The following is a 57,671-nucleotide window of genomic DNA, read 5'->3' as shown; positions in this document are numbered from 1 at the left end:
GACACTATCAAATCGCTATTTATATTGTTATTTTGAACTAAGAAAGTTAAAAATGTCGATAAAAACACGCGAGTTCCACTACAGTATTTTATATTTTTTTATGAATTTAAATTTACTTTAACTAAAAAAATTTATTACAACCTAGTTACTTTGAATATAACTTATCGTAATAGCAGATTCGTTCAACCTTAGCCGTTGATCCGCCACCTTCAAATTCCGATTCTAGCCATGCTTGTACGAGCTTTTTCGCTAATTCTACACCGATGACTCTAGCCCCCATAGTCATAATCTGTGCATTATTACTCTTTCTGGCACGTTCAGCCGAATAAACATCATGGCACTGAGCGGCGCGGATACCGGGAACTTTATTGGCAGCAATCGCTACACCAATTCCAGTTCCACAAATTAAAATACCTCGCTCATGTTTTCCGGCTTTAATAGCAGATGCAACAGCATTAGCAACATCAGGATATAAACTATTTTCTGACTGCTTATCACTACTATAATCAACGAGCTCAATACCTTGCTTAGTTAAATATTCAACAATACTATTTCTAAACTCAAAAGCAGCATCATCTGCACCTATTGCAATAGATTTCATGTTTTCTCCTTACTAACTTTCATTAAAATGAACATAAGTTCATATTAATATCATTTGTTATTATTTAAATATAAATTATTTCAGTTATGTGATAAAGGTCTCGAAAATAAAATATTTATTAAGCTATTGATGGATAGAAGACTAAAATTATTGAATATTTTTTACTTAAAAGCCTTGATAACCTGAATTTCTTTCACAAAAACAATCAAAGGTTAAACATAAAAACATTTGATACACGCTAAAAGCATGAAAAAATGAAATGACGCAAATTTATTTTATCTGTTGATACATCTCGTTGAAAAAGGATAAATTAACTGAAGTTATTTAAGATGATGCCCAAGTATAAATGCGTTGACCAGTTAGGTCACAACCTACACAACTGACACATTTTTTTGTTCCACAAGCATTTGAATCCTCCATAATATAGAGCTTTATCTTGCCTTTTTTAATCCAAAACAACATCATTTGTTCAACTGCGCTTTCAGGTAAATGAAAATAGCGAGCAATATCTTGTAGATTTGCTCGCCCTTTTAATTGAATATAATCTCGAATCGAAATTAACATATGAGTAAAAAGACAAACGCTAGGCTTGCTCTTCTCCAATAAGTTTTATGATCACTTTAATGATGGATCACAGCAGCGAGATCCATTTGTAGCATCGTAATGTGATTTGGCCGATATACTTAAAGACGAATATTGCCCAAACCAACGCATTAATAAAATCATTGTACCAATAAATGCAGCACACCCTATCAACCAATAAATTGCCGAGACTGATTGCCCTAATAAAGTTATCTGATAATATATCGTCGCAACCAGCCAACCTACTATAAATGTCCACAGGGCAACAAATACCATCCATTTAATTCCCGCTTCACGATAAATCGCCCCCAATGCTGCCGCACAAGGCGTGTAAAGTAGGATAAAAATCAAATAGGCAATGGCAACATTGTACGTCATAAATGAAGTTTTAATCTTAGCAACTGTAGTAGAGTCAATTGCTAAATCATTTTCAATATCATCAATATCTTCTTTCAAAGATGAGAATCCTAATGGATCTAAAATAGTATCAGTAAAATCGAGTAAATTTTTAGGAATCGATAATATTGAAGCTTTAATACTGTTATTAAAATCGAAGTTATCGCGTTGGAGTTGTTGGTTATCCATAGAATAAAGTGAGTTCAATGTCGCAATAACAGCCTCTTTGGCAAAAACACCCGTAAAAAGCCCAACTGTTGCTGGCCAGTTTTGTTTATCAAGCCCCATCGGTGCAAGTGCAGGTGTAATGGTTTGACTAAATGCAGCAAGTATTGAATCATTAGATTGTTCATGTCCAAATCGACCATCAGTGCCCAATGAATTTAGTAAACTCAGTACCGTCACCATAATTACAATGGCTTTACCAGCTTTAGCAATAAAACTTTTTAACCTTTGCCAAGTTAATTTAAACATACTTTGTAATGTCGGAATTCGATAAACAGGCATTTCCATAATAAAAGGGGTTGGCTGACCTTTTAATAAGGTTAGTTTTAAAATATAACCGGTAGCGAGTGCAACGAATATACCAAGCAAATATAAAGAAAAAACGACCATTGATGCATGACGTGGAAAAAAGATAACAGCAAATAAGGCATAAACAGGTAACCTTGCACCACAAGACATAAAAGGAATCATACAAATGGACATAATACGATCACGTGTACTTTCTAGTGTTCGGGTTCCCATAATCGCAGGTACCCCGCAGCCAAAACCCACCAGCATTGGCACAAAAGCTTTACCAGGCAACCCAATACAGCGCATGGCTCTATCAACCATCATTGCCGCACGGGCTAAATACCCAGAATCTTCTAAGAAAGATAAGACAAAAAACATAGCTGCAATAACCGGAATAAAGGTTGATACCGTCTTAATACCCGTTCCAATGCCGTCAGCTAAAATAATATTCATCCAGATAGGCGCATCGAGTTGATGCAATAGATAAGATAGACCTTCAACAAAAATCGTATAAAAAAAACCATCAAAAAAATCGATAAAAATTGAACCAAAATTGATAGCGATTGTAAACATAGCATACATCGCTAGCAAAAAGAAAGGTATACCTGTTATCCGTCCTAGCGCAATTTTATCGAGCTTTTCAGAAAAAGTAGAACTTAGCTCCCGAGGTTTATTAATAACGTTTTTACACACATTATCAATCACGTCATAACGAGCACTGGCTAACGCGACATCAATTTCATAATCACACCATGCAGAAAGTAATAATCGACAAGCGTTAAGTTTTTCTGATTCGCATGGGGTTAATTGATAACGTGAGCCGTCTAATAAAGCATCAATCAATTGCCAACGATTAAATTGATGAACCTGACTGTTTGGCGGCAATTCGTCCATATAACGAGTAATTACTGCTTCCTGATCATGACCTAAGGTATTCATTGCAGATTTAGTCACTTGCTTAGTTGAGCTAATTTTCTCAATTTGTTGATATAATAAATCAATGCCCGTTTTTTTCTTAGATGATATAGCAATTACTGGACAACCGAGTATATGTGACAACTCTTCAGTATCAATTTGTTCACCTGTCATTTTTAACGCATCAGTCATATTTAAGACAACAACCATTGGCAGCTGTAAATCAATTAATTGTAATGTCAAATATAAGCTACGTTGTAAATTGGTGGCATCAATAATGTTGATTATTACACTCGCTTTTTCACTCAAGACAAATTGACGCGTGACTAACTCATCTTGTGACACTGACAACGGATCAGATTCAATAGCATAGGTGCCGGGCAAATCAACAATAGTATATTGGTTATTTTGATAATTAAGCACACCGGTTTTACGCTCAACAGTCACACCCGGCCAATTACCGACTCGCTGTTTTGCACCAGTAAGTAAATTAAACAGCGTCGTTTTACCACAATTTGGGTTACCAATGAGTGCAACGTTCATGACTCAACCTCCATAACTTCGATAGTTGCCGCTTCACTACGCCGCAAACATAATAAAAAACCGCGTATTTTAATTTCCAGTGGATCGCCTAATGGTGCGGCTCGAATCACTAAAACTCTGCAACCTGGCGTGACACCCATAGCTAACAGTCGCCGACGAAATGGCAACGATTCAGGCAATAGACGTGATATAACCGCCTCCTGCCCTAAGGCGAGGTGATTTAAAGTTAGGACTGACATTGTGCTCCTAGATATTGCTGAATTATTCGTTTTAATCTGTATCGTTTAAATCATGATTATCAGAATAATTTAGTTTAAAAACGCGAATATCGCGCAATGATAATGTTTTTTTCAATATAAAAAAGCAAATAAACATTAAAAAAATAGAAATGATTATGGAATTATGGTGTAAAAATGAGATTTTTCATTGAATTTGTAACGCAATTTTATATATTTTTTTATAAAATGGTAATACATAAACCACAATTTATACTAAACCGTATGTTTATCCTAAAACTTGTTGATAAACCCTATTTATTAGGATAATAGCAATAGATTTTTATAGTTATCGTCTAACGAGCAAATTAACAACTAAAATTAACACTCTAAACCTTAAGATCTAGCTTTCTTATCAATCGCTATCTTATTTTTATTAACATTAGGAAAAAGATCATCTTCACCTATCTAAAAAATACCTCAACCACCAATACAATTAAACTAAAACTATAGTTAATTAAATACTATATCCTTATCCAAACCACTAGCTCACATTAATCGCAAATTGCCGAACTTAGCAGATAACTGTTATAATCTTTTTATAACAATTCAGATTAGGAAAGATTTTAATGTATATCATTTATGGTATTAAAAATTGTAATACAATGAAAAAAGCTTTCACTTGGCTTGATGAACATAATATTAGCTATCAGTTTCATAATTATAAAACTGATGGTTTATCACCAGAACTTTTAGATTCATTTTTACAGTTAGTTAACTGGCAAAGTTTACTCAATACTCGCGGTACAACTTGGCGTAAACTTGATGAAACCATTCGAGCCAACGTTGATAATGAACAAGCGGCAAAAGATATTATGTTAGCCAATCCATCAATATTAAAACGTCCTTTACTCATTGATGGAAAACGCGCTTTATTAGGCTTTTCTGACGAAAGCTATTCACAATTTTTTGCTACACAAAAATAAACCGAGATAATTATGACAGACCCTGTTATTACTTTAACTAAAGCATTGATCGCTGAAAAATCAATAAGTCCTGATGATAAAAACTGTCAAAAAATGATTATTGAACGATTAAAACCTTTAGGCTTTACTATAGAAGAAGTAAATTTAGGTCACACCAAAAATCTATGGGCATATCATGGCGATCCTTCACAAAAGACATTAATGTTTGCAGGACATACCGATGTCGTGCCAGCAGGTGATGAAAGCCAATGGCTATATCCTCCTTTTCAACCTACAGTCGATGAAAACGGCATCCTATATGGGCGTGGTGCGGCAGATATGAAAAGTGGCGTTGCGGCAATGGTATGTGCAGCTGAACAATTTGTTAAAAACAATCCCAATCATTCTGGTCGTGTTGCTTTTTTAATTACCTCGGATGAAGAAGCCGATGCATCTGATGGTACAGTCAAAGTTGTTGATCTACTTAAAAAACGTCAAGAACGCATTGATTATTGTATTGTTGGTGAACCGTCTAGTGATCAAAAACTTGGTGATCAAATTAAAAATGGACGCCGAGGTTCGCTCACAGCGAATTTAATAGTCCACGGTATCCAAGGGCATGTCGCCTATCCCCACCTTGCTGATAACCCGGTGCATCGCTTTGCTCCAGCTTTGAATGAATTAGTTACAACAATTTGGGACAATGGCAATGAATATTTTCCACAAACTACGATGCAAGTAGCAAATATTAATGGTGGAACAGGTGCCGAAAATGTCATACCGGGGGATTTAAAAGTCCAATTCAATTTTCGCTATAGTAGCGAATTGACTGACGATGTCATTAAATCTCGGGTTGAGCAAATTTTACAAAAGCATAAATTAAGCTATAGCCTAACTTGGCGATTATCGGGTAAACCTTTTTTAACGCCGAAAGGGGAACTTACCGATGCAGCTACACATGCTATCAAACAATTAACACAATTAGAGACCAAACTATCGACAAGTGGTGGAACCTCTGATGGCCGCTTTATCGCCCAATTAGGCTGCCAAGTGATAGAATTAGGCGTAGTGAATAAGACTATTCATAAAATTAATGAGAATGTAAATTGTCAGGATATCATCACGTTAACAGCAATATATCATAACATTTTAGAAAAACTATTATCGATTTAGTGAATAAAGATTATCGTTACTGATAACAAAAGAATATGTTGCTAGTTTTATTTTTAGCAGTAAACGATGATTGCGATTATTCTCGACCATAACCAAAGGTGATTAGATGGAGTGGCTCAAAGACTATTGGTGGATAATTGTAGTTATTTTAATTGGTATTTTTATTAATACGATTAAATCGCTTAGCAAACTTAACTACAAATCTTATCTGGAAAAAAAGAAAGGGATAAAACCTATCCCCTATAATGATGATGACGATGATTAACCAACCTCAAAGTTAATCATTAACGATTATTATGGCCGTCATTGAATATGACTTGATGGCGATAGCGATCGACCCACATAGCGGTTGAACCACAAACCGCAATAGGCATAATAACAAGATTTAAAATCGGAATCATCGTAAATAAACTGACTAAAATACCATAAATCAAATTATCCGTTTTATCCTGCTTTAGTAACTCACGCATTCGAGGAAAGGTAATTTTATGATTATCAAACGCATAATCGGCATATTGAATGTTAATTTGCCAAGCAGTAAATAAAAACCATATAACAGGCGTGACCGATTGCCCAATAACCGGAATAAAATAGGTTAGAAAAATTAGACTTGCCCATAATAGATAATGAATCAGTTTTTGTAATTCTCGTCCCATTATTCTAGGTATATCCATAATCAAACTTATCCAAGAAGTATCAGGTGCCGGCATACCGGTTAATTGAGATTCAACATGCTCGGCTAATAGCCCATTAAATGGCGCAGCAATAATATTAGCAACTGTACTAAAAAAATAGCAAAATACGATAGCGAGTGTCACAACAACAATAAAGCTAATGATATACCCTAACCATTGAAGCCAACTAGGAACAAAAGATAATCCCCAGTCCACCATACCGGTTATGGATACCAAAAACCAATAAAACAATAAAGACATAATCACGATATTAGCAAGTAAAGGTAAAAAGACATAATGGCGAATGCTTGGGCTGAAAGCTAATGACCAGCCTTTAATAAAATATTCTAGACCAGTTTTTGGCTGGTAATCTGTTTGGTTACTGTGCATGTTGGTATTTGTTTTTTCGAAATTATTTAATTTCACATTTTGTCCCTTCTAATAAAATATGATTTTATATTAAGTTTTAATTAAATTATTTTAAGCCTTGTTATCAACATTGTTAAACCACTGCTTAACTTCATACTTTATTGCCTGCATTAAAGCTGCTTTTCCTGTTAATTGATACTGTTTTATCACATGTATTAATTTATTATCATCTTGCAATAATGATTTTAAGATAGGTAAATTGAAAGCGTTTTGTTGATGATTATTAAATTGATTCAATCGACAAAGTGCAGCATAAGTTGCTTCATAAGGGCGGTGATAGTAACAAAATCCACGAAGTTCATCAAGATCCTGATGGGTTAGTTGCTGATCGCTATTTAGCTGAAAACGATCAGCTAATGGTAGATCGATAATATTTTTTAACCAGTACCAGTTACGCTGCAATTTTTTGTTTAACTGCATGGTCAAGGATAATCCCTGCTTGGTGATAGGTTTTAATGCCATTACGGAATAACTACCACTGCTTGTTTCTTTACGACTACCAACGTGAACCAGTACAAATCCACATGCAGACCAAAACTGATCGTTTGCTTGATTAAAAGCATAACTCACCGAAATAAAATCTTTACCTTGTATAGCCCCATGCTGATAAATGCGTTCAACCAATTGCTGAGCAATATGCTGACGACGATGAGACTCCGTAACGGCAATACGATTAATTCTAACTGATGCAAGCTTAGCTGCTAATTTTTCACCGGCATGCGCCACCAACGATTGAGCAACTAAATTACCTTTAGGTCGGCGCGTACCTTGCCACACGGCTTCAATTAAACTGTCAGATAACTGACCTTCATCTATCGTGATGGCACCAGCAATAAGATGATTTTCTTGCTTTGCTTGCCAAACAGTTTGATTATTTGCATCAAAAATACGTCTTAAATCAATTAAAGTTGTTTGATAATGCGCAGTTTTTAATAAATAAAAAATCTGTTTTAACGCAGTAATATTATTACGGCTAACCCTGTTATATTCAATCGATTGATTTATCAGATGTCTATCTTGTTTTTGACAAAATAAACCATTTAGCAGTAAACAATCAGTAATAGCTTCAAGCTGATCACCAGCTTGCCAACGTATTGGGTTTGTTAAGTAGAAAAACTCACACGATTTATTTTTAAATAATTGTAATAAAAAACCCTGTCCTGTCCCTTCATAACCTTCCATCGTTGTAGTTAATAATACTGGGCAATTATTCTCAGATGCAAATTGCAATAAGTTTTCCAGCATCGGAAGTGGAATCATGGCAGCTTCGTCAATAATTAAATAATCAACATGACCACCAAATCCAACCTCTATTAATTCATCGGGTGCAACAAATTTAACCGATGATTTGGCGAAATGAAAAAACGTAGTTAAAGCACTTTTGTTAGGTGCAGTAATAATAATTGATTGGTGATAATGGCTAAATAGACCGGCTAAAGCTGATTTTCCTCGTCCGCGTTTAGCCATTAACACTTTAATTGGCGCATCACTTATTAGTAGACGTTCAAGGATAGTTTGTTGTTCTGTTAAACTAAGCTGTGCTGTTTGAATATTTGGAAAGTCGCGTTGGTTAGATTCAATGTCAAAATCCTTTAAGATTTGCTCAAGATGTTTGACAAAATTGGGAACTTCAATAGCTTGGCTGTTCTCATTCCAGCGTATGCTATCTTGATCACACCAATGGTTAAAATCTTCTGGTAAAAGTAATATAAGTATACTTCCTTTAACCAAAGTCCCAACCAGCATGGCAAAAGCATCTAAATTAAAACCTTGCGTTGCATCAAAAATCGCATGCAAAAATTCTCGACCTAATAACGATTTGGTTTGATTGGGTAAAAAAGTTTTAGTCAAAAAAGGGGGTAAATTATTTTGTGTGGTAATGGTGATCCAATCAGCTTGATGCTGATTTATTGTATCACGCAATTGATTCAATAATTGTGTTGCTTCGCCTTTTAATACCCAGAGCTTTCTTGTGCTATCTGGACCTGACATAAGCTAACTTCTTCCAATCACGAGCGATAAAATACCTGCCGCTATCAATGGTCCAACTGGGATACCTTTGAAAAAAGCAACACCAATTAATGTACCAATAATTAAACCATTAATTATGGTCGGATGAGCACCAATTAATGATACTCCCCGAGTACCTAACCACGAAACAGCAATCCCTACCAGGATAGCCAACATTGATTGCCAAGTAGTAAAGGATTTTAAAATATCGTGAATTTTTAAAGTCCCATTAGCCAATGGAACCATCATTGCAGCAGTTAATATCACAATGCCAATAGTTAAACCATATTGATTTAAAAAAGGGAAATATGTTGATAGTGGCGTTAATTTGAACAGTAATAATAACAAAACGGCAAAGGTCACTGTGTTATTATGCGTCACATAACACAGTGCAGCTAAAGCTAATAGAAGAAAGAAAGAGATATCGAACTGAGCAAACATTACAAAGGTACACCAATGCGCTTAGCGACTTCTTCATAAGCTTCTATTACACCGCCTAAGCTTTGACGGAAACGATCTTTATCCATTTTTTTCAACGTCTCTTTTTCCCATAGACGACAACCATCAGGAGAAAACTCGTCACCTAAGGTTACTTCACCTTTGTATAAACCAAATTCAAGTTTATAATCAACTAAAATCAAACCAGCTTTATCAAATAGTTCAGTCAATATTGTATTAATTTTAAAGCTCAGCTCTTTCATTGTAGCTAATTGTTCATCTGTCGCCCAGCCAAAAGCTTTACAGTGCGATTCATTAACCATTGGGTCATGCAATGCATCATTTTTCAAAAATAATTCAAAAGTTGGAGGATTAAGGACAGTGCCTTCTTCAACGCCTAAACGTTTAACTAAAGAGCCTGCTGCGCGATTACGCACGACACATTCAACAGGAATCATTTCTAATTTTTTAACTAAAACTTCATTATCTGATATTAAGGCTGCAACTTGTGTAGGAATGCCTTCATCACGTAATAGTGTCATAATAAAATAGTTGAATTTATTATTAACCATTCCTTTGCGATCTAACTGCTCAATACGTAAACCATCAAAAGCAGAAGTATCGTTACGAAATTCCAATATTAGTAGTTCCGGGTTGTCTGTTGTGTAAACAGTTTTTGCTTTACCACGATAAAGCTCATCCAACTTTTTCATGCTTATAACCTTATATCATAATAGCCAATAAATAATTAAGGAGCTTTTCGCTCCTTAAATTCGAACTCATTGTTGTTATCTTTACTTCGGATTTATTGAAAGCGTAAATATCAACACACTACTTATTATTAAAGTCATCGATTACGATAAACCAATAACGCACCAGACGACTTTTGAATTAAAAACTCTATTTATCACGACAACCAACTCGATAACGACAACTATCGACGGTTGCTGTCTTTAAGATCTTCTTTTAAAGCCTTCATGGACTCAGAATCTTTATCTGACTTAGTGTCCTTTTTGGCATCATCATCTTTAGGATCTTTCACTGGTGGTTGTCGAACTGATTCTGGTGCAACCTCATCCATGATGATATTAAATAAACCAACTACGTAACGTTGTACTTCTGCTGGTTGGGTAGAAATATCTTCAGCACCACGAGTTAGCGAGTTCAAGCCAAGTGTAATGGTTTCAGTGTTACCCATAATTTTTCGCTTAAATACGTACGAAGCTTCAGTTTGTTGCGATTCGTCAGCACGTACTATATATGCCTTAGCCGTTTTAATAGTTTGATTATCACGACCATCAATAGGAATATTTTTGCTAGTTAAAATATTAGGAATTCGATCCCATAGATTATAACTTAATGGTACATTGAACGTTACCATACCATTGTTATAGACCACAAAAGCTTCAGAAATCGTTGAAAGCGGCAACATAGGTGGGCGAATATCAACTTGTTTTCCTAACGGCCCATCGATTTTGCCATTATTCACAAAAAAGTCAGCAACTTCTGCTGGTACTGTAATACCTTGTGGAACAATTAATGGTTTTAAACTTGGTGAATTTAAATAGTCATCATTACCATCAACTTCACGTTTATAGTTTTGATCGCTTCCACATCCTACAAGAAAGAAAGAAGCAACAGCGGTCAAAATAGCGACTTTTTTTATGACATTATTTTGCAATACGGTTTTATTAAACATAGATGTCTGCTTATAAATTAAAAGTTATACGAAAATAAATTACAGTAAATTAGCATCTTTTAATGCTTGTTCCACCGCTGGAATTGAAGCATCGGTCAGCGATATCATCGGTAAACGAATTGTACCATCAGCGATTAAGCCCAATCTTAGGCAAGCCCATTTTGCTGGCGTGGGGTTGGGTTCAATGAACAAATTATTATGTAATGCTAATAAACTTTCATTTAACGCTCTAGCCTCTTTGATTTGGTTGTTTGCAGCTAATTGACAAACTGTAGCAACTTGTTTTGCTGCAACATTAGCAGTAACAGAAATCACCCCATCACCACCTAAAATCATAAAATCTAAAAATGTAGCATCATCACCACTTAACAGTTTAAAATCATCTCCCACTAATTTTCGCGTTTTATATACGCGAGAAAGATCACCTGTTGCGTCTTTCAATGCAACAATATTTTTGATTTTTGATAAACGACCAACGGTCTCAGGTTTGATATCGCTACTTGTGCGACCTGGCACATTATAAAGAATTTGAGGTAATGCAGTACATTCAGCAATAGCTTTAAAATGCTGATACATACCTTCTTGAGTCGGTTTGTTATAATAGGGAGCAACAGTTAAACACCCCACTACCCCAATATTTTCAACTTGACGAGTTAATTCAATTGCTTCTTTAGTGGCATTAGAGCCTGTTCCAGCAATAATATCGATTCGCCCTTGCGCATAATCAACAGTACGCTTTATAACATCGATATGTTCTTGATGATTAAGTGTCGCTGATTCACCCGTTGTTCCAACAGACACGATAGCTGATGTGCCATTAGCAATATGATATTCGACCAATTTTTTTAAGCTTACGTGGTCCACATTTCCTTTAGAATCCATTGGTGTGATAAGGGCGACCAGACTTCCTGTAAACATAAAATGACCTCTCATATTATCTGTTTAAACAACAACTTTAAAGAATAAAAAATCTGCGAATAAGTATGCGATATTTCTTAGTTAAATTCAACTTTTGTTATGCAGGATTATCAATATCAATAAAAATAACTTCAAGGCTATATTCCTTAGCTAACCATTCGCCAAGCTTTTTAATACCATAACGTTCCGTTGCGTGGTGACCTGCTGCATAAAAATTTATACCATATTCACGTGCAATGTGGATAGTGCGTTCAGAAACCTCGCCGGTAAAAAATGCATCATAACCTTGCTGAGCCGCTGCTTCGATAAAATCTTGCCCGCCGCCGCTACACCAAGCAACGCGTTTTATCACTTTAGGTGCATTATCTCCACAAAATAAAATAGAACGCTGACTGTTATGCAAGATTTTTTCCAATTTATGCTTAAATTCAAGAGCGGTTAACGGTTCGGTTAGTGTTCCTTTAAAAAGTAAATCGGTGATATCAGTGCGCGGTTCAACCGAAATATTAAGCATGTTAGCTAATAAGATATTATTTCCAAGTGTGGGATGGCCATCTAGCGGTAAGTGATAACCAAACAGATTAATATCATGAGATAATAATGTCTTAAGTCTCTTATATTTAATGCCAGTAATTGTTTGTGGTTCACTTTTCCAAAAATAGCCATGATGAACTAACACCGCATCGGCTTGCAATTCAACCGCTTTATCTAATAAATCTTGACAAGCCGTGACACCTGTTACAATTTTTTTTATCTCACTTCGCCCTTGCACTTGCAATCCACTAGGGGCATAGTCACGATAGCGTAAAACTTGCAGTTCTGTATTAATGATTTGTTGGAGTTCGTAATTATGCACAATGCTCCTCGCTACTTTTACTCAATCATAAAGTTAATCTAAAACAACATTAACAAAAAGCTGAAAATTAGCAGATAAACGTTTAGCCCTTTTGTTTAGCGCCAATTATAGACACTTTCTTGAAATAACTCATCTGATATTATGACTAATTGATTTTTACCACCCTAGCTGACCAATGTTTTAATTACTCAATTAGTATCTATCATATTCATTTTAATGTTTATTAATTTAAATAAAATAGATTAAGAATGTTGTCAGGTTTCAATTATAAGTAGAAGGCAAATAATAAGTGAAGGTTAAACTAGCTATTTAAGATAGCTATCGTGAAAACGAGGCTTTACCCTTTTTATGAAAATGCATCAACTCGTCTTTATCACACAACTTCTGAAATAGTATTGCAATACGCTAACGCACTTTATAAAGATTAACAATTTGCTAAAACAAACATTCGATTAATCAGAAATAAAACAATTGGGATTATTATTCTAATGAAAATCACTAACTTTAGTCTGAAATCTTGGTCTTGTTGGATAATAAAGAACAAGCTAATCAAGAATTTAGTGTACTAATTTGTTACTTTCCAAGTTTAGCAGCAACTTCTTATTATTTATAAACATTAATCACTTGCAATCAAATTAGTCAAGCTTAAGGAAGTATTACAAACTTTTGTAACAACGTTTAAAACATCTGCCTAAACATTATAAATGTCTTAATTCACAATGGACTGAAGAGATTGAACTATCAAAAAACAATCCCCCCATTTAGATTGATTTATAAGATTCAACCGAAGATTAAATTATCGCTTAAATGCTAAGATGACTTAGGTAAAACTAGGCGAAAACAACAAAAACTGGCATAATAACCTCCATTTTTGACAAACTAAGATAAACAATTGTGCCAAACACAAAATTATGTGAACGCTTTCGGGGTTTTTACCCAGTCGTGATTGATATAGAAACCTCAGGATTTGATCCTAAACTCAATGCTATTTTAGAGATTGCCGCCATTACCCTTAAAATGAATGATGACGGCTGGCTTGAGCCTGATGAAACGCTACAATTTAACGTTAATCCTTTTGAAAACTCTATTTTAGAACCGAGTGCTTTAGCTTTTAATGGCATTGATCCTAATAATCCATTAAGGGCAGCTGTTGACGAAAAACTCGCACTGGAATCCATATTCAAAATGGTGCGTACTGGAATTAAAGCCTCTGATTGTACCCGTGCAGTCATTGTTGCCCACAACGCACACTTCGATCATAGTTTTTTAATGGCAGCGGCAGAACGTGCCGGAATTAAACGTAATCCTTTTCATCCCTTTGCGACATTTGATACAGCATCACTATGTGGTTTAGTTTTTGGGCAAACCGTATTAGCAAAAGCGTGCGAAGCTGCAAATATTGCCTTTGATCATAAACAAGCACATTCAGCACTTTATGATACCGAAAAAACCGCTATTTTATTTTGCGAAATTGTCAATCGATTTAAACGATTAGGAGGTTGGCCACTGCCACAGACTAACGAACAACCTGATCAATCAGAATAAAAAAAGAGAGATAATATCTCTCTTTTCTGTTTAAATATGCACATACAATTTAATTAAGATTTATGTTTTTTAGCAGTCTCTTTAATTAAGGTTTGTAATTCACCAGCTTGAAACATTTCTAACATAATATCACAACCACCAATTAACTCACCTTCAACCCAAAGTTGTGGAAAAGTCGGCCAATTAGCGAATTTTGGTAGTTCGGCACGAATATCAGGATTTTGTAAAATATCAACATAAGCAAACGGTTCACCGCATTGTGATAAAACTTGCACTGCTTGGGCTGAAAAACCACAACTTGGCAACTTAGGCGACCCTTTCATGTACAAAATAATTGGGTTATCAGCAATCTGTTTTTTAATTTTTTCAAGTGTTGTCATTTCAGTTGTCATACTAGTTAATCCTTATTTTATTTCTAGCAAATTGTGACTATTCTAACGTAGAATTATAACTTGTCATACTGCTATATTTATTTTGTTTTACTATAACGACAATTTATGAACATCTTGCCATTAGTTGGCAAATAAGCATCTATAAAAAATAAGATAAAATTAAGATCAACAACCCTTTCATTAACAATATAACAAATTTTGATTTACCGAAGATCTTCTATTCATTTTTTGTAAAGATTAAAACTTAACAGTTAAACTTAGCTGACTAAATGTAAATTCTTACTAAGTCATTTTGGCGATCTCTTTTCCTTGCCATCACAATATAGTATGCTTATTGTTATTAAAATGACTTTAATAAAATAGATATATCGTGCATCCTTTAATCCTGACTTTACGTAAAGTTTTTTATAGCAGTAATCTCCTTTTTAGTATTCGTATGCTAATTAGTCTGACCGGCTCTACCCTAGTTCCATGGTATTTTGGTCATGTCAATTTAGTCATCCCGTTAACTTTAGGCGTTGTGGCTGCTGGACTGACCGAGATTGACACCCGCTTACTTAGCCGTTGTATTAATATAGTTTTAACGCTATTTTGTTTTGCTATTGCAACTTTTTCAGTTGAATTACTATTTGATTTTCCATTGGTTTTTATTGTGGGATTAGTTTTTTCAACTTTTGCTTTTATTATGCTTGGCTCACTAGGACAACGCTACGGCGTCATTGCGTTTGGATCATTATTGATTGCTGCTTATACAATGCTAGGCCATAATTTATATGCTGACAATTATACTTTACCTTGCTTTTTATTATTAGGTGCACTTTGGTACAACATTGTGTCGTTAATTGAATCTATCATTCAACCTATCCGCACAACTCAACAAAGTTTATCAAACTGTTTTATTAGATTAGCCCAGTATCTTGATGCTAAAGCGGCAATGTTTGATCCAGACGAGACCGATGGATTTACTAAACAAACCTTACAATTAACCGAAAGTAATACTCAATTAATCAATGCATTTAATCAAACTAAACGTTCACTGTTTAATCGTCTGAAAGGCTATCGTGGGCAATCTTATGTCAAAAAAATGTTGAGTTATTACTTTGTGGCTCAGGATATTCATGAACGAGCTAGTTCAGCACATGGACAATATCAAGCGTTAAGTGATAATTTTAAACATAGTGATATTTTGTTTCGATTTGCGCGAATTTTAAATTTACAAGCAAAAGCCTGTGCCAAACTTGCTTTTGCTATCAAAATGAATCAAACATATCATCATGATCCTTTATTTGCGCGCTATTTTTCTTACCTTGAAGAAGCGATATCTCAATATCAAAGTCACAATAAAAGTTCGTCACTTTTAATAAAATCATTACAAAATTTATATCAAAACCTGTTATCTATTGATCTGTTACTTGCCAATATTGATACAGAGCAGCATCTTGCCAAACAGCAAGAAGAGAATCAATTGGTTGATGATGAACTTACCAGCTTTCATGACATTTTCGCCAAAATAAAACAAAATTTAACCATCAAATCAGCCCTATTTCGTCATGCTATTAGAATGAGTATTGTGCTCTTTGTTGGCTATAGTGTTATTTATTGTACCGACCTTTCACACGGTTATTGGATTATTCTGACCAGTCTTTTTGTATGCCAACCTAACTACGCCACAACAAAACATCGACTAAAATTGCGAGTATTTGGCACAATATTAGGGATCGTCATTGGCATACCTTTAACCTATCTATTCCCGACTATTGAAGAACAACTTATCTTAATCATTATTACCGGTTGGTTGTTTTTCTTATTTAAAAATTCACAATATGCCTATGCGACAGCATTTATTACATTACTGGTCTTTTTTAGTTTTAGCTTAATTGGAGAAAGCAGTATTGAGGTCGCATTGTCTAGAATTATTGCAACCTTGATAGGCTGTTTTATTGCCTGGTTTGCGGTAAGTTTTATTTGGCCCGATTGGAAGTTTAGAAATCTTCCTAAATTAGTTGATCGGGTTTGTCATGACGACAGCCACTATTTAGCCCTAATTGGTAGTCAATATCTGACTGGAAAAACTAATGATCCCAAATACCGTTTAGCAAGGCGATCAGCCCATGATAGTAATGCAGATTTATCATCATTAATTAGCTTAATGACTAAAGAGCCGCATATGAATCCTGCATTAATTGATAAAGGTTTTCGATTATTAACTTTAAACCATACGCTAATCAGCTATTTATCGACACTAGGTGCACATCGTGATAAATCTATTTCTAATCATACATTAGAATTGTTTGATGATTTGTCGGTTTATATCATTAATTTATTGACTGATAAACAGTTAAATAGCGAATATCAACCGATTAAACAATCGGTCGCAAATTATATCGAGTCGATTTCGATCCAAGATGAACAAGCCAATAATGATTTACTCGTTATGCAACAATTAGCACTAATACTCGATATATTGCCGGAATTAATCAGTCTTGTTAGCGAATTAGACAAAAAATCGACTTAATCAAAGCTTGCTAAATAAAGTGATTTGCTAACATGCAAATATTTATGAGTAAAGATGTTATACACCCAAAATATAGAGAGAACGGTATTTTTGCATATTCTTATCAATCCAAATGATTAGGTCACTAATCATTTGTGAAAAACCCAATTTATATTTCAGAAAATTTTTTGACATCTCTTTTTGCCAAGATTTATCAAAAATAAATGCAAAATCAAACAGATCGTCTTGCTGTTCAGTTAAATTTTGCGCATTTATCACTTTCTGTTTAAGTTTGAATAATTGAGGTTTTATCAGTAACCATTGTTGTAGAGTAACCTGCGTTACTCCCCAATTTCCAAAATTCTGATAATTAGAAACATTATAATAGATAATACCTTCAATAAAGCTAAATGCACTTTCTGCCAGATATTTGGACGTTGCATTCCAATGAGTATTTTTGAAAGGAGGAGTCGTAAATTCAAAAACTAGCCCGCCCATTCCAGATTCTAACGATCGTAATTTAAAATTTATCCTATCTCAAGACAAAGCTATAACGTTATTTATCGATGAATTACTCCATTTTTGACTGTGCTTAAACCGGCGAATGTAGATAGAATTAATCACAATTTAAATGAATAACCATGCCCCTCAAGAAATTTATTTCGCTCAGATATAACAAGTATTTTGACTATCCTTTAGGTTTATAGAATTCAAACTTAGATAACTTTGCTGCTAGTTTCAAGAAAAATTGGATAATCATTATGATGTTACTTATTACGTGAATATAATTAAATCAAGACTAAAAATCACTTAAGTTAAAGCCATATTTAACCTATTGAACCACCAATAGATTAAATACAGCGTTATTGATATCACTTAAAAGTCAGGCACGGTAGCCGTTTTACTTAGACCATAACTATTAAAAACTCCCTCTACCGCAGTTGAGCTTTTTTCTTGTTTTATCCATAAAATAAAGCTTTGCTCAGTGCTTTGACTATAAAAATGTAAATGCGGATAAGTAAGATTAACACTTCCCCATTTATCTATCATTTTTTGTTTTACGTCAGTAGACCATTTACCTTGAGCGGTTAAGCGTTTTTCAGCACGTCTTAATGCGCTTTGTCCTTTAGGATTAACCCGCGTTAAACGTAAATAGCCCTTAACTTCAGTTGGTATGGCTGTGATTGGTAGAATCAATACATAGTCAGCAATGGCAGCCTGTTGCTGTAGCGCACTTTTAAATTCCTGTAACTCGGCTTCAGTACCAAAAATGCGAATAATTCCGCCTAGTGTTCGGCGCACATTATAACAAGGAAAACTAATACCAATATTTCCCTGAAAATTAACCAAGACTTGATGCAGTTTTTGCATCACTTGATTAATCACCTGCACTTCAGTTATCTCAATTTGTGGTATGGCGCGCAGTTCAAAATAGTGTGTATGCATCTTGCTTACTCCTTACCACTCGCCCCAAATACACCGCCACGAATTAATACTGCAATCACATAATGTTGTTGTTCCAAACTTGGCTTTTCCCCTTTCAAAACCCAGTTATCAAACAAGTTATAAAAGTCCAATTTTTGTTTAGGTTGGCGGAAAGCATGCCCCATAGTGGTCACCGAACCATAAGGTTCAATCGCAATTGGAAATTCCGCTTTTTCATCATACCAGGTATCAATAGTACGAATTGCATTACTCACTTTTTGCGAATGCATCGCTGCTTGACCATTTTTGTCATAAAGCACTTTGCTTTTTTCTTTACCAGTATCTAAAATTAATTCTTGCGATGGGTAAACTTCTTGTCCTAAGCCCATTTTTAGTGTTGCGGTAACATCAAAGATCACAAATTTTTTATTGGTTAATCCTGCTTCAATAAGATCAGTCAATGCTTGAACAGATTTATCATCATAATCAAAACTGTTAAGCTGATAATTTTTGGCATCAACGTTAGCGACGTTAATTATCTTAGCTTCATCTTTATCATTGTGCGCTTGGTAACTCACGATAATATTAATTTGCTCGGCTGCCATACGGTTACGCCATAACCAACGACCATTTAAAATATTAATGGCATATCGTTTCGCTAACGCTTTTAAGCCAACATCTTTAATATATTCTTGAGTTGTCGTTGTTAACTGTGCTTGATATTCAACATCATTACATACTGATGGTTTACCGGTAAAAGGTAACACTTTACAGCTCCATGTTATCACTAAAGTATCTTTATCGGCATCTAACGCAGCAACATCGACAGTTTGTAAATTAGGTTTTTGAATTTCGGCATCTAATTTAGCGGGATCGCTAGCAATGGCATTTTTAAGGCGATTAGAGATAGTTCCGCGTACTGATTTTTCGGTTAATCGAACCGGAGATAATATTTCAGGATTAGCAGTACTTGGCTGTGAAAAAACAGCATCAGAAATATCAAAACTGCGTTCAAAAGCTAAAACAGATGCGGTAGTGATTTTACTTTTACTCATAATAAATTCCTTATTGTATAACGCTAAAATTATTTAATTATTTTGTTGATTAATGATATAAATCTCTGCACCATTTGATTGCAATGTACTGCATTGATAGCGCCAAAATGCTTGTGATAAGTTTTCCTTTAAGCGCAATGGAAATACCCATTTACCCAAGCCATAAATACATTCAACAAATTGTGATTGATGTTCATTACTCCGAGCTTCTTGCAACTTACCAGCAGCAAATAACGGTGATATTGCTTGATACCCTAATGGTATCGGGACTAACCAACCTCGTCCCTGTTTGACTGATGTGGTCTGCCAGTGTTCTTTCTCTTGAGGATGGTGATGCAACATTGCTGTTTCGATTAAAGCATCAAGCGCGGTTGCATTGGGATCTTGTTGTTGTAACTCAGCTGTGATCTCTTGCAGATCTTGCTGTGCTTCAACTAATACAAAAGCAGGTAATAACAAATTTGCTAATGTTTCGTCTGATGCATCAGAGGGAATTAATCTTGCCTCACCAATTTCTAACACATGACCACCAGCAATGCGTTGTTGATACAGTTTTTGTTTCATTTGATTAACAAATTCATTCTTTTGATCGTCATCATAAAGTGCTTCAAAATTTTCTATTTTGACTTCAATCAGCAATGAAACATCAAGATGCACTCGCCCCTCTTCGATAATTGCGCGGGTATCACCATTTTTGGCCACAGGATTACGGGTTAATCGAAAAGTATAATCACTATAATCATTAGGTCGATAAACTTGTACATCACACTCATGGCAAGCAATCAATACTCCATCTAAATAAATAGGATCGGTCGATTCAATTTTACGGTTTAATGCATGAATAGCACCAACAAAACCTGAAATAGCTGGAAATCCGTAGGTTAATGGGCTGGATATCGCATTAGCATTATGAATTTTGACATGATCAAAAAACAGATAGTAATTTAATGTTTCCATTAAAAGATCCCCTCCTTTTTACGCTGACTTGCTTTGACAGCGGCGCTTAATTCTTTACGCCACTCCATAAATTCAGGATCACTAAATTGCTGTTGAATATTTTCAAATTTTTTTACTAGAGCATTTTGGATCCAAAAAGCAAAGTCTTTTTCTAGTTCAACTATCCATTCACCTTTATCATACTTTTGTTTAAAATCTTGCTCACCGTCTAAATTAGATCGCTTTGGATCTAACCATAATTTTTGATTAAATTTGAGCGAGTAATCACGACTCCAGCCCGCCGGCATGGTTTTTTGAATATGTCTGGCATATTTAAGTAATAACGATAAAATAACGGCAAAAGCATCTTTGCGATTGTCACGCTCTTCAACATTGTTTTTTGGCGCTTGAACCATATCAAACAACAATCTAAAGCCAAAGCGACAAAAATATTGCATTGAATTTGTGAAAATGGTTTCTTGCACCCTATTAATTGATGGAAAAGGGGATTTTTCAAATTTAGGCGGCATTGACGGTAATAAAAAATTACGTCCACCTTGATTACTGGTTAATTGACTGACGCCTTGCGGATTGCTGCCCCCTAACTTAACCACGGCTAAGTGATGAAACGAAAAATAAGATTGATGTTCAATTCCTTTAATTCTTCTTTGTTCACGAGCCTTTTTATTCTCGTCAGAAAATCTTGTTTGTACTTTTTGATACACCAAGTGGCACAATGATGATGGATACAATGGAATTAACAGACGGTAATGATTATTAACCCCTGAAAGATAAGTATCTTCACTATTTGGCCAATATAATTGTTTATTAAGTTCGGATGCTTTTGGAGTATCAAAATTATTAAAAATCGCTTTTTTTAAATTAGCTAAATAAACCGCTGCCTTTTGCTCATCATCCGATAACGCCGGCAAAACAGCAGGATGTTCTTGTATAATCAATTGTAATAAAGTCATATCATCCGTTACAGATTGATTTAATAAAGAAAAAATATCCAATGCGGCAGCATTACCTGAGCAATCGAAATTCAAAGTTAATGGCGTAGCTGATGATACATAATTTGAATCAGTTGGCTTAGTTTGTGCAGCATAGTTGATATTATCACCTAGACTCGAGGAATTAATGCCCTTACTAATATTCGTTCCAATATCTATCCATAAAATTCGTCTAGTTGCGGCATCTTCCATCCAAGTTTCAAAATCAAATCGTTTAATTAAATCATTAATTTTTTGTTGAGATTCATTAATTGCCAATACATCATTTGCTTGCTTAGCTTTATCCAGTTTTGTCACTTCACTTTTATAATTAGCATTATTAGTAAGCCGCTGCTGAAGAAAGTCGACAATAACCTTTCTTATATCTTGCCAAGAAATATCTTCCATTGGCCCTCCTTAATTTCCTTTAAAAATAAAAAGGCCCATAAAAAATTATGGACCTTAGTAAATATCATTATGATGCTTTAAATCTTATATACGACACTAATAAATTAAGTGCTTTATTGTTATACAGCCACTTATTCGCAGCATTAAGATATCGATATTTAGGTTGATCAAGTTCTAATTTCTTAATTAAATATTCGATTTCTTTGGTTGTCGAAATATTTAATATTTTCATTAGTTCTGTAATTGAAAAGTCTTCAACCGATTTTGGCAAAAAAATTACAGACTCATCATTAGCAGCCGAAGTGCTGATTGCAAAATTTTGCAATTTATTTAACACTAACTTATCAGTCTGAAATTGATTTTTCATTATGTATAATTTATCATTATTCATAATTTTATACTCCTTTTTGGTAGTGGGGTTAAAATTCAAACCTCAGATGTTGCCGCATCTGGGGTTTTTTTATATTCTAACCAAAAAAATAAAAATTACAAGTTTGTCATCATTTCTTTCAAAAAAACGACATATAAATAAATCTTGAATAAAGTGTCATAGGGGAATAAGATAAAATAAAAACCGCCTACACGGCGGTAAACTCTCTAACTTCTAATAAAGTTGAATGAAGTTTCATATTTCTAAACTACCTGTTCGGCAGTGAATATAAGTATAGTTTAATTACTTATTTATAGCTAGCCATAACAAGGTTGATGAGATATTTTGCGTACAACACTTATTTCTGGATACAAATTTCACTAACCACTATTTTTAATCTGATAAAAACCCAAATATGGGTGGAAATACCAACGATATTGCCTGTTTAAGGTAACGCTGCAAAATTCATTAGCTAATCGATATTGATTTTTATTGGGAAAATGGTCTGCCAATTTTTCTAACGCTTGTTGAACCGTATTAGTTAGCCAAGGTTGAATATACGGGTGATCGAATGTCCAACTGTCATCATATGAAATTAGATAATTTTTTGTATCCTGACAAAATGCATCTGGAGTTTGCCAAGCAATATCGGCATAACTGAACGAATAATTGCCATCTTCATCAAGCTGACAAATAAATTCATCTTCTTGATGATTTTGCATTCTAAAAGGTGAAATTAATTGTAAATGCGAACAATGATGATGCGCTAAATCGGGTTGCCAATAACTCGTAACATAATTACTATTTCGTGCATTAAGCGCAAATAGATGTGCCATTACTTTATGCTCCAATTCGGCAAGGGTAAACTCATCTTGTGTTGAATTAGTTATGCGTGGTGTGGCATCAATATTTGCTAATTGTTGTTGTGGTATCAATTTATTGGTTTGATGTGTCGTAAGTAAAAAAGGTTTTTGTTCAAAACCAGGCTTACAGAAACACGCTGAACCGACACCATAGTTCACACCCTGCTTAATTGATTCAATATTACTGCCTAAAATAGCAACATTAGGGCTTTTAGCAATTTTATTGGGGCGATGGCGCCATACACGACCAACTAACTGTATAATTGAACGCATTGATGACGGTTCAATAATGGCCCAATCGTAATCATGGTCTCGCCCGACTTCGGTTACTGGTGTACCTATCACAATAAAAATATGATTTTTTTGCTCACTATCCTTGATCGCATCAATAATTTCTGGTTGCTTAAAAATTGCTTTTGGATCAGTACGATTTAAAATTCTATCTAACTTTTGCTCTAATTGGTTACGCAATAATAATAACTGTCTAGCATGATAATCGACAATATGAAATACTGTATTTTTAGGAATTTTAGTTTGCTGATAAATATGTTTAGTTAAGGCAATTAAATCTTCAGTATGAGCAAAGCGTATTAAACCTATACTAATTTTTTTCTGTAAATTTATATTTGTCTGATGAAAATTTTTATGAAATTGATAAGCTTGTTTTAATAATTGACTAGCTAGTAAGTCATAATTTAATTTTTCATTTTCTGGTTTTTTATACTGGTAATCCAATAATTCTAGAATATGTCCTTGACGACGCACTTCGCCCTTAGCAAGTTCATTAATGCGCTCATTGACAAATAGCTGATGTTGTTGGCTAAATGCCGCATTATCAGTAATTGGCGTAATTGATTGCTGATACTCATCAAACCAACCACAGACGATCGAATCATTATTACGTTGATGGTTTTGATTCCATATTTTTCGTCCCGCTTGATAAGCCGCAAATAAACCCGCAATTAAATCAGGCGTTAAAGTTGCCGATGACAACAACACTTTGCTCCCATAAAGCCCAGCTAAATGAACGAGCCGCGCCAAAGCTGGCAAGTCATTTTGGTCAAAATCATCAGGCTCATCTAAAATCAAATCTGAGGTAAGTAACCTTAAAGTCGGCGCAATATATTTGCCGCCTCGTATGCATTCGCTGGCTTGAATAATATGATCAATTGTACATGTAACAATCGGCGCATAAATTAGTTGACGAGCTTTGCTATTTTCAATGATTGTGCCTAATTCACTATCGGCAATACCACTTTCTGCCACATCAACATAGTCATCGACCAATGATTCTATCGATTCGCTACCCTCTTGTTCTAAATTATCTTTTGAGATATTTTGCTTTTCTAAATTTGATTTTTGTAACTTTTCTTCATTCTCTAACTCAAATAACGTTTGCGTTGCTCGCCCACCAACTAAGATCGCTAAATGTTCATCGCTAAGCTGTAGTTTTTCACGCAGCGCTTTACCGGTTTGCAAGGTTAAAACCCGTAAACCTAAGGCAATGGTAAATCTAACGCCACGTTTAGGATTCGCCAGTGCATACATAATTCGACCATTGGCAAGCGTTTTACCGCAACCAGTGGATGCCATATTTACACCAAAAAAGCCTTGTTCATCACTTAATGATTGATAATGCTTAGCGATATCATATGCATGATTTTGCCATTGAAATCGATCGATAGTCGTTCGCTTGGTAAAAGGCTTATGCTGATTAATGGCTGGCAATTCATCAATCATTTTCGGTAGTAAACGCGCAAAACGCGCTGAAAGATTGGCAACACCAATAAGGTGATCATCTAAACGCTGTTTAGCTATTTTTTTTCCTTTTTCTTCATCATACTTAGTATTGGCAATTAAAATTGTATTATTTCTATCTGCCTCGGTGTTTACAAAAGATAAACTTGAGTAATTGTGATCAGCCACCATTAGACTTAAACGCGACATATGCAATAAAAAGGCATCAATATTCGTTAATTGCATTAAAGGTGGATGAGTTAGCGTCTTATTAGCATAACGGCTAAGTTTTTTTAACCACGCTTGGCTTAACGTTATATCGCTTTTTAGTTGCCAAAACTGATTAGGCGAAGGATGTTGGCTAAAACTATTTTTTACCCATTTTTCAACAGCGGTAAGAGTTTTATAAAAACTGGTTGTTTTTAAACCTGAAATATATAAATCTCTGGTTTGTTTCTTATTTTTATCACCATTTAATGAATCAATTAAAAATGGCATTCGGTGATGCGATACAATCAACCAAGCTATCCACTGTGTTAATAAAGGATACTGCATCAGATCGGTTTTTTCAGTTTTGTTAAGTTTTTGATACCAATTGGGGTATTGCTGCTGATATTGAGAAAAATTTGCCAAACGTTCAAAAACAGCTTGATCTGTTGTGCAGTCTTGAATCATTAATAAAAATAATTGTAACGAAATCCATTCATGACGGTATGGATCGCCAGCCACTTGCTCTGTTGCGCGTAATTTAGATTGAAAACCAATAGTCGCTTTACCAAGATCATGTAATAAACCGGCAATCGTTGTGATTAATTGAATCGTTGTTGCATAATGCCAACTACTTTCATTACCACTTTTTAATATATTGCGTTTAGTACGATTAGTTGGTACTCGACCTTGCTGATTAAATTGACTACGATCGCCAACAATCCATAGTAGATCAGTCAAATTTTTACCATGAGTCCAATAACAAGCAACGGCAGTATTTTTGCGAGCCGTTTTGCGCAACAATTTATATAGGGTTTGTAATCCATCTTCAGTCATGGCTGTTTGCCATGTCCGTACGCCACAACGCTCAGCAAACTGATCAATAATTCGTCTGGTTTCGGTTAATGCCCGTTTTTTACATTGGCTTACTAATAAAATATTCATGCTTTTTCTGCTATCTGTTTTAATGTATCAATTATTCGATCCAACGCACCTAACTGTGCAAATTGTGAAATGCATGCTTGCCGAAACGCTTTTTCACTGTCGCCTTGCTTTGCAGACAAAAAAGCTTGCGGTAAAACTATGCCATCTTTAATAATATCAGCGGCATCAAATACTAAACCACCGCGCCGAGTTTTACCATGCAAAATCGCCAATCCATGCGGTAACCCTAACACCCAACAAGCGGTTGCACCAAGCCCATAAGCTAAGTAGTTGCCATGATCTAAAAATTGGTTAGCCGGATCATAACTTTTACCATGGGTACCTTGTTCACGTTTAAACTTATCATCCCTTAACGTTAATTGATTCGCCATAGCATATAATGTTTTACTTAAACGCCCTTCTGCTGCGAGCAATGCTTGACTATTATTAACATTAGCAAATTGCGTTATTGCATCATTTATAATGCTGTCTAATTGACTTTGATCTATCGTCCAATCAAACTTTGACCAACACTCGCGAATGATTTCAAGGCGACTTTGTTGCAACATTTTAGCCGCTTGCAATCTACGTTCATCGTCAAACCAAAATTGACACCAACGTTGTAGGTATTCCGTTGCACGATATTCACTTTGAGGAGAGAAAAACTGACACGCAAATTCAGCTTCGGTAGAGGAAAAAAGCGGCGTTCCACCACCACCGCAAAACCCAATCATCACGCCAGCACGGGAAAGCTCGCGTACAGCTGCTTGCGTTAAAGAGGTACCGGTTCCTAACAAAATACAAGTAGTATTAGCAATAGGGATATTCCAATAAAGCGATTGTTGCCCCTGATCGGTAACATACTCAACGCGCCCACCATTAACCAATACACGGCAATGCTCTAGGTAATAAATGTTGGCACGTTTTGAATGTAAGATGGTTTTAAGATCGGAAGAATGAATCATATCCATGTTTTTCACTAACTTAATTCAATTTAAATATTGACCATAAATTAGCATGATAATGCGCAAAAAACGAGGTAAAAATAATCAAAGATAAAACAAAATCAAAGCTAATCTTTAGCTTATATGAATAAAAAGACATCAAAAAATCGGAGGTTAAAACAGTAAATTGTTTAATCCACTTATGCAGTGTTGAACTTGTACCGGTGTGCACCTACTGCATTATAATTTTTCTAAACCACTTATGCAGTGTTGAACTAGAAACTGGTATACTATAAACCCTGTTTATAAAAAGGCAAACAAGATTTTTGTTCAAAAACCCTTTTTTTTAACCCTTTTTTAATATATTGATTTTAATCAATTTTAATTTAGTGTAAAAAAAAGGGTTGATTGGTGAGAATGTAAAACAAGATTTTTATATTGAAACGTGTATATTTACTTAAACTTTTTACAAAACTTTTATTACTTAATCTTCAAGCTAGCTTTAATATACTTTTTCAAATTGAATATTTGCTTTTTGTTCGATCTAATTCTATTTTTTACTCTTCTTCACCATCATTCCTAATCATAATGGGTAATTGGTAATGTGCATTCTGCATTAGATGGCATAGGTACACGGCTTGTAAAATATGAACGACTTCGATGTTTGGGTGGTTGCCTATTTTTGTCAAAACTTGACTTAATGTGTTTAGTCCTAAGGTATCGCATTGACTTTGCAATTGCGCTAATTGCTTTTTATCGTCATTGTTCAGTTTAAGTCGTCCCGAACTCGTTATCGTTTCACAAAAATTGAGCGTCGGCTTGATAATGTAGATAACAATCGGATCGTGTTGGTAAGCAATCTGCTGAGGTTGTTTTTGAAATAGTATTTCGGGTTGTTTATAATAGTCACCGCTATTATTTGATATTTGGTATAACGATTCATTGTCAAAATCCAGATTTAAAATATTGATATCATCCGTTAGTGTCTGTTTATAAAATAGTGCAAACGGTTCAAGATCTAAATTATTATCATTTTTTACACATTTTACTAACACGGTTAAGGGTTGTAACTCTATTTCGTGTAGCAAATAAAGTGATTCAATACGCTGTTTTTGTTTACCATCCCAGAAGATGCGTAATAGTAGGTCATTATTCTGTGAATCTTTAACACACCACACCAAACATTGTCTGATTTCGTCCAAATAAGGTTGTTGTGCTTTGGTAACGTGAATAAAGAGCACTTGGTTGAAAAGTGAAATATTAGCATCGTAATTTTGTAAATAGTGACTTAATAGTGGCCAGTTATCAAAGCCTACTTGTTGGCGAAATTGCTGATACTGCTGCAAATTCCAACCTATTGGTTGTAATTTTATCTGTGAACCACGACTTGATAATTTACCATCATGCGATAAACGTGGTTCATATAAGGTGAAAGCGTTGTTCATTAAGTCACAAGGCATCGTTTGCCAAATTGATGCACTTTGCCATATGCTTTGTCGATTAAAGTCGATATCCGAGTTATTAGGTCTGGCTAAGGTTGTCTCATAATATTGTAGCGCTATTGGATCCCAAAAGTAAAAGGTCGCCCCGATTGCGCCGGTTTTGCTTTGCCACCAATAAGCCCCCAATGGTAGTAAGTCAATTGATTGAGCATCATTTTGGTAATGACGTTTTTGCCCTCCACGTACTGTGGTGAGCTGCTCACCTTGACAATGTAATAATTTTTCCAGATACGCTTTAAGGCGAGCTAAGAACAACAGTATGTCTTGTTCGTCAACGGTAAAATGTCGATTGGCTTGTTGTTCAACAAGTTGACAAAGTTGTCTTAGCATTGCGGCTAAACTAGGAAGATTTTGCGATCGAGCAGACATATTAAGCAACTGTAATTGTGTCGCTTGGCTTTGACTCACATAAGATAATCCATGGGTTATTAATGTATAAATATGTTCTTCAACTTGCTTAATTAATGCTATTTCATCATCGGTTAACCGATCAATTGGTTTATCCGTTAAGTTGTTTTCGATTGGCCAAGTCCATGGCTGGTGATGTTGTTGAAACAGGTAAGCAATAACCGCTAAATGTACAGCTGTTTTCTGTTTTTCGGGTAGCTGTGAAATCATACCAGCAAAACCGGTCCCAGCCATATAGATAATCGGCATATCACTTTGTGGTATTTGAATACGTAATTGCCCTTTTTGATTTTCTACGGTTAATGGCGGCAGTTGCTGCCAATCAAAAACCAATTGATAAGCAAGGCGCACATTAGCTTTACCTGCTTGTTTAAGTAGCACGCCAGCATCGATTGTTAGTAGCTCGCTTAATGCATCTTTTAATGGTGACACTGACTGATCAGTCTCTGAATTTTGCGATAATGTTGCATTATTATTCGTTTGATGATTGGTCTGAATTTGTAACCATAAAATGGCCGCAATAATATGTTTGCAGTGTCCACTAGCTGGGCAACTGCAAGTTGCTTTTTGAATTCCTTGCGCAGTGAGTTTTACCTGTTGACCATCGACCCTAAACAGAAGAAAATCGGGTTGTTCTTCTTGCAATAGGACTTTATCAGCTTCGATATCTTTGCGTGCACGGCGAATTAAACCAATATTAGCATAAAGTGCTAACGCTTCTTGATCATAATTTAAGTAGGTTTGTTGCCAACTCATCGTATCACCTCGGCAAGCCAGCCAGCAAAATGCTCGGGGGTTAAGGCGGCAATCTGCATACCGCGATCAGCAAGTTTTTGTAATATTTGCATATCATAAACAGCATTAGCTTGATAGTCTAAAGCAGCCAAACCCAGCATTTTTACTCGATTAGCATTAAGACGAGTGACAGTTCGATATAAATGCGTTACATTTGCGCCTTCATAAAAATCACTCACCACCACTACCACCGTTCGGCTCGGGTTTTTAATTTTTTGTTCAGCATAATTAAGTGCTTTACCAATGTCTGTTCCACCGCCTAATTGTACAGTCATGAGCACTTCAACTGGATCTTCGGCTATATGTGTTAAATCGACAACTTGAGTATCAAACACCAGTAAATGCAAATTAATCGCCGGTAGTTTAGCGATGATAGCGGCACAAATTGCTGAATAAAGAATTGAACTATCCATCGATCCACTTTGGTCAACACATAAAATAATATCCCAAGGTAATTGTCTTATTTTGCGTGAATTGAAAATTGCTTTTTCGATAATAATTTGCTGTTTGTTCTGATCAAAATGCCTTAGATTAGCATTGATTGTTGCTCGCCAATCAAAGTTCTGGTTATTTTTGATTAAAGAGCGCCTAAATCGATTTTTTTTACCAGTGATCGCATTGACAAAATTCGTTTGAATCTTTTGTAAAATTTCGTCCACCACTTTTTTAATTAATATCCGTACTTCTTGACGAACGTCATAACTCAATTTACCCCGTAAATTCATCAGTAAACGTACTGAGTTTACACTAGGTTCAAGATCTCGTATGACTTTCGGATCGTTTAAAACTCCATCCAAGTGATAACGCTCTATCGCTTGATTTTGCATCCGTTCAAAGGTACTTTTAGGAAACAATTTACGTGTCAGTTTTAACCAATCTATCGTGTTATAAACAGAACGACTTTTATCACCCGCTTTTATTTCTGAATCAGCTTTGTCATTGGTCAATAAACCTCGAGCACGATATTCGTGTCGATAAAGATACGCTAATGATTGATCGATTTGCTTATCATGCGCATTAAAATTAATTTGACCTAAATCCTCATCTGCATAACTTCCTAAAATTAAACGCCAACGTTTAATTTGTTCATTGGTAGTTTTATCATCGATGTGATTATCGTTAGTCATACGTATTCCTATTGTTTAAACCATGTTTGCAAATGCTGTTGTTGAATATGTTTGGTTATCAATAATTCTAAAGAAAGTGCTTTGTTTAACTCTTTTTCACTAAAGTTGTATTGGTAAAAATTTAATTCATCATCGACAATATGATATTTTTTAGCAATCTGACTAGCCAACGAAGCATTCTGTGTCGGGTTTAATTGAGAAAAGGCGTAACGTAAATCAGGCAATATTTCAATAAATCGTTCTGGTGACCAATCAATCATTAAGTGATCTAAGCTATCAAGTAGAAAAGTTGAATGAATAATCAATTGCGGGGTACACTGCATAATACCGATAAAATAGTTAATTGCGTGATCATCTGGTGTTGTTAAACTAAAGTTAATTTTTATTTTATCTTCTAGTTGTTGTTGGCTTAAGTACGTATCTAAGTAGCTAAGACTATCAATAGCACCACAGATTAATGGCAGTTGAGCTAACTCAGGTTGTAAACGATGCAGATTATGATAAAAATCGTGTTTAAATTGTTTAACATTAAGTTGCTCTGGTAAATAATTTAGTAAGTCTCTAAATGAAAGTAATGTTTTGATATTTTTTTGTTGCTGTTCTTGCTCTGGTTGTTTTAACTTGGTTAACAAGAAAAGACTCTGTTTAATTATTTTAACTAATAATATCAGTAACGTTGCGGTATTTTTTAGTTGTAAAAAATTTTGCCCTTGCCATAAGTAAAGTAAGCGATGACCACAATTGATTAGATTGTCTAGTTCGTTATCGTTCTCCATACAATTAGATAGATTATTTAATAAATAATCAAAACAAGATTCAAGCCCCATCAAAGCGCCTTGAATTAACTGTTCAACCGCCACAATACTTGAATGTCCAGATTGTTCTGTCGCTAATTGTAATTGCTTGATTGCGATTTGCGCTAACTGCGTCCCCTGTTCAGATAATTTAATTAAACGCGCTTCGACCATGGGGGTCCAAGCATAACGCCAATCTTCAAACATAATAGTTAAGCGTTTACCATGAATATAATCAGGACCATCTATTCGGTTGGCAAAACCCACTTGTAAAAAAGCCAATAAATGTAAATAGCGGCTACGTTGCCGATGCTGTGATTTGCGATAAATATCGATATGCGTAAGTTTAGGACTGGAATAATCTAACTTAAATCGATATTTTTTTAGCGTTAAATATACTTCATTCACTAACGGAGGTTGTGCAATATCTTTAGGTATTTCACCCAACAAATTGCCCGATAGGCAATTTTGCACGGTTAACCAAAACTCATGACGAGAATCATTGATACTCTCTTTGATAAAGCAGGATTGAATCGCATCAAGCAGATCATATCTTCCTGGTCCATGATGTTCTCGTAAGTTGGCTAATAACATTGATTGTGCTATTGCAGAACGAAATGGGACAAAACCGATAATATTGTCACTGTTTTGTTGCCGTAATTTATCAACAATATTGGTAAGCACATCAGCAGTTAAAGATTGGCGAAATGCGACGCAAGATTTGCCATTGGTGGTTGATTTATCATAAAGCAACATTGACTGCCATGCCGCTTGATAATAAGCAGGCGAAGGCATTCCTGACGCATAACCATTTAAGGAATCAAGGCGATCAAAGCTATAACGAATTAACCAATTTTGATCTTTATCACCACTTTTTTGTTGATGATTAAATCGAGTCATCTCAGCTTTTTTAGGTAGCACAAGCTGATCGTGCCATAACCCTTCCAGTAAAGGTAAGGTATGAAAACCACCTGTTACTACCACAATTTTTGCATCAGGTTGAGATTTCTTTAATTGACCTATCGCTGTTAACATATACTGTTCACGCTGAACTGAACCTTCTGCGGCTAGTGAAGACGGTGAATAATCAAGCCTTGCCATTGCACACCAAATAAAGGTATCAATAAAGAAATTTTGCCAATCAGCGATATCATTATAATCTTTCAGTTCAAAAAGATGTTCCCATACTTCATCATGATCACGACAATGCAATTTTTTCATTAAATATTGAATGTATTGGCTGTGTTTTAGATAAGTTTCGGAAAGTAGCGAGCGGCTTTTATCGAAATCAGCAGCTATTTCTTGATCACATTGCAAAGCCCAAGGCAGATCAATGAATTGTAGTGTGGCATGTTGCTCTTTTGCCATTTGTATTGCCACCCATTCTGGCGAGTAATGACAAAATGGGTAAAAAACCGAACAGGTAGAGTGTTTAGATACACTATCATCTTCACTTTCTGTTACTAACGGTATTGTGTCAATTTCTGTCTGACAAAGTATCGCAATGGGCGGACGTGTATCATCATGTAACAGTTGTTCAATTAACGGTGTAAAACTAACTGGTGCTTCAATCAATATATGCGTTGGTTTTGTTTGCTCAATCAATTTTTTAAGTGCAAAACTGCATGATGGGCTATGATGACGTATGGGGGCAAAATAGATCTGCTCTTGCTGCAAAGCAGCAAGTTTATTTAATGCTTGTGATAACCTATCGGGTAATAATTCTTGGCTAAGCGTCATGTTAAGTCGTTATTTCCAGAACGTTTTCGATACTTGATAAAAACTGTGCCATGTATCGGATTTTTTTGCGCGTTCACGCACAACATTATCCATATAAAATTGGATTCGTTTTATATCATCGGCATTATCTTTTAAAACCACCCCAATAAGCTGTTTGGCGATTTGTCCTGCATTTAAGGTTCCATCGCTAAAATAATAAGCATCTAATGCTGAAGCATAGGCAATGTTTACCGCTTCGGCTGTTGACATCACGGCATCAGGTGTTTTTATATTTGCGCCATCTTGAGTTTGACCCTGCCTTAACTCTTGAAAAGCCGTAACAAGTAATTCAATGACATCAACCGGAATAACTATTTGTGTTTTTAATTCACCTAATTCTTGTTCAAGTTGCCTTTGTATTAATTCAATCTCAAAATTTTTATTATTTATTGGATTAACAGTTTCAAAGTTAAAACGTCGCTTTAATGCAGCAGACATTTCATGCACACCACGATCTTGTAAATTAGCAGTGCCAATAATATTAAAACCAGGTTTAGCACTAATAATCGCATTTGCCCCCATTTCGGGGATCATCATCTGTTTTTCAGACATAATCGAAACAAGGATATCTTGAATTTCTGGTGGACAGCGAGTTATCTCTTCAAAACGAACAATTTTACCTTGTTTCATACCTTGATAAATTGGCGAACCAACTAATGCACGTTCGGTTGGTCCTTCGGCCAACAATAAGGCATAATTCCAAGAATATCGGATATGATCTTCACTAGTACCAGCCGTACCTTGGATCGTCAAATTTGAATCACCACTGATGGCGGCAGCCAATAATTCGGATAACATAGATTTGGCCGTACCCGGTTGACCAACCAGCATTAATCCTTGTTTACCCAATAATGAAACAATAGATCGATCAACTAAAGGATCGTCACCAAAAAATTTACGGCTGATGCCCAAACGATCGTTACCTAAAATAAATTGACGCACCGATTTAGGGGATAAAACCCAACCTTCAGGTTTATTATTTTCGCTATCGGCCTTAATCAGTTTTTCCAATTCTTTACTATAACGTTGTTCAGCACTTAACCTAATAACTTGTTGTTTTGCCATAATCCTTTATTCTCCCAATCTGAATCAAAACCAGCTGTTCTATCAGCTACTATTCTATAATTACTATAGCTTTCGACCAGTAACAAACTGGTAATCATTGAATATTTTGGTTCAGCCTTTTAAACATACATTGTGAGTATTTTGCTAGCTATATTTAGTTAATTTTACCAAATTAACTTGTCTTGCCAATTTGGATCAAAACCGCTTGATGCATCTGCTACCGCCATATAATCGGCATAGCCTTCAGCAAGTAACACGGGCGGTAACTCATCAAGTGCAATTAATCTATCTTTAAACGTTGTATTTTTACTAAAGTACAGATTGAAAAGCGCTGCCGGTATATTTTCTTCAGGGACAAAGCTACCACTGAATTCAATATTAATATACAGTTTAAGGCTAGCAAAATATTTATAATAACTATCAAAGTAACCCGCATCTTGTATATCATTACGTTTATAACCCAATTTAGTTAGGATTTTTCGTATGGTAAAACTATCGGTTAAGCAACCATAATATTTATCAATTATGTCATCTTTAAAGTGACGAATATCCGGTAATGGATGATTGAATTGATCGAATAATTGAATAATTTTGTAATCTTTAAGATGAGTTTGCCAATTTGCTGTGATATCAGCAGTTAATAGCGCTGAATGCGCAACGGTAATATGATTATTTTCGTTCAACACAATTTCGTCATCTTGATTATTGACCAAACTACCATCTTCAGTTGGTCTAAAGCTATTAACAATATTACCGTTTTCATCGAGTTCCAACCATACTAAGCGTTGAATAAGTCGACCCAAAATTGGATGCGGTTGTAGATATGTTTGCCAATCATCAACTCGCCAGCTGCGCTGAGTGCACATCGCTTCATAAAAACGATTAATTTGCATATCCAGTAATTGAGTCAGTTCTTTTTTACTGTTACTAAATTGTTTTTTTGCATCTTTTACTAAGGCTGGATCTTCACTTTTACGTGCTTCAGGTAAGGCCTTAATTTCGTCACCATCGGCATTTTTTAAGTGCCATTTAAACTTATCATCTAACGTTGCGTTAAAGGTGCGTTCACCATAATCGAGAGTTAACACACCACTATCATCCAACCCAGCTGTTGATATAGTGCGATCTGCTAATTCGTCTAATGTCCAACCATTACGTTCAGCAATAGTTTCTACTAAGGAACGTGCTTTTTCTTGTATTGTTGCCATGCGATGACGTCGAGCTATTGAGAGCAACAATTGAGTAATCAGTGGATCATCACTTTGTGCAAGGGGTTCTAGCATCGCTTCAATTTGAGCCCGCCGTTTTTGGTGATGTTTCATAAAATCAAGTAATAACGAAACAGCAACACCCCCTTCAATACCGGTAGTTAACGCTAATACACCCTTTGCTTTAATTGCAGAACCAAGGTAGGTAGCTAATGTCTCTTTTTTTATCTCCTCAAATACTTGTTCCAATGTAATATTGGCATAAGCAGGATATAAACTCGGGTATTGTTTATAATAACCTAAGTATTCTTGCAAACGTTGATTAGCCATTAGGTTAGCTTGCGCTTCGGCTTCGTTAATGCTTGGTCTTAAAGTATCTTGCTTGATAAAACTACGTAAAATAAACTCAGCTAATTGTTGTTGGCTTGGTTTACTTAACAATTGACTATAAATCGTTAATAGTGGGTTTACAGGCTCTTTTAACTTAACCGCTAACCAAGCCCACCACTGAATAATTTGTGGTTCGACCGCCTCGCCACTTTGCCAAGTAAGTGCAGGCATTAAGCTAATATCAAACCAGTCAAAGTCATTAGGTTTTTTACCTTTTAAACCTTGTTTTGCTTCAGCTAATAATTTTTCAGTGGTTAGTTGTTGACTTATGTCTTCACCACATTTTTTTAAAGCAATCAATAATGATGCTTGTATAATTTCGCGTTTTTCTTTTTTTAATGCATGATGTAATGCTTTAATTGACGATTTTTGTCCTAATAGTGCCAACCAATCTGCCGCTGCAATTCGCTCTTCTTGTTTGGGCGATAGTAAAGCTTGTTCAACTTGATCATGAATATTAGGAATGACTTTTAGAGTGTTTTGTGCTGCATGCCGTATTAGTTTGTTTTCTTTTAGTGCGAGTTCAAAAAGATAATTAACATATTTAGTCGGCAGACTAGGAAAAAGTTGTAATATTTTTATTGCACTAACTTTATCAAGTTTAATGTAGGACCAACATTTATTGCTCTCAGCAAAGCCTAAAACTTCATCAAGTAAAAATTCATGATCAGCAAAAAATGGCCATAATTTATCTGGTTGATTTTCATAAAAAGGATGATAAGTCTCACTGGTTATAAATGGTAAAGCAACAGCATAGAGCACATCTTGACAATAATCAATTTTCGCCATTACATCGGCGATTTGCCTAAGATCGAAATTTTTAACAAAGTCATTTTTTGTATATACCCTTTCAAAACAATAAGTACCACCATTTTGATCAATTAATCGCATTGCTCTAAATAAGTGATAAAGGGTGAATTCGGGTAAATTTTGTAGTCTATTTTTAGTCAGTAAAAAATGATAATCGACGTTTTTATTAATCCCTTGAAGTAACGTCGTGTATTGAATTTTACCATTTAAATAATGATAAATATCATCTAAATTTTTTTCAGTTAGTGTGTCATATGATTCATTATGTTTTAGTTTGTGATAGTCTTGATAATTTTGCCGCAAAATGTCTTGTGCCATCGATGGTAAATCGATATCGATAATGGGTTCAAAACTAGGAATAACTAAATTTGTTTGTTGTTTTGCATTATTAGCAGTTTCAAGTCGTAGCAAAGCGCTTTCAATGGCGCCAATAACGGTTTTATTGGTTTCACTTGCTAATGCTTGTTGTAATATTGCAGAATCTGACGATATTCTTGCCAGTGATTGAGCGGCATTACTACGTTGTTTAACCGAGCCCGACGTTAAAAAGTGTTGTAGTTTTGGTTGAACATCTTCAACAGGAAAACCCATTAGCATATCTGTCGCTAATTGACTGACTTGTTTGGCAGTATGTAATGCTTGCTGAGTAATAAACTCAATCAGTGGTAGCTGAAGTTCAGAATGCTTTTTAATGTACTTTAATTGTTCTACCTGCCCCAAAACAGCAATATCCTGATCGGGTAGCTGACTAAATAATTTAAGATGATTTTTAATATAAGATAATAATCCATCGATGTTATAAAAATACTGAAAGTCACTTAAATCATTGCTCGTCATATTTTGCCGATCAAATATCGCCAATAATAACTTTTCACCCAATCCAGTTTGTTCCATTTCGAGTAGTTGGTGTAATTGTTCAATTGACCAACTTTTTCGTTGTTCAATGTCTTCTTCATTTTTACAAAAAGATGGCATTGTGCTAATCAAACCATCATATAATAGATATAAAAACCATGCCGGCAACTGTTGGTTAATTAATTTAACTAAATGCAAATGGTAACAAATTGCGCTCAAAACACATCCAAAACGCCTTATTTGTTCAAGTGTATAGTCATCAGTCCAACATTGATAAAAATCTATTCTGGCTTTTTTAGGTGGTTTTGGTTTATCGTAAAAGCTTGTTCCATAAAAATCACAGGGTCTATATAGTAATTCAAAGAGTTTATAAGCGTTATCGCTAGTTTGACATAATTGTTCTAGATCACTTAAAACGTTAGCTTCATCCCCCTGTAAAACATATTGAGTAATACGCTCTGGCAAACTTTTATCGAGTGTGTTTAGTGGTTCGAATATTGTTGCAATTAATTGTTGCGCAGATTGAGCATGTGTTTCTTTCATATTCCTTGATTCTCCTATGCAGGATATTTTTTATTAATCATTTATATTAATTAAGTAGCCATCTTCCGCCGGTCTAAAGCTAGTTATAATTTGATTGTTTTTAATGATTTCTAACCAAACCAAGCGTGTAATCAGTCGTTTCCTTATTAATTATAATTATCCGTCCATTGTTCATAAAATCCGATCCTTGCATTAGGCGATGCGCTATCACTATTGTAATAATAACAATAATTGATACCGAGCAAAGAACAGGAATAAGACATAAAATCCATTATGTCATCAATGCTATAATGGCAATCTTGCGTTAATTTATTTATTCAAAATTGCGTAATTATCTCCTAGCATAACATATCTTAAAATGTTTTCAGGGATTGTTTGATTGCGTTTTCATAAAGATTCAAAATAGTTAATATTAGCTGTTCAGACGGCGTATCAATCTCTTTTTTCACTGACTGGCGATTGAAAACGGCTAAACAGTGAGGCAATTTTACCTTTTACTTTATTAAACATTCCCTATTCTTAATATCTTTATTTTGTTTTCGCTACTAAACAATAATCGGCATAACTTTCAGCTAATATAATTTGCGGAACGCGATCAAGTGGAATCGTTTTTTCAATTGTTCCTATTTGCTGAGTAAAATACAAATCATAAAGTTTTACAGTCTCATCACTATTTGTTGTTGTACGATAAAATTGGCTGACCATAATACGTGCTCGAATACCTAAGCTTGAATATAATTTAGCGAATCCATCAATACAATCCCAGTCAGTAATGCTATGATAGCCTTTCGAATATAATATGTTTTTTAAGATATTTAGCTTGATAACCTTGCCATAATAATCATTTAGTTTATTGTCAATCACTTGACTCAAATCAGGTAAATGATTAGCAAATTGAGTAAATAGAGGCGTAACTTTGTAATCCTTAAGATGATTTAACCATCCTTCTACTTGATCATCTGACAAATAGACGCTATGCGCTAACTTAATATAATGCTCAGGATTTAAAGTGACTTCATCATCATTTATGTTAATCAAGCAACCATCTTCTGTCGGTCTAAAGCTGTTAATGACTATGTTGTTATTATCGACTTCAAGCCAGATCAACGATTCAATCATTCTATTCATGATAGGATGTTGGTATAAATTGGCAAACCAATCTTGGTAAGACCACACTTGCCCAATAGACATCATGTCATATAACCGCTTTGTTTGATTGTTGATAACTTGTTTCAACTCTTTTTTACTACTGGTTAGTAATATTTTATAAGCTTTGATTTGTTCAACATTTTCACTATTTGTTGCTTCTGGTAACGATTTGAGTATTTTACCCGCTTCATTTTTTATCACTAATTGTAAACAGTGATCGAGCTGAGCTGTGAATTTACGATCTCCATAATCAAAATCTAATACACCTCGCTCGTTTAAATTAGCTGTTGGAACCATTCTTTCAATGAGTTGTTCAAGGCTGCATGCTTGCGCTTGCGCAAATTCTTCAAGTATTTTTTTGGCGTTCTTACGAACAATATTTGAACTATAACGCAGTGAAGTAGAATAAATTAATTGAGTAATTACCGCATGATTAATCGTGACAATCGCCTCAAATACCGCTGATATTTCACTACGTTTTGAGGAATGAAATTTCAAATAAGGACGTACAATATCAGCAATTTGATAAGGCTCACTATATTTACACAAAGCCAACATGCCTTTGGTATTTAGTGCAGATCTGACATAACGTGTGTATTTATCGGATGTTAGTTCTGTATCTTGTATAATGAACATTTGCACCACAAAATACCCAAGTTTTTGTTGGCTTTTTACATCTAATAATTTTAAATAGAAATCAAACAAGCCATTATCAGTGGTTTGTTTTAATTTTACCGCTAAGATGATCCACCAATAAATAATTTCAACAGCAACTTTCTGACCATTTTGCCACATTAATTCTGGTAGCATATAAGGTTCAAGCCAATCAAGACTGACTGGTTTTTTGGTTTTCAATCCTTTTTTTGCTTCATTTAGCAGATAATCAGGCGATAAATAATAAGAGATATCTTCACCCAATTGACTTAATGCGCTGAGAATAGATGCAATTACCGCTTCTTTTTTCTCTATTGATAAAGCACGCTTTAGTGATTTGATCGACGAATCCCCCCCTAATTTCGCTAACCAATCACTCGCAACTATTCGTATATCTTGTTTTGTTGATAATAATGCTTTTTCAACTTCTAGATGGATATTAGGAATTTTGTTTAAAATAAGTTGTGACTGTAAACGAAAGCGACGACCAGCGCCTAGAGCCCACTCCTGTAATAATGGAATATACGGTTTAGGTAACTGTGGAAAAAGGGAAAGAATCGCTAAAGCATTTGCTGTTTTATAACATTCTAAATTAGTTTCACCGAATAGTCCCAATGCCTGATCAATATAATGCAAATTTTCGGCAAAAAATGGCCAAATAAGATGTTCTTGATTTAGTATATATTTTTCTAAAAAAGGTAAGGAAAAATAAAATAAAAAAGCACCGGCAATGTTATCTTTTATTGTCGTGCTCCCAGTAATACTTTGTAACACATCAGCTAATAATCGCAGATCAACTCGACAATATAATTCTTGTTCCAATAATGATGAGAGATCTTTGTTGACATATTTAGGCTTTTCTAAATAATAAGCTCGTAATACATGCCATAAATTACACTCAGGTAGTTGTTGCAAACTATCTTGGTATAAGGCGAGTGACAATTCATATTTATCAAATATATCTAATTCATTATTATCCAAATCTAAATTGTTTTTTTGTACCAAACCATTTAAATAAGCAAAAACATTATCAAGATCGTTCGAGGTTATTGATTTCAATATGTCATAACGCTGCTGTTGGTTTGAAAGACTAACATTACAAGTTTTGTTAACTGCTTGTTCATCCTCAACCTTTATTTTTATTATTGCCAATTGATTATCAATATTTTGTTGTAAGGTTTGTCGAAAATTATCTGGCAGCAGGCGTTGAGGAATGGATTGATATGGAGTTATATCGTTATCTTTAGCTTGTAATGTAGATTGACTCAAAGTATTTCCTTATTTCACTTATTTCATATTATTATAATATCTTGAGGATTATTTAACTCCTCACCCAAAATTTAAATACAACTTATATGACTTTTTAAACAAAATTAAACCTAATATTATTCAAGACAATAGTATTTTGGCGCAAAAAACTGATGCTTTAGATTAATAAATTGAAAAAGAGGTGCGCAGCCATAAATAAAATCAAAAATAACAGGGGGTTCATTTTTTAAAAGTTTACCTGTCCATTGTTCTATTGGTTCATTTTTATCTGCTAAATTATTCAATGGTTTAAAACCACCACCTTCACTATAACAAAGACTAACATTGGTTATCATATTCGAATCCGAATCTAAAATAATCAAATGCTCTAAAACCGTATCAGGATCGGATGGCTTTTGATAGTCTTGTAGATAAAATTGTAAACCATTTACTTCGGACAAATAGCTATCCCCTTTCACTAAGTCATCTGTCGGCCAATGGCATCCAAAAGAGGCAATTTCAATATTTTTATCAAGTACTGGGAAATCGTCTTTGCTAATTTTTTTCCACGATAATGGCGTTAATTGTTCTTGAGCGAATGGATTCTCTTTACCAAAAGACACCAGATAATCTGAATGGTGATCAAATAGTTTTTCATCTAATTTAAAACCATATATATAATCGTTCTGCTTAAAAGGAGCTTTATAATAAGTCGTATCCACCACAGCAAAAGCATTTAACTGACTAATCGGCAATGATGTTAAGTCATTATGTTTATAATCGTATATAAAAACCTTATCGTCTTCTGATAAACCCGCCAACTCAAAAAATTTAGCACGGTATGAATCTGTCAGTAAATATTGTTCATTTTGGTAACTCTCTTTTTCATCTCCAGGAATTAAAAAAATAGCTTGTTGATTATTCTCATCATATAAATGCACATCATCAGATAATGAAACAAAAGTAGATTCAGGTTCATTTTCAATATTATAAACAGTAAATGGGCTATACATGCGAATATCCGACCGATATTGAGACTGAATTGTTGTTTTATCCCATTCTATTAACTTGTTTTCGCCAAGCATTGCCGCACAACTATAAGAATTAAGGCATGATAAAATGAATCCCCAAAATAAACCCTGTAATAAAAATTTTTTCATGCTGATACTTGTTCTTTTAACCAAGCAATTTCTTGAGCCCAAATATCAGAATCAATGGTTTCTAAAATTAAAGGGATTTCATCTATTCTTGGATCTTGCATGATATATTTAAAAGCGGTTTTGCCAATGTTACCTTTACCTAAGCTGTCGTGGCGATCGACATGGCTAGCAAGTTCGCTTTTGGCATCATTTAAGTGCATACCACGCAAGTATTTGAACCCAACAATTTTTTCAAATTCAGCAAAGGTTTCTTGGCAGGCTTTTTCAGTGCGTAAGTCGTAACCGGCAGCAAAAGCATGACAAGTATCAATGCATACACCTACCCGGCTTTTATCATCAACTTGATCGATTATTTGTGCTAAATGTTCAAATTTATAACCTAAATTAGAACCTTGTCCGGCTGTGTTTTCAATAACGGCCACTACATCTTTGGTTTTATCTAAAGTCATATTAATCGACTCAGCTATACGCTTGATGCATTCATCAACTGAGATTTGTTTTAAATGACTACCCGGATGAAAATTTAACAGTGTTAAACCTAACTGTTCACAGCGCTGCATTTCGTCTAGAAAAGCAGTACGCGATTTTTCAAGTTGTTCAGAATCGGGATGACCTAAATTAATTAGGTAGCTATCATGCGGTAGGATTTGTTTACTCGTGAAGCCATATTTTTCACAACGCTTTTTAAAGCTATCAATTATCGATGACTCTAATGGTTTTGCATGCCATTGTCGTTGATTTTTAGTAAATAAGGCAAAGGCAGTTGCACCAATTTGATAGGCATTAATCGGTGCGTTGTCAACACCGCCCGAAGCACTCACATGTGCACCAATGTATTTCATACTGTTATTCATCCTAATAGTTAATTTGAGCCACTGTTACGTTGCAGTTGATCGCGTAAATTAGGTGGAATACCTTTAATCACCAAAGAATCAGTTTGCGGATCCCATTTTATGCGTTCGCCTAACAGATCGGAATCAAAGCTGAGGGTTAATCCACCACCACTACCTGAAAATTTCTTTAATTGACGTAATGCGCTGCGATCAACTGGAAAGGTGTCTTCTAAATCATACTCACTGTTTTTAACAAATTGCATAAAGTTGTTATCGTCACTGACTGGTAATTCATTGGCTAGGTTTTTGAGTTCTATCTCTTCGCCTGCTTGCAATTGACCTTGACAGTAATTATAAACATTTTCACGCGCGGCGTTTTTGTCTTGTTTATCAAATTGCATCTCTTGGCAATAATCATCAACCGCTTTGACTAACGTTTTATTTTGCGCTTTGGCATCTAATCCTTCACTAGCGCCTAAATAATCCATAAAAAAGTCTGACACTTTTCGCCCTACTCGACCTTTTAAAAAAGTCAAATAGCGTTTTGAATCAGTTTGAGTTTCCCATTCTGTTATATCAATTCGCGCAATAATGTCGGCATGATCGATATCTAAATATTGGGTTTCGGAAATATCCAAATCTTCATTCACAAGCATGCTTGAACAGCTATTTAACACGGCAATAATTAGATATTCCACCGCTAAATAGCGATAAAGGCAAAATACCACTGTTCCCCCTTCGGCAAACGGATATTTGGCAAGTTCATTACGTAATTGTTTAGTTGATTCTTGACTAAAGTGGAGAAAATCTTGATTACCTAAACGTAATTCTTTAAGCGATTGTTCAAACAAACTTTCACTATTAAAAAGTCCATAAGCTTTGCTTTTGTTATTATAGATACGATTGATATCTTCAATTAAATTCACAACCGCTTGTTGATTACTGAGTATTGTATCACGAAGCTGTAATTCGATTTCAGTGTCACTTTTTCTAATTAATTTATGTAATATGACTTTTTCTATTTGCACACTCATTTTAAATTCCTATTGGGATAATAGCGTCTATTTGCAACTATTTTATCAAAGCGTTCAAAAAGTGCTATCTGCAATTATAAATAACGATAATAAATTAAGCTCATATCTATTTGAATATTCGATTCTTTCTGTAATTCACGCTTTCATTCAAATATTGCCAATCAAATGGTTTACTTTTACTATAGCGTTCTGACAAAACCTAGCTTTTATAGCTGATAATGACAATACGGTATAATGATAACATCCACGATTAAAAGTGAAATGACATTAGTTACAGAAAATTGTAAGAATAACAAAAAACAATTAAACGAAAAGTGGAACAAACCAATTCTTTGCTATAGCTTTTTTCTATTTTTGCATTAAATGATCTGAATTTTTTGTGAATATTTAATCTGAAAAATAGACTGTTATTAATTTTGTTTTATTACTTTCATAAATAAAAGTATAGGATGCATCCCTACCATCAAATTTGTAAGTTATTTCAAATTGATGTTTTCCAATCTATATTTGACTTCAATATTAAGATCATCATAAATATCGGTAAAATTTTGTGCTATTTTTTAGTTTTTCGAAATACGCTAAAAGCCCCAAAAACAATATTTTTATACATAATCGCCGATATTTTTTTAAACTTGTTAGCAAAATTAATCATTTTTAAAATGGGGGGCGGAACATTTATCTTCAATTAATCAATAATATTAACCGGGCAAAGCATCTGCTTAACAGCCAAAAAAATCAACTCTTTTAAAAAACCAATAAATAACGGCGGATCACCTGATGGTGTTAATCCCCCGCCAACGTTAGCAACGATAAAGATGAAAAAGATAATAAGAAGATAAAAGCGCCAATATGTGATTTATACAGCTATCTACTTAGCTGTATTTTGCTGCAAACTCAGCACTGTTCTCGCATTCGATGCACTGGTAGCAATAATATCAATTACTCCTGATCTCAACGCCCCTAAAATAGCGGTTGATTTGGTGTTTTCTGAGGCAATAGCAATTACGCAGGGAATATTACGTAACTCTTCAATACTTAAACCAATGACTCGATCATTCATCACCGTATCAACTGGGTTGCCATTTATATCGAAAAAACCATAGCCAGCAATATCACCAATTACCCCTTGATTTAATGTCGCATAGGTGATCTCTTGTGGGGTAAACCAACCTAATTGCACCATATAACAATTTTCGTTCATATCCCCTAAACCAACTAAAGCAATATCAGCTTTAGATGCACGTTCTAACGTATCTTTTATGACACGATTTTGCATAAAAGCGTGTTTAAGCTCGCGGTTTTCGACATATGCTGGTGCATAAAGCGTTTCACTGCTGGCATTAAATTTTCTAGCTAGGCTTCGACTAATATGATCAGCATCAATAATTTCACCAACTCGTTGCGTTCCACCAATACCACAAATGAATTTACATTGTTTTTCAGGAAACACCCCAACATGACTGGCAATAGCAGCAACATTTCGACCTTGCCCTACCGCAACAGTCATACCATTTTTTAAATTACTTGATAAATAGTTAGAAACAAGTGCCGCAACTTGCCGTCGCTGTTCGTCTTCATCTTGATGATCTAAAGCTATCAGTGCACGCTTAATACCAAAATGGTTAACAAATTGTTGTTCTATCCGTGAACTAAATATTGGATGATATTTGACATTGATTTCAACAATCCCTTCAGCTCTAGCTTTTTTTAACAAGCGACCGACTTTAATACGCGAAATGCCAAATCGCTGTGCTATCTCTTCTTGAGTTTGTTCATACTCATAATAGGCAACAGCTATCTCGGTGAGTAGTTCTGCTTCTTGTTTATCATCAAATCTATCCATTAGTTCGCCTTGTTTATCAATATTATCGTTGCTGATTTATAGCGGATAATATATTACAAAAACCTGTTGCTTGCCATGCACTGCGACCAATAAATAGGCCATCAATATTGGGCTGAGTAATTAATTGGGTCGAATTTTCAAGATTGACACTACCACCATAGAGTAAAATCATATTATTAGCTACTTCTGAACCATAGAGATCAGAGAGCGCTAAGCGTAAGTTATGATGAATAAATTCAGCCCCTTCAGGTGTTGCCGGAACGCCTTTTTCACCAATCGCCCATATTGGTTCATAAGCAATAATAACCTGACTCGCTTGATTATGATCAATTCCTGACAATGCAATCTTCATCTGCTTTACAACAGTTTCACTCGAGACGCCCCAAGATTTTTCTTGAGCGCTGTCCCCAACACAAACTAACGGTGTTAATTGGTGTTTTAGTGCAGCATGAACTTTTTTATTTATTGTCATGTCGGTTTCACCAAAAAATTCACGGCGCTCAGAATGCCCTAATTCAACTATTTTAGCACCGGTATCTTTTACCATAATTGGAGATATTTCACCGGTAAAAGCACCCGCTTCTTCAAAATGCATATTCTGGACACCGGTTAAGCAATTTATTTTGTGTTGATATAAGTATTCCGCCACATCACGAACACAAGTAAAAGGAGGTATGATAAACGGTTGGATATGACTTTTTAAATCTTCGGGGTAGTAAGTTTTTAGTTGTTCACAAAATAACAATGCTTCGGCTAAGGTTTTATTCATTTTCCAGCTGGTGCCTATGAATATTTTTTTCATAATTTATCCTTGTATTGATGTAATGCTTTTCATCGCTTTTTTTAATAGGCTTCCAATAGTAAAAATGGGTTAAAGAATAGTTATTTATTACCTGACTATTCTTCCCCATTTTTTAATCATTTATCTTGTTTTAGCAACACTCTCATTATTACGGCAAAAAGCAACTTATTTAAGCAATAACGATAGTTGTTCTAAAAGCAAGTGTTGTTTTGGTGTTATGCGATACCTAAACGTTTTTTATAACTCTTCACATAATAATCTGTTGCTTTGATAGCTTGTATAACATCATCAGCCGTCACCGCAAAAGGCAGACTATGGATAGTTTCAACTGGAGCAATGGCTTTTTCGCCAATCAATTGAAACTCTTCTTCTGTAATTTTATCTAAATGCACTTGTTCTAAAGTGATTGGTAAATCCAACTTAATATATAAATCGATATACCTTTCAAGCTCAGCAATTGGTCGACCTTCTAGCACAAGTTGAGCAATTGTGCCATATGCCACTTTTTCACCATGCGTTAGATGATGCACATCACCTGATACGGCAGTAAAACCATTATGAATAGCATGAGCTGCACCTAAACCACCATTTTCAAAACCAAGACCACTTAGTAAAGTATTAGCTTCAACAATAGCTTCTAACGCTGGGGTAACTAATTTCTTTTCATTCGATTCAACAGCAAGTAATGCATACTCAAATATGGTTTTTTCACACTCTCTGGCAATTGCTTCACCAGCAATCGTTGCTATACCACCAGCATCAGTTTTATGGCAACTGCGAATGGAGGTTCTGGCTTCAACCCAAGTTGCCAGCCCATCAGCTATACCTGATTTTAACGATCTTACCGGTGCATTTGCAATCACTCGAGTGTCAACTAATACCAAATCTGGATTTTTATAATGGTGCCATAAAAAGTCAAAAACACCATCTTCAGTATAAACGACTGAAACTTTAGCCGTTGGTGCATCGGTTGATGCCGTAGTTGGTACACAAACTTTAGGTATATTATATTTGGCTGCAAGTGCTTTAGCCGTATCTAGTGTTTTACCACCACCTACACCAATAATTGCATCAAATTTTTTTGATTTAAACTCATCAAGTAATCGGTTAATTTCTACCATTGAACATTCGCCGTTAAAAATGGCTTTAGTAATCGATAATTCGGCTTTTTCGAGTGAATCAGCTAGTTGATTGGCTGCAATATTCCAAATATTCTTATCTGCTAGGATTAAAAAATTGGTCCCAAAGGGTTTGATGTATGCTTCTGCACGAGTCAGCAAATCTTTACCTTGTACATATCTATTAGGACTAACAAAAACCTTATCCATATTAAAATCCTCTTATAAACACATTTACTAACTAATTAATTATTATTAATTCAATTAAAATAATTAATTTACTTCTGGAGAATTACTTCTCGAGTTTTAATTGCTGTAAGAATTCATTCATAATCATCCAAGCTGATTCAGATCCCGCATCCCTGTGTCCAATAGCTCGTTCACCTAATCGCATGGATCGCCCTTTTTTTGCAACCAATGGAATAGTTAAATCAGAACCTTTTTTCATTTCATCAACGCAAATTTCTAACGTTTTTATAGGGTCATCACCTTCTTTATAATTGTTTAATACTTTAAGACCCGGAATCAGTGCATCTATCATTGTTTTATCATTAAGTTCGGCTTTTCCTCGCATTTGGACAGCTTCAACGCCATCTTGATACATTTGACAAAACTCTTTGAATGTTACAGCTTGTTTTCCAGTTGTATGGTTTGCCATTTTCATAAAAAAACTACCATATAAAGGCCCTGATGCTCCGCCGACTTTGCTCAATAAAATCATTCCTACTTTCTTCATTAATTCAGCAATATCTGCTGTTGAGTCAGATAACAGTGGCAATTGCTTTTCTACTTCACGAAAACCTATGGTTAAATTAATACCATGATCACCGTCGCCAATGTCAGAATCTAATTTACTGAGGTGGTCACGATTTTTTTCGACCATATCGGCGATTTTTTTAAATGTTTCGATAAAATAAGATTTATTTAGCATCAGGGCGCTCATTTTTCCTCTCCTTGGTAGTTAATAAGCAATTTTAAAATAAGGCGCATCACATGGATGGTCTAATAGCTGTTTTAGTTCATCATCTAACTTGATAACAGAGATCGACATCCCCACCATATCCATCGAAGTCACGTAATTGCCCACTAGTGGTTTATAGATTTTAATGCCCTTTTGTGCTAATAAAAGATGTGCTTTGCGGTAACAAATATACTGATCCATCAATGCCAAACCACCTAATCCATTAATCAGTAATTGCACTTCATCACCGGCTTTTATTTTGGAGTCTTGTAAAAGATGATCGATTAATTGGCTAACAACAACATCGGCCTTTTCTAGCTTAGTTCTTTCAATACCGGGTTCACCATGAATGCCCATGCCAACTTCCATGTCACCCTCTTGCATTTCAAAAATCACCTCACCTGTAACCGGTAATGTACAAGATGATAGTGCAACGCCCATTGAATAAGTATTGGCATTAGCTTTTTCGGTTAAAGCTTTAACTTTATCTAAGTCATAACCTTTGGCGGCAGCACTGGCAGCGACTTTGAACACAAATACATCACCCGCTACCCCACGGCGATCACTAATGTTTTTTGAAGAATAGATATCATCAGTTACTGTTACAGTTTCAACTCGGATACCCTCTTCAGCCGCTAATTCAGCGCCCATATCAAAGTTCATAACATCGCCAGCATAGTTACCATAAACAAATAAGCATCCTTTACCAGAATCAACCGCTTTTACTGCTTCATAGCAATATTCAGGAGAAGGTGAAGTGTTCACATTACCGACTGCTGCCGCATCGGCAAAATCTTTGCCAACATAACCTAAAAATGCGGGTTCATGTCCTGAACCACCGCCAATAATTATTCTCACTCTTGGCTCTGTACTGATTTTTTTGCTTACGACTACGCGATTACACGTTTTTTTTAATTCAACATATTCACTATGCGCTAAGCAGTAACCTTCTAGCATCTCTTCTACAACATCATAGCCATCATTAATTAATCTTCTCATTACATCACCTCGGTCTATCCTTTACATGTTTTACTTGTTACTTAATTCACTAAAAAAAGTGATAATACATACCCACCAACAATACCTGCACAGACTGCTGCAACAATATTTTTAACTGATTTACGTTTGTTTCCACCGGTTAAAGCTGAGGCTACCCAAATCCCAACACCAGCGGCTAACCCTTGATCGACCCATACTGAACCACTTTGTGTAATCATTGGCGTTGCTATTCCATGATTAATGCACCATACAGTACCGACAATAAATGCTGCCGCCATCCAACCACCAATTGGTCCCCAATTGTCAACCATACGCCCCCATGCCATGCGTATAACAAAAGGGAAGATAAAACCACCGATTATTGTTGCAATAGCCAATTTAATTGACATCATCATTTGCTCCCTATATTTCAGCTAATTATTTCTTTTTTTGAAAAACTTTGATTTGTTTGCTACGCAAGATCTTTTCTTTTGCTTCTTTCAACTTTTCAAAATCAGATCGTCTTAAACCAGGTTCTCTTGGATTCTCATTAATAAATTCTGTTTTCTTCGCCATATCTTTTTCAATGAAAGCAGCAGTAATACCACCTAAAGTAGCGCCGACAATCACAAGCAATATGGTAGGTAAAGAAGAGACAAATGCATGTCCACCTTGAATAAAGGTATCACGCATAATGCCACATACTGCAATGGCAAGTCCCATATCAACAAAAGCAGCATCATCTTCATTGCCAGTCAGATTGATATAATGATTCATATACCACATTGGACCAATAATGATTACCGCCGCCAAAAAACCACCGAAAATGCCGTAAGTACCTAATTGTGACCACACTGACATTACAATCATTCCAGCGATACAATAACCCACAAAGCTTCGAAAAAATTTCATCCTAACGCTCACTTTTTAAATATTTTGTAGTTCAGCTAAAATACCTTCAACATCCTCATCAACCATGGCTTGTATTGACGCGACAAATGCGCCTTCTACAAGGGGAGCATCAACTAACGTTACCTTTTTTCTTAATTGTTCATCTTCGATAAGATCAATAGCGGTTTCTGTGCTTAAAATGGCACTACCTATATCAGCAAATACCAGTATATTTTTGTGATCTTTTGATTGTTCGATGATGTTATAAATCGCAACTGAATCTGTTCCTAATCGTCCATCCTCTGTTCCGCCTGCTGAATAAATTTTTACATCACCGGTTGAATCGACCATCTCTTCGATCATTTCTTTTAATCCATCAGTAATTTTTTTACTGTGAGAGACTAAAATAATACTAATCATGCTTACCCCTTTGAACATATGTCTCATTAACAATCTTTTGTTCAATTATATCGAATAAAATTAAGGCGGAAATTGTTTTATAATAAATTTGTGATTCAGATCTAACTTTTAGATAGTGATAATTTTGATAGCAAAATAAAATAGAATAATTAACTATATTAGCGTGATATATGAAAAATAATATCGTTAACAGATTGATAGATGATGTAAAAAAAATGTTCAAAACCATTTTGTTAAAATGAGCATAAGTTTACATGCAAAACAAAAGATTCAATTATTGATTAGCTAATAAGATAAAAAGCATCACCCTATGCAATATTTACAGTTACACGGGTAATCTAGCTTAATTTGCTACTTTTGATAGTTTCAAAACAATATAAATAAATTGCTTTTAAAACTTAGTAATGGAATGAATAAGTTGATGTTGATGCTTAGAAGAATTTAAAAACTATTTAATATTTAGACAAATGACCAGCTAATTTAATCCTGTCCTTTGCTAATTGAACTAACTCAATTAGCAAAATAGTTTTTAAATTAGCCTGAGTGATTTATGAGTTGAATACAACTAATGCTTTTATCATTAAAATCCACCATAATTGAAAAGTGTCATTAATATTGGCATTAATAAAGTCAATACAAACCCTTGTACAATTGCTGGTGGCACAATAGTGATGCCGGCGCCTTTTTGTAACATTGGTAAAGTAAAGTCCATAGAAGTTGCGCCACACAAACCTAACGCAGTAAGTTTATAGCGTCTTATTAAGGTTGGAATAAGAATTATTGCACACAATTCACGCAAAATATCATTTAAAAAGGTTGCACTACCAATGATTGGACCATGCGCTTCTGTCATCAAAACTAAGGACAAAGAATACCAGCCAAATCCCGATGACATAGCAAGCCCAACACGAGTTGGAAAATCCAAAATAAAAGCAGCTAATATTCCACCTAAAAAAGTACTTATGACCACGACTAAAGACGTCGTTAAACCAATTTTATTTAACAAAATCTGTTTAAACGAGATATTGTTACTACGTAGCTGGATACCAATGAGCAATAGAAGTAAAACTAACACTATTTGAATAATGCTGCCAGTATATTGCCAAAAAAACAAAGGTAAAAAGCCCGCAATAAAACCAAGTATCAAGGCAATAAATACTTTTAAAGATTCAAAAATCAATTTAAAACGAGATTCAAACGACGAGCGGGTATTCGCTGTTTTCCAAGGCAAAAATAGATCAAATAAGATTAATGCCAAAAAATTACCACCAAAAGTACAGGCAAAAACAACAGCGGTATAGATCAAAATATGTTGTAAATTTGTGATTAAATTGTCTAACTGAGCTAATTCAGCCCCCATGATAAAAAGAATAAAATAGACCATATAGCCAAGTATCTGATTAATTTTGGCTAGCCATTTTTGATCTTTAATCTTAATCAAATAACCTAAACACAATGGGACAAATGCAATCAAAATACCATAATACATTTTTATTCCTTTCCATGTTTATCTTCAAATATTATAGTTATAAAAATTAGAAATAAAACTCTGCTCCAATATATCCTCATTATCAACGTAATGAGGATAAACTTTCTTCAATGCTAACTTTAAGCTGATCTAATAATGCATAACGATTACGATATTCCGAGCGTTTTTTACTCGCTATTTCGTCAATCGATTTTCGATTAATTTCGGTCGGTAATATAAATAAGTTTCTGGAATCTGGTTTACCATCAATTGTTAACCAAAAATCATCGTAATCCGATAAGATTCTTTCTTGTCGGCTATTATATCGCCAGTTATTGTACACATGTGTGTTATTACCAACAGCAATCACTTGTTCTAAATTAAAATATTTAGCAATAATTAACGCCGCTTCTACCGCTACACGTTTTGGAAAAAGTCCATAGCACTGCTTTGTTGCTTTTTGTACTCGACTTCGTGCTTCATGATGCCCTGTTCCTTGTAAACCAGCAATAAATAGCGTAGATTTTTTTTGATATTCTACAAGGGTGAAGGTTAAAGTTGCTAAATCAATACCGTCATTATCATAAAAATAGAGACTCAATTCACCTTCACGCGCATATTTATTCCGTGCTTGAATAGCTATTTGTATGTTAGTTTCGTTTTTAGCGTCGATATTAGCCAAAATATAAGGCGATTCTGGGTTATAAAAAGCCTTAGACATATTGCCGGATTGCTTTGATAAAAAATCATAATGATAAACTAAAGCGGCTAAACGCTCTTTTTGTGTCAAACATGATGATAAATACGGCCGTTGTAATTTACAAGGTAAATTGGTTTGGCAGGAAAGGTAATAACCAAGTAAAGGATATTGTCTCAATTTATCGAGCAATTTGAGTGTAATTGGGCTTAAAAAAAGTGTGCGAAAAAAGAACTTATACCGATAAGTCGGTTTAAGCCAAAGTTCATTAAGTGGAAGTTTGCCTACACAAAGCCAATGAAAAAGTTGCCATTTACTTTTAGGCTGGGGCATATTTGTAATATTATTCATAATCAGAAAAAACTAAACTCGGTTAATTTAAAAAAATATAAAATGACTCAAGTATTACTTAATATGCAATATTAAAGATAAGTCATAAAATCAAGGCAATAAGGGTACAACACAATATAAGTCAGTGCAACTATCCTTATATAAGGTTATATTAAATAAAATGAAAATAAAAAACGGTGAATTTATCACCGTTTTTAAATAACGATTAATTTTCGTTAAAAATTAATTATTGACCTTTAACTTCTTTTAAACCGTTAAATGGTGCTTTAGAACCTAACGCTTCTTCAATACGCATTAATTGGTTGTATTTAGCAATACGGTCTGAACGGCTCATAGAACCAGTTTTGATTTGACCTGCTGCTAAGCCAACAGCTAAATCAGCAATGGTTGAGTCTTCTGTTTCACCACTACGGTGAGAAATCACAGCGGTATAACCTGCATCTTTAGCCATTTTAACTGCTGCAATTGATTCAGTTAATGTACCGATTTGGTTAACTTTAACTAGGATTGAGTTAGCGATACCTTTTTCAATACCTTGTTTGAAGATTTTGGTATTAGTAACGAAAAGATCATCACCCACTAATTGGATTTTGTGACCTAATTCTTTAGTTAAGTATGCCCAACCTTCCCAATCGCTTTCATCTAAGCCATCTTCGATAGAAACAATTGGATATTGTTCACTTAAACTTTCTAAATAACGAGTAAATTCTTGAGCAGTAAACTCTTTATTACCTTCGCCTTTTAATACATATTTACCAGTTTCTTTGTTATAGAATTCAGATGCAGCACAGTCCATCGCAAGTGTAATGTCTTTACCTAATACATAACCTGCTTTTTCTACTGCTTCTTTAATACATTCTAACGCTTCAGCATTTGAATCTAGGTTAGGTGCAAAACCACCTTCGTCACCAACTGCTGTATTCATACCTTTAGCGTGTAAAACTTTAGCTAAATTGTGGAATACTTCAGAACCAATACGAATTGCTTCACGCACTGTTTTTGCACCAACTGGTTGAATCATGAATTCTTGTAAGTCGATGTTATTATCAGCGTGTTCACCACCGTTGATGATGTTCATCATTGGTAATGGCATAGAGTATTGACCTGGAGTACCATTTAGATCAGCGATGTGTTGATAAAGTGGTACACCTTTAGCTGCTGCTGCTGCTTTAGCATTTGCTAAAGATACAGCTAAAATTGAATTAGCACCTAAGTTAGATTTGAAATCAGTACCATCTAAATCAATCATGATTTGGTCGATAGCTGCTTGATCTAAAGCATCTTTTCCTAAAACAGCTTTAGCAATAGGTCCATTAACATTTTCAACAGCTTTTAATACGCCTTTACCTAAAAAGCGAGACTTGTCACCATCGCGAAGTTCTAGTGCTTCACGTGAACCAGTTGACGCACCAGATGGAACAATTGCTAGACCAACAAAACCACCCTCTAAGTGCACTTCGGCTTCAACTGTTGGGTTACCACGAGAGTCGATCACTTCACGACCATGTACTTTAACGATTTTTGCCATGTTTTTTTCCTCTATATGACAGATATATAACTAATGTAAAAATAAACTATTTTTGCTGCTGATCTTGATACTCTTTAGCAGCTTTCACAAAACTACTGAACAATGGATGTCCATCTCGTGGTGTTGAAGTAAATTCCGGATGGAATTGACATGCGACAAACCAAGGGTGTTCTGGAATCTCAATAATTTCAACTAATTTCTTATCAGTTGATAGTCCAGTGATCTTCAATCCAGCTTTCACAATTTCCGGTAATAAATTGTTGTTTACTTCATAACGATGACGATGACGTTCAGTGATCGACTCTTTTTTATACATATCAAATACTTTAGAATTTGTATCTAAATGGCAAATTTGCGAACCTAATCGCATAGTGCCACCTAAATCACTGTTCTCATTACGTTGAACCACGTTACCAGATTCATCACTCCATTCTGTGATCAACGCGATAACTGGGTTAGCGCAATCTTTAACAAACTCTGTAGAATTGGCATCTTTAATACCAGCCATATTACGAGCATATTCAATTAAAGCAACTTGTAAACCAAGGCAAATACCTAAATAAGGAATCTTATTTTCACGCGCATAACGAGCCGCCATGATTTTTCCTTCAACACCTCGATAACCAAAGCCACCAGGAATCAAAATCGCATCTAAACCTTGTAATAATTCCGTACCACGAGATTCAAGATCTTCAGAATCAATATATCGAATATGAACAGTTAAACGATTTTTTAACCCGCCATGTTTTAATGCTTCGTTTACCGATTTATAAGCATCAGGTAAAGCAATATATTTTCCAACCATACCAATAGTCACTTCACCTATTGGGTTGGCTTCTTCATAAATTACCTGTTCCCATTCAGACAGATCAGCTTCTTTACATTCAAGGTGGAAGCGATTGCAAACAAATGTATCTAAATTCTGAGATTTTAAAAGTGCAGGGATTTTATAAATAGAATCAACATCTTTTAATGAAATAACTGCGCGTTCAGGTACATTACAAAATAGTGCAATTTTAGCACGTTCATTAGCAGGAATAATGCGATCTGAACGACAAATTAATACATCAGGTTGAATACCAATTGATAGCAGCTCTTTCACTGAATGTTGTGTCGGTTTGGTTTTTACTTCCCCTGCCGAAGCTAAATAAGGTACTAACGTTAAATGCATAAATAACGTATGTTCACGACCAACATCAACTGCTAATTGACGAATTGCTTCTAAAAATGGAAGTGATTCAATGTCACCCACTGTGCCGCCAACTTCAACAATAGCAACATCAAAACCTTTTGCACCTTCAATCACGCGTGATTTAATTTCGTTAGTGATATGAGGAATAACTTGAACAGTTGCCCCTAAATAATCACCACGTCGCTCTTTACGTAGTACATCGGAATAAATTCGCCCAGTAGTAAAGTTATTTTTGCGTGTCATTTTAGTGCGAATAAAACGCTCATAATGACCCAAATCAAGATCAGTTTCTGCCCCATCTTCGGTAACAAAAACTTCACCATGTTGAATAGGACTCATTGTGCCCGGATCAACATTAATATAGGGATCGAGTTTGAGCATGGTGACTTTTAAATTGCGGGCTTCTAAAATTGCAGCAAGAGACGCTGCGGCAATGCCTTTACCCAAAGAAGAAACGACACCGCCTGTAACAAAAATATAATTCGTAACCATTAATACCAGACCATTATTAATTTATTAGAATAATATTGTGCGTTTTTAAACCATAAAAACCAACACAATATACGATGAATCAGACGGGAAGATAGTATAACAGAATCAAGTATAGGTCTCAATTGAATAATTACTTTTAATTCGTTTGTCAGCCAGCTATATTACCTACAAAATATGTGCTTATTATTTTGATAATCCGCCTAATATTAATCAAAACTGTTGATCTGTATATTCAAAATTTTATCATTATAGTTGTCAATAATTTTTTTAATCGAGTCAGATTTGCTGCTTTTTTCCAAATAAGCAAATGATATTGATTAAAATAATAAAGACAACAAATAGAAACACTAAATT

General features: G+C 34.9%; 46 protein-coding genes and 1 pseudogene. 5 read left to right on the top strand and 42 right to left on the bottom strand.

Features of this window, described 5'->3' with window-relative positions:
- Positions 1-145: 145 nt before the first annotated feature.
- From rpiB to A9G03_RS09860, 4 genes are all read right to left on the bottom strand, one after another.
- Positions 146-601 (bottom strand): ribose 5-phosphate isomerase B, encoded by a 456-nt coding sequence (gene rpiB / locus A9G03_RS09875; protein WP_065799108.1) that lies wholly within the window; start codon positions 599-601, stop codon positions 146-148.
- 324 nt (positions 602-925) lie between these two features.
- Positions 926-1,165, bottom strand: a complete 240-nt coding sequence (locus A9G03_RS09870) for a FeoC-like transcriptional regulator (protein ID WP_065633462.1) — start codon at positions 1,163-1,165, stop codon at positions 926-928.
- A 51-nt stretch (positions 1,166-1,216) separates the two neighbouring features.
- Positions 1,217-3,553, bottom strand: a complete 2,337-nt coding sequence (gene feoB / locus A9G03_RS09865; protein WP_065799107.1) for a Fe(2+) transporter permease subunit FeoB — start codon at positions 3,551-3,553, stop codon at positions 1,217-1,219.
- Complete coding sequence (locus A9G03_RS09860; protein WP_065633464.1) at positions 3,550-3,792, bottom strand: FeoA family protein; 243 nt, start codon at positions 3,790-3,792, stop codon at positions 3,550-3,552. The genes feoB and A9G03_RS09860 overlap by 4 nt, the downstream gene beginning before the upstream one ends.
- Positions 3,793-4,397: 605 nt before the next feature.
- On the opposite strand from A9G03_RS09860, the gene A9G03_RS09855 reads away from it, so the two are divergent.
- The 3 genes from A9G03_RS09855 to A9G03_RS12375 all read left to right on the top strand — a co-directional run bounded on the left by A9G03_RS09855 (position 4,398) and on the right by A9G03_RS12375 (position 6,171).
- Positions 4,398-4,754: an ArsC family reductase gene (locus tag A9G03_RS09855; RefSeq protein WP_065633465.1), complete on the top strand. Its 357-nt coding sequence runs from the start codon at positions 4,398-4,400 to the stop codon at positions 4,752-4,754.
- A gap of 12 nt (positions 4,755-4,766) precedes the next feature.
- Positions 4,767-5,906, top strand: coding sequence for a succinyl-diaminopimelate desuccinylase (dapE, locus tag A9G03_RS09850; protein ID WP_065799106.1), 1,140 nt, complete (start codon positions 4,767-4,769; stop codon positions 5,904-5,906).
- A 106-nt stretch (positions 5,907-6,012) separates the two neighbouring features.
- Positions 6,013-6,171: a YpfN family protein gene (locus A9G03_RS12375; RefSeq protein WP_082209445.1), complete on the top strand. Its 159-nt coding sequence runs from the start codon at positions 6,013-6,015 to the stop codon at positions 6,169-6,171.
- Positions 6,172-6,190: 19 nt separating this feature from the next.
- Here A9G03_RS12375 and cysZ read toward each other — a convergent pair whose 3' ends face one another.
- The 7 genes from cysZ to A9G03_RS09815 form a co-directional block, all read right to left on the bottom strand.
- Complete coding sequence (gene cysZ, locus A9G03_RS09845) at positions 6,191-6,970, bottom strand: sulfate transporter CysZ (protein WP_065799131.1); 780 nt, start codon at positions 6,968-6,970, stop codon at positions 6,191-6,193.
- A 90-nt stretch (positions 6,971-7,060) separates the two neighbouring features.
- The gene (locus A9G03_RS09840) at positions 7,061-9,001 is read right to left on the bottom strand and encodes a GNAT family N-acetyltransferase (RefSeq protein WP_065799105.1); all 1,941 of its coding nucleotides are present in this window, start codon (positions 8,999-9,001) and stop codon (positions 7,061-7,063) included.
- A gap of 3 nt (positions 9,002-9,004) precedes the next feature.
- Positions 9,005-9,460 (bottom strand): DUF441 domain-containing protein, encoded by a 456-nt coding sequence (locus tag A9G03_RS09835; protein ID WP_065799104.1) that lies wholly within the window; start codon positions 9,458-9,460, stop codon positions 9,005-9,007.
- Positions 9,460-10,170 (bottom strand): phosphoribosylaminoimidazolesuccinocarboxamide synthase, encoded by a 711-nt coding sequence (gene purC, locus A9G03_RS09830; RefSeq protein ID WP_065633469.1) that lies wholly within the window; start codon positions 10,168-10,170, stop codon positions 9,460-9,462. The genes A9G03_RS09835 and purC overlap by 1 nt, the downstream gene beginning before the upstream one ends.
- A gap of 221 nt (positions 10,171-10,391) precedes the next feature.
- Entirely contained in the window at positions 10,392-11,156 is a 765-nt protein-coding gene (bamC, locus tag A9G03_RS09825; RefSeq protein WP_065633470.1) for an outer membrane protein assembly factor BamC, read from the bottom strand.
- A 39-nt stretch (positions 11,157-11,195) separates the two neighbouring features.
- Positions 11,196-12,074, bottom strand: a complete 879-nt coding sequence (dapA, locus tag A9G03_RS09820) for a 4-hydroxy-tetrahydrodipicolinate synthase (RefSeq protein ID WP_065799103.1) — start codon at positions 12,072-12,074, stop codon at positions 11,196-11,198.
- Between the two features lie 97 nt (positions 12,075-12,171).
- Positions 12,172-12,930 carry a Nif3-like dinuclear metal center hexameric protein gene (locus A9G03_RS09815; RefSeq protein ID WP_065799102.1) on the bottom strand — a complete coding sequence of 253 codons (759 nt, stop codon included), beginning with the start codon at positions 12,928-12,930 and terminating at the stop codon, positions 12,172-12,174.
- 894 nt (positions 12,931-13,824) lie between these two features.
- Here A9G03_RS09815 and rnt point away from each other — a divergent pair.
- Positions 13,825-14,475: a ribonuclease T gene (rnt, locus tag A9G03_RS09810; protein WP_218837118.1), complete on the top strand. Its 651-nt coding sequence runs from the start codon at positions 13,825-13,827 to the stop codon at positions 14,473-14,475.
- 53 nt (positions 14,476-14,528) lie between these two features.
- On the opposite strand, the gene A9G03_RS09805 is transcribed toward rnt, so the two are convergent.
- Positions 14,529-14,855: a Grx4 family monothiol glutaredoxin gene (locus A9G03_RS09805; RefSeq protein ID WP_065799130.1), complete on the bottom strand. Its 327-nt coding sequence runs from the start codon at positions 14,853-14,855 to the stop codon at positions 14,529-14,531.
- Positions 14,856-15,237: 382 nt separating this feature from the next.
- Here A9G03_RS09805 and yccS point away from each other — a divergent pair, with 382 nt between their 5' ends.
- A complete protein-coding gene (gene yccS / locus A9G03_RS09800) occupies positions 15,238-17,382 on the top strand; it encodes a YccS family putative transporter (RefSeq protein WP_218837117.1) in 2,145 nt (714 codons plus the stop codon).
- A gap of 57 nt (positions 17,383-17,439) precedes the next feature.
- On the opposite strand, the gene A9G03_RS09795 is transcribed toward yccS, so the two are convergent.
- From A9G03_RS09795 to pyrG, 30 genes and pseudogenes are all read right to left on the bottom strand, one after another.
- Positions 17,440-17,859 (bottom strand): hypothetical protein, encoded by a 420-nt coding sequence (locus A9G03_RS09795; protein WP_065799100.1) that lies wholly within the window; start codon positions 17,857-17,859, stop codon positions 17,440-17,442.
- 378 nt (positions 17,860-18,237) lie between these two features.
- Positions 18,238-18,807 (bottom strand): type I-F CRISPR-associated endoribonuclease Cas6/Csy4, encoded by a 570-nt coding sequence (gene cas6f, locus A9G03_RS09790; RefSeq protein WP_065799099.1) that lies wholly within the window; start codon positions 18,805-18,807, stop codon positions 18,238-18,240.
- 5 nt (positions 18,808-18,812) lie between these two features.
- A complete protein-coding gene (gene csy3 / locus A9G03_RS09785; RefSeq protein ID WP_065799098.1) occupies positions 18,813-19,841 on the bottom strand; it encodes a type I-F CRISPR-associated protein Csy3 in 1,029 nt (342 codons plus the stop codon).
- A 33-nt stretch (positions 19,842-19,874) separates the two neighbouring features.
- On the bottom strand, positions 19,875-20,798 hold the full coding sequence (gene csy2 / locus A9G03_RS09780) for a type I-F CRISPR-associated protein Csy2 (protein WP_065799097.1): 924 nt from the start codon (positions 20,796-20,798) through the stop codon (positions 19,875-19,877).
- On the bottom strand, positions 20,798-22,177 hold the full coding sequence (csy1, locus tag A9G03_RS09775) for a type I-F CRISPR-associated protein Csy1 (protein WP_082209444.1): 1,380 nt from the start codon (positions 22,175-22,177) through the stop codon (positions 20,798-20,800). The genes csy2 and csy1 overlap by 1 nt, the downstream gene beginning before the upstream one ends.
- Before the next feature lie 67 nt (positions 22,178-22,244).
- Complete coding sequence (locus A9G03_RS09770) at positions 22,245-22,568, bottom strand: hypothetical protein (protein ID WP_065799096.1); 324 nt, start codon at positions 22,566-22,568, stop codon at positions 22,245-22,247.
- A gap of 359 nt (positions 22,569-22,927) precedes the next feature.
- Positions 22,928-26,299 carry a type I-F CRISPR-associated helicase Cas3f gene (cas3f, locus tag A9G03_RS09765; protein ID WP_065799095.1) on the bottom strand — a complete coding sequence of 1,124 codons (3,372 nt, stop codon included), beginning with the start codon at positions 26,297-26,299 and terminating at the stop codon, positions 22,928-22,930.
- The gene (gene cas1f / locus A9G03_RS09760; RefSeq protein WP_442903116.1) at positions 26,296-27,258 is read right to left on the bottom strand and encodes a type I-F CRISPR-associated endonuclease Cas1f; all 963 of its coding nucleotides are present in this window, start codon (positions 27,256-27,258) and stop codon (positions 26,296-26,298) included. Before cas1f ends, cas3f begins: the two co-directional genes overlap by 4 nt.
- 521 nt (positions 27,259-27,779) lie before the next feature.
- On the bottom strand, positions 27,780-29,888 hold the full coding sequence (locus A9G03_RS09755) for an SWIM zinc finger family protein (RefSeq protein ID WP_065799093.1): 2,109 nt from the start codon (positions 29,886-29,888) through the stop codon (positions 27,780-27,782).
- Positions 29,885-31,054: a VWA domain-containing protein gene (locus A9G03_RS09750; RefSeq protein WP_065799092.1), complete on the bottom strand. Its 1,170-nt coding sequence runs from the start codon at positions 31,052-31,054 to the stop codon at positions 29,885-29,887. Before A9G03_RS09750 ends, A9G03_RS09755 begins: the two co-directional genes overlap by 4 nt.
- Before the next feature lie 8 nt (positions 31,055-31,062).
- Positions 31,063-33,588 (bottom strand): DUF5682 family protein, encoded by a 2,526-nt coding sequence (locus tag A9G03_RS09745; protein ID WP_065799091.1) that lies wholly within the window; start codon positions 33,586-33,588, stop codon positions 31,063-31,065.
- 9 nt (positions 33,589-33,597) lie between these two features.
- Positions 33,598-34,692, bottom strand: a complete 1,095-nt coding sequence (locus tag A9G03_RS09740; RefSeq protein ID WP_065799090.1) for an ATP-binding protein — start codon at positions 34,690-34,692, stop codon at positions 33,598-33,600.
- Between the two features lie 164 nt (positions 34,693-34,856).
- Positions 34,857-38,498 carry a DUF4132 domain-containing protein gene (locus A9G03_RS09735; protein WP_065799089.1) on the bottom strand — a complete coding sequence of 1,214 codons (3,642 nt, stop codon included), beginning with the start codon at positions 38,496-38,498 and terminating at the stop codon, positions 34,857-34,859.
- Positions 38,499-39,026: 528 nt separating this feature from the next.
- Positions 39,027-41,570 carry a DUF4132 domain-containing protein gene (locus A9G03_RS09730; protein ID WP_065799088.1) on the bottom strand — a complete coding sequence of 848 codons (2,544 nt, stop codon included), beginning with the start codon at positions 41,568-41,570 and terminating at the stop codon, positions 39,027-39,029.
- Between the two features lie 116 nt (positions 41,571-41,686).
- Positions 41,687-42,709: a hypothetical protein gene (locus A9G03_RS09725; RefSeq protein WP_065799087.1), complete on the bottom strand. Its 1,023-nt coding sequence runs from the start codon at positions 42,707-42,709 to the stop codon at positions 41,687-41,689.
- On the bottom strand, positions 42,706-43,551 hold the full coding sequence (gene nfo / locus A9G03_RS09720; RefSeq protein WP_065799086.1) for a deoxyribonuclease IV: 846 nt from the start codon (positions 43,549-43,551) through the stop codon (positions 42,706-42,708). The genes A9G03_RS09725 and nfo overlap by 4 nt, the downstream gene beginning before the upstream one ends.
- A gap of 20 nt (positions 43,552-43,571) precedes the next feature.
- Positions 43,572-44,576 (bottom strand): nucleoid-associated protein YejK, encoded by a 1,005-nt coding sequence (gene yejK / locus A9G03_RS09715; RefSeq protein WP_065799085.1) that lies wholly within the window; start codon positions 44,574-44,576, stop codon positions 43,572-43,574.
- 694 nt (positions 44,577-45,270) lie between these two features.
- Positions 45,271-45,408, bottom strand: a pseudogene (locus A9G03_RS12755) (sodium:proton antiporter); the annotation flags it as partial.
- Between the two features lie 36 nt (positions 45,409-45,444).
- On the bottom strand, positions 45,445-46,419 hold the full coding sequence (locus A9G03_RS09710; protein ID WP_065633492.1) for a sugar-binding transcriptional regulator: 975 nt from the start codon (positions 46,417-46,419) through the stop codon (positions 45,445-45,447).
- 22 nt (positions 46,420-46,441) lie between these two features.
- Entirely contained in the window at positions 46,442-47,221 is a 780-nt protein-coding gene (locus tag A9G03_RS09705) for a triose-phosphate isomerase (protein WP_065799084.1), read from the bottom strand.
- 215 nt (positions 47,222-47,436) lie between these two features.
- Complete coding sequence (locus A9G03_RS09700) at positions 47,437-48,549, bottom strand: glycerol dehydrogenase (protein ID WP_065633494.1); 1,113 nt, start codon at positions 48,547-48,549, stop codon at positions 47,437-47,439.
- A gap of 82 nt (positions 48,550-48,631) precedes the next feature.
- Positions 48,632-49,282, bottom strand: a complete 651-nt coding sequence (dhaL, locus tag A9G03_RS09695) for a dihydroxyacetone kinase subunit DhaL (RefSeq protein WP_065799083.1) — start codon at positions 49,280-49,282, stop codon at positions 48,632-48,634.
- A gap of 18 nt (positions 49,283-49,300) precedes the next feature.
- On the bottom strand, positions 49,301-50,299 hold the full coding sequence (locus A9G03_RS09690) for a dihydroxyacetone kinase subunit DhaK (protein ID WP_065799082.1): 999 nt from the start codon (positions 50,297-50,299) through the stop codon (positions 49,301-49,303).
- 41 nt (positions 50,300-50,340) lie between these two features.
- On the bottom strand, positions 50,341-50,688 hold the full coding sequence (locus tag A9G03_RS09685; protein ID WP_065633519.1) for a Lin0368 family putative glycerol transporter subunit: 348 nt from the start codon (positions 50,686-50,688) through the stop codon (positions 50,341-50,343).
- A 28-nt stretch (positions 50,689-50,716) separates the two neighbouring features.
- Positions 50,717-51,190 carry a Lin0368 family putative glycerol transporter subunit gene (locus A9G03_RS09680; protein ID WP_065799081.1) on the bottom strand — a complete coding sequence of 158 codons (474 nt, stop codon included), beginning with the start codon at positions 51,188-51,190 and terminating at the stop codon, positions 50,717-50,719.
- Positions 51,191-51,205: 15 nt separating this feature from the next.
- Complete coding sequence (dhaM, locus tag A9G03_RS09675; protein WP_065799080.1) at positions 51,206-51,589, bottom strand: dihydroxyacetone kinase phosphoryl donor subunit DhaM; 384 nt, start codon at positions 51,587-51,589, stop codon at positions 51,206-51,208.
- Between the two features lie 580 nt (positions 51,590-52,169).
- A complete protein-coding gene (locus A9G03_RS09670; protein WP_065633499.1) occupies positions 52,170-53,078 on the bottom strand; it encodes a lysine exporter LysO family protein in 909 nt (302 codons plus the stop codon).
- An 82-nt stretch (positions 53,079-53,160) separates the two neighbouring features.
- Positions 53,161-54,105, bottom strand: a complete 945-nt coding sequence (locus A9G03_RS09665) for a VirK/YbjX family protein (protein WP_065799079.1) — start codon at positions 54,103-54,105, stop codon at positions 53,161-53,163.
- A 226-nt stretch (positions 54,106-54,331) separates the two neighbouring features.
- Positions 54,332-55,633, bottom strand: coding sequence for a phosphopyruvate hydratase (gene eno, locus A9G03_RS09660; protein ID WP_065633501.1), 1,302 nt, complete (start codon positions 55,631-55,633; stop codon positions 54,332-54,334).
- A gap of 46 nt (positions 55,634-55,679) precedes the next feature.
- A complete protein-coding gene (pyrG, locus tag A9G03_RS09655) occupies positions 55,680-57,317 on the bottom strand; it encodes a glutamine hydrolyzing CTP synthase (protein ID WP_065633502.1) in 1,638 nt (545 codons plus the stop codon).
- Between the last annotated feature and the right edge of the window lie 354 nt (positions 57,318-57,671).

This window comes from Gilliamella sp. wkB171 (assembly GCF_001693755.1).
Taxonomy (GTDB): Bacteria; Pseudomonadota; Gammaproteobacteria; order Enterobacterales; family Orbaceae; genus Gilliamella; species Gilliamella apicola_F.
The sequence above is the reverse complement of the archived record's forward strand: the minus strand, read 5'-3'. Positions and strand labels throughout refer to the sequence as shown.

Coding starts and splice junctions, on each gene's coding strand:
- rpiB (WP_065799108.1), bottom strand. CDS start 601: ATGAAATCTATTGCAATAGGTGCAGATGATGCTGCTTTTGAGTTTAGA.
- A9G03_RS09870 (WP_065633462.1), bottom strand. CDS start 1,165: ATGTTAATTTCGATTCGAGATTATATTCAATTAAAAGGGCGAGCAAAT.
- feoB (WP_065799107.1), bottom strand. CDS start 3,553: ATGAACGTTGCACTCATTGGTAACCCAAATTGTGGTAAAACGACGCTG.
- A9G03_RS09860 (WP_065633464.1), bottom strand. CDS start 3,792: ATGTCAGTCCTAACTTTAAATCACCTCGCCTTAGGGCAGGAGGCGGTT.
- A9G03_RS09855 (WP_065633465.1), top strand. CDS start 4,398: ATGTATATCATTTATGGTATTAAAAATTGTAATACAATGAAAAAAGCT.
- dapE (WP_065799106.1), top strand. CDS start 4,767: ATGACAGACCCTGTTATTACTTTAACTAAAGCATTGATCGCTGAAAAA.
- A9G03_RS12375 (WP_082209445.1), top strand. CDS start 6,013: ATGGAGTGGCTCAAAGACTATTGGTGGATAATTGTAGTTATTTTAATT.
- cysZ (WP_065799131.1), bottom strand. CDS start 6,970: ATGCACAGTAACCAAACAGATTACCAGCCAAAAACTGGTCTAGAATAT.
- A9G03_RS09840 (WP_065799105.1), bottom strand. CDS start 9,001: ATGTCAGGTCCAGATAGCACAAGAAAGCTCTGGGTATTAAAAGGCGAA.
- A9G03_RS09835 (WP_065799104.1), bottom strand. CDS start 9,460: ATGTTTGCTCAGTTCGATATCTCTTTCTTTCTTCTATTAGCTTTAGCT.
- purC (WP_065633469.1), bottom strand. CDS start 10,170: ATGAAAAAGTTGGATGAGCTTTATCGTGGTAAAGCAAAAACTGTTTAC.
- bamC (WP_065633470.1), bottom strand. CDS start 11,156: ATGTTTAATAAAACCGTATTGCAAAATAATGTCATAAAAAAAGTCGCT.
- dapA (WP_065799103.1), bottom strand. CDS start 12,074: ATGTTTACAGGAAGTCTGGTCGCCCTTATCACACCAATGGATTCTAAA.
- A9G03_RS09805 (WP_065799130.1), bottom strand. CDS start 14,855: ATGACAACACTTGAAAAAATTAAAAAACAGATTGCTGATAACCCAATT.
- A9G03_RS09795 (WP_065799100.1), bottom strand. CDS start 17,859: ATGGGCGGGCTAGTTTTTGAATTTACGACTCCTCCTTTCAAAAATACT.
- cas6f (WP_065799099.1), bottom strand. CDS start 18,807: ATGCATACACACTATTTTGAACTGCGCGCCATACCACAAATTGAGATA.
- csy3 (WP_065799098.1), bottom strand. CDS start 19,841: ATGAGTAAAAGTAAAATCACTACCGCATCTGTTTTAGCTTTTGAACGC.
- csy2 (WP_065799097.1), bottom strand. CDS start 20,798: ATGGAAACATTAAATTACTATCTGTTTTTTGATCATGTCAAAATTCAT.
- csy1 (WP_082209444.1), bottom strand. CDS start 22,177: ATGGAAGATATTTCTTGGCAAGATATAAGAAAGGTTATTGTCGACTTT.
- A9G03_RS09770 (WP_065799096.1), bottom strand. CDS start 22,568: ATGAATAATGATAAATTATACATAATGAAAAATCAATTTCAGACTGAT.
- cas3f (WP_065799095.1), bottom strand. CDS start 26,299: ATGAATATTTTATTAGTAAGCCAATGTAAAAAACGGGCATTAACCGAA.
- A9G03_RS09755 (WP_065799093.1), bottom strand. CDS start 29,888: ATGAGTTGGCAACAAACCTACTTAAATTATGATCAAGAAGCGTTAGCA.
- A9G03_RS09750 (WP_065799092.1), bottom strand. CDS start 31,054: ATGACTAACGATAATCACATCGATGATAAAACTACCAATGAACAAATT.
- A9G03_RS09745 (WP_065799091.1), bottom strand. CDS start 33,588: ATGACGCTTAGCCAAGAATTATTACCCGATAGGTTATCACAAGCATTA.
- A9G03_RS09740 (WP_065799090.1), bottom strand. CDS start 34,692: ATGGCAAAACAACAAGTTATTAGGTTAAGTGCTGAACAACGTTATAGT.
- A9G03_RS09735 (WP_065799089.1), bottom strand. CDS start 38,498: ATGAAAGAAACACATGCTCAATCTGCGCAACAATTAATTGCAACAATA.
- A9G03_RS09725 (WP_065799087.1), bottom strand. CDS start 42,709: ATGAAAAAATTTTTATTACAGGGTTTATTTTGGGGATTCATTTTATCA.
- nfo (WP_065799086.1), bottom strand. CDS start 43,551: ATGAAATACATTGGTGCACATGTGAGTGCTTCGGGCGGTGTTGACAAC.
- yejK (WP_065799085.1), bottom strand. CDS start 44,576: ATGAGTGTGCAAATAGAAAAAGTCATATTACATAAATTAATTAGAAAA.
- A9G03_RS09710 (WP_065633492.1), bottom strand. CDS start 46,419: ATGGATAGATTTGATGATAAACAAGAAGCAGAACTACTCACCGAGATA.
- A9G03_RS09705 (WP_065799084.1), bottom strand. CDS start 47,221: ATGAAAAAAATATTCATAGGCACCAGCTGGAAAATGAATAAAACCTTA.
- A9G03_RS09700 (WP_065633494.1), bottom strand. CDS start 48,549: ATGGATAAGGTTTTTGTTAGTCCTAATAGATATGTACAAGGTAAAGAT.
- dhaL (WP_065799083.1), bottom strand. CDS start 49,282: ATGAGCGCCCTGATGCTAAATAAATCTTATTTTATCGAAACATTTAAA.
- A9G03_RS09690 (WP_065799082.1), bottom strand. CDS start 50,299: ATGAGAAGATTAATTAATGATGGCTATGATGTTGTAGAAGAGATGCTA.
- A9G03_RS09685 (WP_065633519.1), bottom strand. CDS start 50,688: ATGTCAATTAAATTGGCTATTGCAACAATAATCGGTGGTTTTATCTTC.
- A9G03_RS09680 (WP_065799081.1), bottom strand. CDS start 51,190: ATGAAATTTTTTCGAAGCTTTGTGGGTTATTGTATCGCTGGAATGATT.
- dhaM (WP_065799080.1), bottom strand. CDS start 51,589: ATGATTAGTATTATTTTAGTCTCTCACAGTAAAAAAATTACTGATGGA.
- A9G03_RS09670 (WP_065633499.1), bottom strand. CDS start 53,078: ATGTATTATGGTATTTTGATTGCATTTGTCCCATTGTGTTTAGGTTAT.
- A9G03_RS09665 (WP_065799079.1), bottom strand. CDS start 54,105: ATGAATAATATTACAAATATGCCCCAGCCTAAAAGTAAATGGCAACTT.
- eno (WP_065633501.1), bottom strand. CDS start 55,633: ATGGCAAAAATCGTTAAAGTACATGGTCGTGAAGTGATCGACTCTCGT.
- pyrG (WP_065633502.1), bottom strand. CDS start 57,317: ATGGTTACGAATTATATTTTTGTTACAGGCGGTGTCGTTTCTTCTTTG.